At 70.4% G+C, this 57671-nt stretch carries 39 protein-coding genes and 4 pseudogenes (1 of these 43 running past the window's edge); 17 read left to right on the forward strand and 26 right to left on the reverse strand.

Features of this window, described 5'->3' with window-relative positions; all coding sequences use genetic code 11:
* The first annotated feature begins 240 nt into the window (after positions 1-240).
* Positions 241-1062, forward strand: coding sequence for an ABC transporter permease (locus tag MMF93_RS00005; RefSeq protein ID WP_242748346.1), 822 nt, complete (start codon positions 241-243; stop codon positions 1060-1062).
* An 11-nt stretch (positions 1063-1073) separates the two neighbouring features.
* Positions 1074-2222 (forward strand): nucleotide disphospho-sugar-binding domain-containing protein, encoded by a 1149-nt coding sequence (locus MMF93_RS00010; protein ID WP_242748348.1) that lies wholly within the window; start codon positions 1074-1076, stop codon positions 2220-2222.
* Here the strand turns inward: MMF93_RS00010 and MMF93_RS00015 are convergent.
* Positions 2188-5448: an AfsR/SARP family transcriptional regulator gene (locus MMF93_RS00015; protein WP_242748350.1), complete on the reverse strand. Its 3261-nt coding sequence runs from the start codon at positions 5446-5448 to the stop codon at positions 2188-2190. The genes MMF93_RS00010 and MMF93_RS00015 overlap by 35 nt on opposite strands.
* 396 nt (positions 5449-5844) lie before the next feature.
* Between MMF93_RS00015 and MMF93_RS00020 the strand changes: the two genes are divergently transcribed.
* Both MMF93_RS00020 and MMF93_RS00025 read left to right on the forward strand, forming a co-directional pair.
* Positions 5845-6378 carry a hypothetical protein gene (locus MMF93_RS00020; protein WP_242748352.1) on the forward strand — a complete coding sequence of 178 codons (534 nt, stop codon included), beginning with the start codon at positions 5845-5847 and terminating at the stop codon, positions 6376-6378.
* Positions 6379-6526: 148 nt separating this feature from the next.
* Positions 6527-8029 carry a class I adenylate-forming enzyme family protein gene (locus tag MMF93_RS00025; RefSeq protein ID WP_242748354.1) on the forward strand — a complete coding sequence of 501 codons (1503 nt, stop codon included), beginning with the start codon at positions 6527-6529 and terminating at the stop codon, positions 8027-8029.
* An 82-nt stretch (positions 8030-8111) separates the two neighbouring features.
* On the opposite strand, the gene MMF93_RS00030 is transcribed toward MMF93_RS00025, so the two are convergent.
* From MMF93_RS00030 to galE, 3 genes are all read right to left on the reverse strand, one after another.
* Positions 8112-9356, reverse strand: coding sequence for a type III PLP-dependent enzyme domain-containing protein (locus MMF93_RS00030; protein ID WP_242748356.1), 1245 nt, complete (start codon positions 9354-9356; stop codon positions 8112-8114).
* Positions 9353-10801: a cation:proton antiporter gene (locus tag MMF93_RS00035; protein WP_242748358.1), complete on the reverse strand. Its 1449-nt coding sequence runs from the start codon at positions 10799-10801 to the stop codon at positions 9353-9355. The genes MMF93_RS00030 and MMF93_RS00035 overlap by 4 nt, the downstream gene beginning before the upstream one ends.
* Positions 10802-10892: 91 nt before the next feature.
* Positions 10893-11915 carry a UDP-glucose 4-epimerase GalE gene (gene galE, locus MMF93_RS00040; RefSeq protein WP_242748360.1) on the reverse strand — a complete coding sequence of 341 codons (1023 nt, stop codon included), beginning with the start codon at positions 11913-11915 and terminating at the stop codon, positions 10893-10895.
* A gap of 324 nt (positions 11916-12239) precedes the next feature.
* Here galE and MMF93_RS00045 point away from each other — a divergent pair, with 324 nt between their 5' ends.
* The 10 genes from MMF93_RS00045 (at position 12240) to MMF93_RS00090 (ending at position 21327) form a co-directional block, all read left to right on the forward strand.
* Entirely contained in the window at positions 12240-12383 is a 144-nt protein-coding gene (locus MMF93_RS00045; protein WP_242748362.1) for a hypothetical protein, read from the forward strand.
* Positions 12384-12395: 12 nt separating this feature from the next.
* Positions 12396-13607, forward strand: coding sequence for a radical SAM/SPASM domain-containing protein (locus MMF93_RS00050; RefSeq protein ID WP_242748363.1), 1212 nt, complete (start codon positions 12396-12398; stop codon positions 13605-13607).
* The gene (locus MMF93_RS00055) at positions 13600-14508 is read left to right on the forward strand and encodes an aKG-HExxH-type peptide beta-hydroxylase (protein WP_242748365.1); all 909 of its coding nucleotides are present in this window, start codon (positions 13600-13602) and stop codon (positions 14506-14508) included. The genes MMF93_RS00050 and MMF93_RS00055 overlap by 8 nt, the downstream gene beginning before the upstream one ends.
* Positions 14505-15125 carry a class I SAM-dependent methyltransferase gene (locus MMF93_RS00060; RefSeq protein ID WP_242748367.1) on the forward strand — a complete coding sequence of 207 codons (621 nt, stop codon included), beginning with the start codon at positions 14505-14507 and terminating at the stop codon, positions 15123-15125. Before MMF93_RS00055 ends, MMF93_RS00060 begins: the two co-directional genes overlap by 4 nt.
* Positions 15122-15964, forward strand: coding sequence for a hypothetical protein (locus MMF93_RS00065; protein WP_242748369.1), 843 nt, complete (start codon positions 15122-15124; stop codon positions 15962-15964). The genes MMF93_RS00060 and MMF93_RS00065 overlap by 4 nt, the downstream gene beginning before the upstream one ends.
* Positions 15965-15967: 3 nt before the next feature.
* Positions 15968-16570 carry a dTMP kinase gene (locus MMF93_RS00070; protein WP_242748371.1) on the forward strand — a complete coding sequence of 201 codons (603 nt, stop codon included), beginning with the start codon at positions 15968-15970 and terminating at the stop codon, positions 16568-16570.
* Positions 16567-17469, forward strand: coding sequence for a protein kinase domain-containing protein (locus MMF93_RS00075; protein ID WP_242748373.1), 903 nt, complete (start codon positions 16567-16569; stop codon positions 17467-17469). The genes MMF93_RS00070 and MMF93_RS00075 overlap by 4 nt, the downstream gene beginning before the upstream one ends.
* Before the next feature lie 77 nt (positions 17470-17546).
* Complete coding sequence (locus MMF93_RS00080; protein WP_242748375.1) at positions 17547-19250, forward strand: aminotransferase class I/II-fold pyridoxal phosphate-dependent enzyme; 1704 nt, start codon at positions 17547-17549, stop codon at positions 19248-19250.
* Positions 19238-20212, forward strand: a complete 975-nt coding sequence (locus tag MMF93_RS00085; RefSeq protein WP_242748377.1) for a Rossmann-like domain-containing protein — start codon at positions 19238-19240, stop codon at positions 20210-20212. The genes MMF93_RS00080 and MMF93_RS00085 overlap by 13 nt, the downstream gene beginning before the upstream one ends.
* Positions 20209-21327 (forward strand): nucleotidyltransferase domain-containing protein, encoded by a 1119-nt coding sequence (locus tag MMF93_RS00090; protein WP_242748379.1) that lies wholly within the window; start codon positions 20209-20211, stop codon positions 21325-21327. The genes MMF93_RS00085 and MMF93_RS00090 overlap by 4 nt, the downstream gene beginning before the upstream one ends.
* 151 nt (positions 21328-21478) lie before the next feature.
* Here the strand turns inward: MMF93_RS00090 and MMF93_RS00095 are convergent, their stop codons facing one another.
* The 3 genes from MMF93_RS00095 to MMF93_RS00105 form a co-directional block, all read right to left on the reverse strand.
* Entirely contained in the window at positions 21479-23080 is a 1602-nt protein-coding gene (locus tag MMF93_RS00095) for a tryptophan halogenase family protein (RefSeq protein WP_274709408.1), read from the reverse strand.
* A gap of 285 nt (positions 23081-23365) precedes the next feature.
* A complete protein-coding gene (locus MMF93_RS00100) occupies positions 23366-24058 on the reverse strand; it encodes a tryptophan 2,3-dioxygenase family protein (protein WP_242748381.1) in 693 nt (230 codons plus the stop codon).
* Between the two features lie 148 nt (positions 24059-24206).
* Complete coding sequence (locus MMF93_RS00105) at positions 24207-25010, reverse strand: alpha/beta fold hydrolase (RefSeq protein ID WP_242748383.1); 804 nt, start codon at positions 25008-25010, stop codon at positions 24207-24209.
* Between the two features lie 204 nt (positions 25011-25214).
* Here MMF93_RS00105 and MMF93_RS00110 point away from each other — a divergent pair, with 204 nt between their 5' ends.
* On the forward strand, positions 25215-26195 hold the full coding sequence (locus tag MMF93_RS00110) for a TauD/TfdA family dioxygenase (RefSeq protein ID WP_242748385.1): 981 nt from the start codon (positions 25215-25217) through the stop codon (positions 26193-26195).
* A 49-nt stretch (positions 26196-26244) separates the two neighbouring features.
* Here MMF93_RS00110 and MMF93_RS00115 read toward each other — a convergent pair whose 3' ends face one another.
* From MMF93_RS00115 to MMF93_RS00125, 3 genes are read right to left on the reverse strand one after another with little or no spacing between them, the layout of a single operon-like run.
* Entirely contained in the window at positions 26245-28512 is a 2268-nt protein-coding gene (locus tag MMF93_RS00115; RefSeq protein WP_242748387.1) for a pyridoxal-phosphate dependent enzyme, read from the reverse strand.
* 48 nt (positions 28513-28560) lie between these two features.
* Entirely contained in the window at positions 28561-29565 is a 1005-nt protein-coding gene (locus tag MMF93_RS00120) for a GHMP family kinase ATP-binding protein (protein WP_341483207.1), read from the reverse strand.
* Positions 29559-31121 (reverse strand): argininosuccinate lyase, encoded by a 1563-nt coding sequence (locus tag MMF93_RS00125; RefSeq protein ID WP_242748389.1) that lies wholly within the window; start codon positions 31119-31121, stop codon positions 29559-29561. The genes MMF93_RS00120 and MMF93_RS00125 overlap by 7 nt, the downstream gene beginning before the upstream one ends.
* A 308-nt stretch (positions 31122-31429) precedes the next feature.
* Here MMF93_RS00125 and MMF93_RS00130 point away from each other — a divergent pair, with 308 nt between their 5' ends.
* Positions 31430-33001, forward strand: a complete 1572-nt coding sequence (locus tag MMF93_RS00130) for a sensor histidine kinase (RefSeq protein WP_242748391.1) — start codon at positions 31430-31432, stop codon at positions 32999-33001.
* Here MMF93_RS00130 and MMF93_RS00135 read toward each other — a convergent pair.
* From MMF93_RS00135 to MMF93_RS33585, 6 genes and pseudogenes are all read right to left on the reverse strand, one after another.
* Positions 32941-40242 (reverse strand): amino acid adenylation domain-containing protein, encoded by a 7302-nt coding sequence (locus tag MMF93_RS00135; RefSeq protein WP_242748393.1) that lies wholly within the window; start codon positions 40240-40242, stop codon positions 32941-32943. The two genes, MMF93_RS00130 and MMF93_RS00135, sit on opposite strands and share 61 nt — an antisense overlap.
* Positions 40239-47840, reverse strand: coding sequence for a non-ribosomal peptide synthetase (locus MMF93_RS00140; protein ID WP_274709409.1), 7602 nt, complete (start codon positions 47838-47840; stop codon positions 40239-40241). The genes MMF93_RS00135 and MMF93_RS00140 overlap by 4 nt, the downstream gene beginning before the upstream one ends.
* Positions 47744-48148, reverse strand: coding sequence for a condensation domain-containing protein (locus MMF93_RS33270; RefSeq protein ID WP_274709410.1), 405 nt, complete (start codon positions 48146-48148; stop codon positions 47744-47746). Before MMF93_RS33270 ends, MMF93_RS00140 begins: the two co-directional genes overlap by 97 nt.
* The gene (locus MMF93_RS00150; RefSeq protein ID WP_341483209.1) at positions 48082-48987 is read right to left on the reverse strand and encodes an AMP-binding enzyme; all 906 of its coding nucleotides are present in this window, start codon (positions 48985-48987) and stop codon (positions 48082-48084) included. Before MMF93_RS00150 ends, MMF93_RS33270 begins: the two co-directional genes overlap by 67 nt.
* A 72-nt stretch (positions 48988-49059) precedes the next feature.
* Positions 49060-49817: pseudogene (locus tag MMF93_RS00155) on the reverse strand (AMP-binding protein).
* A gap of 19 nt (positions 49818-49836) precedes the next feature.
* Positions 49837-49983, reverse strand: a pseudogene (locus tag MMF93_RS33585) (hypothetical protein); the annotation flags it as partial.
* Between the two features lie 10 nt (positions 49984-49993).
* On the opposite strand from MMF93_RS33585, the gene MMF93_RS00160 reads away from it, so the two are divergent.
* Positions 49994-50155, forward strand: a complete 162-nt coding sequence (locus MMF93_RS00160) for a hypothetical protein (protein ID WP_242748395.1) — start codon at positions 49994-49996, stop codon at positions 50153-50155.
* A gap of 65 nt (positions 50156-50220) precedes the next feature.
* On the opposite strand, the gene MMF93_RS33590 is transcribed toward MMF93_RS00160, so the two are convergent.
* From MMF93_RS33590 to MMF93_RS00195, 10 genes and pseudogenes are all read right to left on the reverse strand, one after another.
* Positions 50221-50574 (reverse strand): condensation domain-containing protein, encoded by a 354-nt coding sequence (locus MMF93_RS33590; protein ID WP_423835327.1) that lies wholly within the window; start codon positions 50572-50574, stop codon positions 50221-50223.
* A complete protein-coding gene (locus tag MMF93_RS33595; RefSeq protein ID WP_423835568.1) occupies positions 50471-51439 on the reverse strand; it encodes a condensation domain-containing protein in 969 nt (322 codons plus the stop codon). Before MMF93_RS33595 ends, MMF93_RS33590 begins: the two co-directional genes overlap by 104 nt.
* A gap of 55 nt (positions 51440-51494) precedes the next feature.
* Positions 51495-53137 (reverse strand): annotated as a pseudogene (locus tag MMF93_RS33600) (non-ribosomal peptide synthetase); the annotation flags it as partial.
* The gene (locus tag MMF93_RS33285) at positions 53038-54033 is read right to left on the reverse strand and encodes a condensation domain-containing protein (RefSeq protein WP_274709411.1); all 996 of its coding nucleotides are present in this window, start codon (positions 54031-54033) and stop codon (positions 53038-53040) included. The pseudogene MMF93_RS33600 and the gene MMF93_RS33285, both read right to left, overlap by 100 nt.
* Positions 53936-54979, reverse strand: a complete 1044-nt coding sequence (locus MMF93_RS33290; protein WP_274709412.1) for a condensation domain-containing protein — start codon at positions 54977-54979, stop codon at positions 53936-53938. The genes MMF93_RS33285 and MMF93_RS33290 overlap by 98 nt, the downstream gene beginning before the upstream one ends.
* Positions 54969-55607 (reverse strand): AMP-binding protein, encoded by a 639-nt coding sequence (locus tag MMF93_RS00180; RefSeq protein ID WP_242748399.1) that lies wholly within the window; start codon positions 55605-55607, stop codon positions 54969-54971. The genes MMF93_RS33290 and MMF93_RS00180 overlap by 11 nt, the downstream gene beginning before the upstream one ends.
* Positions 55608-55632: 25 nt before the next feature.
* Positions 55633-55779, reverse strand: coding sequence for a hypothetical protein (locus tag MMF93_RS00185; protein ID WP_242748401.1), 147 nt, complete (start codon positions 55777-55779; stop codon positions 55633-55635).
* A gap of 118 nt (positions 55780-55897) precedes the next feature.
* Positions 55898-56146 (reverse strand): annotated as a pseudogene (locus tag MMF93_RS33605) (hypothetical protein); the annotation flags it as partial.
* A gap of 35 nt (positions 56147-56181) precedes the next feature.
* Positions 56182-56352: a hypothetical protein gene (locus MMF93_RS00190; RefSeq protein WP_242748403.1), complete on the reverse strand. Its 171-nt coding sequence runs from the start codon at positions 56350-56352 to the stop codon at positions 56182-56184.
* 177 nt (positions 56353-56529) lie between these two features.
* Positions 56530-57671 carry the 3' portion of a condensation domain-containing protein gene (locus MMF93_RS00195; protein ID WP_242748405.1) on the reverse strand. The gene runs 7 nt beyond the window's last position, so the window shows 1142 of its 1149 coding nt (coding positions 8-1149); its start codon lies off the right edge, out of view; its stop codon occupies positions 56530-56532.

Here is a 57671-nt window from a genome sequence, read left to right on the forward strand (position 1 = left end):
GCAGGTGCGTCCCCTCCACGGCAGCGACCTGGCACGCACCGCCGAGGTGGTCACGCAGACCACCGGCGAGCACACCCTGCAAGGCCGCCTCGTCAAAACCCGCCGTGCACGACACCGGGGCGCTCTCCAGCCTCGCCCGCGCCCTGGAGGACGCGGGCATCGAGGTCGCCCGAACTCTCCATCAGGGAGCCCAGCCCTCGATGAGGTCTTCAAGCAGCTGACAGTGACAGGAGCGACGGTATGACGGCCCTCCCCACAGCCCGCAGCGCGCCACCCGCCCAGGGCACAGGCGGCAGACGGGGCCCGGGGCACGCCATGCGGCAGAGCGCCACGGTGGCCTGGCGGCAGCTGGTACAGATCAAGCACAATCCCGAGCAGCTGGTCGAAGTCGGTATCCAGCCCGTGATGTTCGTGGTGCTGTTCGCCTTCGTACTGGCCGGGCAGATGGCCGGCTCACGCCACGCCTACCTGCAGTTCGTGGTGCCGGGGCTGATCGTGCAAAGCGCCGTGCTGGTGACCGCGCGCACCGCCATCGCGACGAACACCGATGTGACCAAGGGGCTCTTCGACCGGTTCCGCAGCCTGCCGATCTCCCGGACGGCGCCGCTGATCGGCCGGATCGCCGCCGACTACGTGATGCTGGTGTGGTCGGTGGTCTTGCTGCTGGCCGCCGGCATGCTGCTCAGCTTCCGCATCGAGACGAGCTGGACGCGGCTGATCCCGATGTTCCTTTTGCTGCTCGTCTTCACCTTCGCACTGTCCTGGGCCTCGGTCCTCGCCGGCCTGCTGGCCTCCAACCCCGAGAACGTGCAGGCCCTGGCCTTCGGCCTGATGCTGCCGCTGACCTTCATCAGCAACGCGTTCGTGCGCGTGGAGACGATGCCGGGCTGGCTGCAGGCCATCGTGACCTACAACCCGGTCTCGATGCTCGCCGACTCCATCCGCGGCCTCCTGGTCGCCGGACCCGTGGCCGAGCCGGTGACCAAGACGCTGATCGCCTCCGCTCTCCTGCTGGTCGTCTTCGCTCCGCTGGCGCTGCGCGCCTACCACCGCGAGCGCTGAGGGAGCCGGGGATGCGTACGCTCATCGTCGGCCTGGTGCCGAGCCATTTTGTGTCCATGGTCCCGACCGCCTGGGCCCTGCGGGCCGCCGGCCACCAGGTGCTGGTCGCCGGGCCGCCCGCGGTGGTGGAAGAGGCCGCGTGCGCCGGGCTGTCCGGCGTCGCCGTCAACGAGCCGCCCGGCCGCCGCGTGCGCCGGTCGGCCGCGCCCTCCGGGCTGGCGAACGCGGCCCCCGACTGGGGCGTGCTGGAGGAGCGCTGGCGAGAACGGGTCGACGGCGTCCTGGACGCGCACCTGGCGACGGCCCGCGCCTGGAAGCCCGACCTCCTCCTGGTCGATCCGCTGGAGTTCAGCGGCCTGATCATCGCCGCGGCGCTGCGCGTCCCCGCGGTAGTGCACCGCTGGGGACCGGACCGGATCAGCTCCCAGTCGATCCCCCGGGCCCGCGACGCGCTCGCCGCGGTGGCCGCCGCCCGCGGCGTCGCCGACGGCCCGGCGGCACCGGCGATGGTGCTCGACCCCTGCCCGCCCAGCCTCCAGTGCCCGGAGGCTTCGGCGGCGCAGCCGGTAGGTTTCGTGCCGTTCAACGGAGCCGGCTCGCCGCCCGGGTGGGCGCAGCGCAGGGAAGGCCGGCACAGGCTGTGTGTCTCCTTCGGCGGGCAGACGCCGATGCTGTGCGAGCCGGCGGTGTGGAAGGCGCTGGTCGACCGGCTGGCGTCGGTGCCCGGCCTGGAGTCGCTGGTCACCGCGGTGCCGCAGGGCCACAGCGCGCTCCCGGACTCCGTACGCGCCTGCGGGCGGGTGCCGCTGGATTTGTTCCTGGGCGGCTGCGATGCCCTGCTGCACCACGGCGGCGCCGGCACGGCCCTGACCGGCCTCGCCCTGGGCGTGCCGCAGCTGGTGGTGGCCCAGCCGAACCCGTCGTGGGCGGCGGTCGGCGAACGGATCGCGGCGCGCGGCACCGGCCTGGTGCTGGAGCCTACGGCGGTGCTCTCGCACGAGTCGCCGGACGGGCTGCGCCGCGCCGTGGAAGAGGTCCTCACCGAGCCCGGCTACCGCCAGGCCGCCGCCCAGGTGGCGCAGGAGATGCGCGACCTGCCCTCCCCCGCGCGTATCGTGCCGCTCCTCACCGAGCTGGCGGAGGCGCCGGTGAGCGGCTGAGTCCCCCTCCTGACGCGGCCAGCGCCTCGGCGGCGGCCACCGTGAGGGGGCCGGTGGCCGCGTACCGTTCGGCGCCCAGGGCGCTGCGGGCGGCCGCGGTGATCCGCCGTACGTCGGGCTCGGTCTCCATAGCCTCGCCCCGCACCTCGCAGGCCGTGCGCAGCAGGGCCGCCGCCCGCTCGGGCTCGTCTTGGCCCAGGGCCATGTCCGCGGCAAGCACCAGCACCCGGGCCCGCAGCCCGGCCTCGCCGACCGTGCGCGCGAACTGTGCCGCCGCCGCGCACGCCTCCGCCGCGGCCTGCGTGCGGCCCTCGGCCACGGCCAGGTGTCCCCGGCTGACGAGCACCGCCGGCCGGTAGCCCACCCCCCTGCCGTGCCGCGTCACCTGCGCCAGGGCGCGGTCCAGCAGGCCGCGTGCCTCCTCCAGCCTGCCCTCGGCGCGCCGCAGGTCACCGCGCGCATGGTGCACCACGCCCAGCACCTCGCCCAGGCCCAGCCGCGTGGCCTCCCTCTCGGCGTCGGTCAGGCACCCCTCGCAGGACCGGAAGGCGCCGACCCTGGCGTGTTCGGTGGCCAGCCGCACCAGCAGCATCGGCGCGTCCTGCGCGTCGCCCAGCTCGGTGACCGCCTGCAACGCCTCCCGCAGCGCGCTCACCGCCCCGACGTGGTCCCCCAGCGCGCTGTCCGACTCGGCCAGCGCCGAGAGCGTGTAGGCCAGGCCGAGACGTTCGCCGACCTGGCGGAAACCCTCCAAAGCGGCGAGGAGTTCGCCCCGCGCCGCACTCGGCTGCCCCGCGTTGGCCAGCATCCGGGCACGGAGCATACGGGCCAGTGCCGCAAGCCACGGATCGGCGTGCCCTGCCAGCCGGCGCAGCACTTCACCCACCCGCTCGGGGGAGCCGGACGCGAGCGAGCCCAGGACGCCGGCCACCACCAGGACGGGATGCTCGGCCGTCTGGGAGGCGGGCAGCCGCTGCACCAGCTCCAGCGCCTCGAACAGGTAGGCCACGCCCTCCTCGCGGCCCAGCAGCGCCCCCTGTTGCAGCCCTCCCACCACGCAGACGATGGCCCGCTCCACCGGCCTGGTGCCGCCGGTGCGGGCGAGCACGCGCCGCGTCCACTCGGCCCCCTCCGTACGCCGGCCGCTCAGCAGCCAAAACCACTCCAGGGAGGCCACCAGGCGCAGCGGCAGCTCGGGCGGCGCCTTGGCCAGCGACCAGCGCAAGGCGGCATGGAAGTCGTCCCACAGCAGGGTGAGCGCCGCCAGTTCCCGTGTCTGCTCCCCGCGGCGCAGGCGGGGCTCGGCGGCCTGCGCGATCTCCAGCAGCGTCTCGGCGTGCCGCTGGCGCAGCGCGCTCTCCTCGCCGGCCGCCGTGAGCCGCTCGCCCGCATACAGCCGCACCGTCTCCGGCATGCGGTAGCCACTGCGCCCCTCGGCCTGGTCGGTGTACACGATGGACTTGGCCACCAGTGAGGACAGCAGCTGCTCCAGCTCGCCGGGGACGGGGGGGTCTGCCGCCCCCGGCGCGCCGGCGCAGACCCGCTCGATGAGCGGCAGTTCGACACGGCCGGCGAAGACCGCCAGACGGCGGGCGAGGGTCTGCTCGGCCTGCTCGAGCAGCTCCCAGCTCCAGTCCGTGACCGTACGCAGAGTGCGCTGCCTGCGCTCGCCTGAGCCGCCCTGCGGCTCAAGGAGCCGGAAGCGGTCATGCAGACGGCTGCGGATCTCCTGGGCGGACAGCGACAGCAACCGGGCGGCGGCCAGCTCCAGGGCCAGCGGCAGACCGTCCAGGGACCGGCAGATCTCCACGACCGGCCCGGCGGTCTCCCCATCCAGCACGAAGGACGGGCGCACGGCCGTGGCGCGGTCGGTGAAAAGCCGGACGGCCGGCGCGGCGGCCGCCTCGGCCAGTGAGCCATCGCGCGGGGGCAGCGGCAGCCCGCCCAGGTGGTGCAGCCGCTCGCCGTGCACACCCAGCGGCTGGCGGCTGGCGGCCAGTACCCGCAGCCGGGGGCAGGCGGCCAGCACTTCGGCCGTGATCTGGGCGACCGCGCCCACCAGATGCTCGCAGTTGTCCAGGACGAGAAGCCCGCGGCCCTCACCGAGCAGACCGGTCAGCCGCCGCATCACCAGCTCGTGCGGCGCCTGCGCGAACTCGGCCCCCAGCAGTCCGCCCTCACCGATCCCGGTGGCGCGCAAGACGGTACCCGGCACGTGCGAGGGGTCGCCTACGGCGGCCAGTTCGACCATCCACACCGGATCACCCGCCTCCTCCACGCGGCGCGCCGAGGCGACCGCCACCCGCGTCTTGCCCACACCGCCCGGCCCGACGACGGTGACAAGCCGGGCACGGTCCAGCAGTTCCCCCACCCGGCACACGTCCGCTTCCCGGCCCACCAGGGGAGTCAGCGGCGTGGGCAGCCGCCGCCGGCCCCCGCCCGCGACCACGGGTGCCGCCGCCGGCGGCGGTGCCGGCGTGGGTGGGGAGACGGCCTGGCCCCGCAGTACCTCCAGGTAGGTTTGCTGGAGCTCGGCCGAGGGGTCGATACCGAACGCCTGGGAGAGCCGCTTTCGGGCGTCGTCGTAGACGGCCAGCGCGTCGGTCTGGCGGCCCGCCGCCTGCAGGGCCCGCATCAGCAAAGCGCGGGTGTGTTCCCGGTAGGGGTCCTCAAAGACGAGTCCGCTCAGCTCGGCCACCAGCGAGGCGCCGCCGCCCGCCTCCAGTTCGGCCTCGATACGGTCCTCAAGGGCGCGCCAGCGCAACTCGCCCAGGCGGGCGGCGTGGGCGCGGACCGTGCGGCTTTGTATCAGACCCGACAGGGCCGGGCCCCGCCACAGGCCCAGACCCTCACGCAACAGATCCAGCCGCCGCCCACCCTCGCCACGCGCCGAGGCGGCGTCCTGCACGAACGCCTCGAAACACCAAGCATCGACCGCCGCGCGCTCGAGCACCAGACGGTAGCCGCCGGCCCCGGACTCGACGGCCACCCCGGGCAGCGACCTGCGCAGCCGGGAGACCAGCGCCTGCAGGGCGTTGTCCGGGGCCGCGGGCGGCTCCTCATCCCACAGGGCTTCCAGCAGCTGAGCCCGGGAGACCTCACGGCCGGCGCCCAGCGCGAGCACCGCGCACAGTGTCCGCAGCCGGGAACCGCGCACATCGACAGGGCCGGAGGGAGAACGCACCTGGAAAGGACCCAGGACGCTGACGGCGATACCGGCTGGCATGGCCCTCATTCTGCCGCCAGGACCACGGATTCCCCTTTTCGAAATGTGCCGGATTCCGATGTGACGGGCGGCGATGAGCCATGACGCTCGCTTCACTCCGCCGATGCGGTCGAGCGTGGCTCGTAGCAGCGGCCACACACAGTGGCAACGGAATCCAGGGTCATCCAGCCGTGACTGAAAGTCGTTGACAGCCCAATGCGGCCGATCCTAAGCTGATCGACCGGACAAGTCATCCCCCCTTATTGTTTCCTGAATAAAGATATCCTTAAACGGAGTGCGCAATCGTCAAGAAACTCGCCGCATTACGAAGACGAATGTCCCATCACCTGCGGTATCTACCGCTGTCCCACCGACGCTCGGGGACAGGACGGACTCTTCAAACGGAGGGGGTACCGGGTGGGTTCGGAAGACAAGGTCATTGGCCAGCACACCGGCACCGCCGCACAGCGCACCGGACCCGCCGCGGGGTCGGCCGTCGCCGCACGGCCTGTCGAGGTCGAGGTACCGGCCCATCTGTGGCCGGAGAGCGAAAAACTCCTGCCCGGAATCGTTGTCGGCGCCGGCCCGCCCTGTGGCACGGCCAGGTTCAGGCGGGTCGTGCTCACCGTCCAGGCAGACGGCGAGCCCGGCGCCGCGAAGGCGCACAACGGCCACTACTACAACACCCTCGTTCGTCGTAGGACCGACGGCGCGCGCCGCGTCGGCCGGCTCACCGTCTCGGCCGCGTCGGCCTACGCGCCGAGGCACGTGACCCGCATCATCCGCACCGGCCGGGGCAGCTTCCACATCCACCGGGACCCCGGCGTCGATCGGGTGCCGCGGGCCACGGTGGCGGGCCCGCTGAGGACGGACGAGCTGCGCGCATCACCTCCGTGCTCGAACCTGTCTGCGCCCCGACGAACCGCTGCCTGCGCAGATGGCGCGCACTAGTCCGGCGTCGCTCACGTGGCACCTGGGCTGGACGGCGGAGGGTGTCCGCACAGTGCGAGACACTCCGCGTCCCGTCGTGGCCAGGCTCATGGAGCACCTCGAACGCACGGGCCAGGTCCGGGAAGATTCCGTCCGAACTGGAGCGCTCATGACCGTCGACACACCGGCTCTCACCTCCGCCGGGTTCGTCCACGATCTACTCGCACACGCCGCCGGGGCACACCCAGGCCGCCCTTCCGTCCGGGACCGGGAAGGAGCGTGGTCGTACGCGGAACTCGAGGCGAACGCGCGCCGGGCGGCCCAGTGGCTCGACGCCCTCGGGGTACGGCGCGGCGCGCGTCTGTTGTGTGTGCTCTCCGGGGGCCGCGACTTCGCTGCGCTGCTCTTCGGAGCGATATCACGTGGCGTCATCTTCGTCCCGGTGGCCGAGGACGCCTCCGCCTACCAGCTGGAGCATCTGCTGGCTGACGCGAACCCGGCCGCGGTCGTGGCCACGGCGGGCCGGGTCCCCGAGATCGCCGCGCTCACGCCGGTGCCGGTCCTCGCCCCGGCGTACGCGGAGGTGCCGGCGGAGGCGACAGAGGCCGGGCCGGTGGGGACACCCGATGACCCGGCGCTACTGATCTACACATCGGGGACGACCGCCCGGCCCAAGGGCATCGTGTGCCCGCACCGGGCCGTCGTCTGGGCCACCCGTGCCATCGCTGAACGCGTCGAATACCAGCCGTCCGACGTCGTGTACTGCCGGGTGCCGGTGTCCTTCGACTATGGCCTCTACCAGCTCTTCCTCGCCGTCCTGGCCGGGGCCGAGGTGGTGTACCCGCGCGAGTCGGCGTCTGCGCATGAACTGGTCTCGATCCGGGCGGCCGGGGCCACGGTGGTACCGGTCGTGCCCACGCTCGCTCTCCTGCTGGCGCAGCTGGGCGAACGCGATCCGCGCCCCACCTCCGTGCGGCTGCTGACCAACACCGGCGCGGCGCTCGTCGGACGGGACGCCGACCGGGTCCGGGCCGCGTTCCCGGGCGCCGCCCTGATCTGCATGTACGGAATGAGCGAGTGCAAGCGGATCTCGATCGCCGCGCCGGATGAGGACCTGGCGTACCCGGGAACGGTCGGCAGGCCGCTGAGCGGAACCCGGCTCTTTGTGCTCGGCCGGGACGGCGAACCGGTCGCGCGCGGCGGCGTCGGCGAGATCGTGGTCGCGGGCCCGCACGTGATGGACGGTTACTGGGGCTCCGCCGCGGCCGAGCAGCAGCGCGAACGCTTCGTCACCGCGCCGGAAGGCGCCGGACCGGCCCTGCGGACCGGCGACTTCGGCTCCGTGGACGAGGACGGACGGCTCTACTTCCACGGGCGGCGCGACGATCTGTTCAAGCGGCGCGGCTGGCGGGTGAGCTGCCAGGAGGTGGAGAGCGCCGCCCTGGATGTCGCCGGGGTCGAACAAGCCGCCTGCCTCCCGCCCGACGCGGACGGAACGTTCACCGTCTGGACGACCGGGCCCGCCGCACCGGCCGAGGTACTGCGCGGCATCGACGCGCGGCTGGGCCCCGCCAAGACCCCCGATCGCTGCGTTCCGGTGCCGCGCATGCCGCTCACCCCGAACGGCAAGCTCGACAAGGCGGCGCTCCGGGCAGGCGCCCACGGGGACTGACGCTCAGCGTGCTGAGACGACGGCGGGCAGGCCCGCGGCAGTGCGGCCGTACGCACCGTTTCCGGGCCTGCCCGCCGAGGTGTCATCGGCCACTCGCCGCCCCTGCGGAATACACCGTCTCAAGAGCCCGTACGTCGAGCACGACGTCGTCCGCGCCGAGTACCACCTCCGTGGCCGGAGGGCGGCTGAGGAACCCCGACAAGCTCGCCGACAGACCGTACGCACCCGTATTGTCGATTCGCAGCACGTCTCCGGGGCGGGGGACGGGTATGCGGGCCGAGCGGGCGAGGACATCGAGCGGTGTGCACAGCGGGCCCACCAGGGTCACCTCGGCGCGGCCGGTGTCCCCGGCGGCGCCGTCCGCCTCGGCCGACGGCTGGACCGCCGGGGTGAGGAGCCGCCCGACACCGGACATGCCGCCGAGCACATTGACACCCGCGTCGAGGACCACATAGGTGGTGCCCCGGCTGTGCTTGACGTCCAGCACCGTGGTCAGCAGCGAGCCGCAGTCGGCGGCGAGGTAGCGGCCCGACTCGAAGGCGATGCCGGGCTCCCCCGCGCGCCACCGGGGCACCCTGGCGTCGAGCCGTTCCTCCAAGACGGCACGCAGCCCGGTGTACGCCGGACGCTCACCGGGTGCGGCGAACGGTGCGGCGAAACCGCCGCCGAGGTCGAGCAGCGAGGGGGCCACCCCGGCGGTGCCGAAGGTGCTGAGTGCCGTGTGCAGGACCGAGTCGAACTCCTCGACGAGGTCCTGCTCGTCGGCGACGTTCGTGGCGGAGAACAGGTGCGCGCCGGCGGCACGAGCTCCTGGTGCGGAGTCGAACATACCCGCTGCCAGCGCGGCGTCGGGATCGGTGCCGAACTGGGAGGAGCGGCCCGTCATGCGCAGTCCGGTGCCTGCCGCAGCTGCCCGTGCGTTGAGGCGGACCAGGTAGTCGACGGTGGCCCCGGATCCGACGCCGAGTTCCGCGATACGACGCAGGTCCGTGGGCGACTCCACGGAGAACAGGCGTACGCCCGCTGCCAGCGCGCCCGACACCTCCGCGGGGGTCTTCCCGGGGCCGGTGTAGAGGCAGTGTCGCGCCGGGTGGCCGGCGTGCTCCGATACGGCCAGCTCGCCCGGTGAGCTGATCTCCATGTGCAGTCCGAGCCCGCTCAGCTCGCGTACCACGGCCGGGTGGGGGTTGGCTTTGAGTGAGTAGTAGAGCCGGGCGCCGTGGGGCAGGGCGTCCAGCAGGTCCAGCGCAGCCCGGCGCACTTTGTCCAGCCGGTAGACGTACAGCGGTGTGCCGAAGGTTTCTGCGAGGTGGGTCAGCGACTTCACTGGTGTTCAGCTCCCGGTTCTCGGTGTGCTTCCGGCTGCGCCGCAGTGGGGAGGGTTGTGACGGCGTCCGCGCCTCCCTCACACGGGTTCCTGCGCGCACTGTTCCGCGTGAGTTCGTCGTGTTCCGGCCCGGTGGCGGGCGAGCCATGCCGGGGGCGCGGCGGTTCGTCCGAAGGCCGCGCGGGGGTGTGCTCCGTGGCGTCGGGCTTCAGCAGGCTCTGGAGCAGCGGGCCGGTGGAGATGGTGGTCAGGACCGTCATGGTCACCAGCAGGGCGTAGCCGGTGTCGTCGAGCAGTCCCAGGTCACGGCCCGCAGTGAGCACGATCAGCTCGGTGAGGCCCCGAGTGTTCAGGAGGGCACCGAGCACGGCCGAGTCCCGCAGCCCCCAGCCGCAGAGCCGGGCAGCGCCCGCCGCCGCGAGGAACTTGCTGCCGACCGCGGCGCCCAACAGCACAGCCAGGTCGAGCAGTTGGGCGGCGCTGGTTCCGGAGAGGTCCACCTGCCAGCCGGCGGCAACGAAGAACACCGGCAGGAGAAGTTTGCTGTCCAGAACACCGAGGCGACTGCGCAGTTCCCCGTTGCCGTGCCGCTCGGGTTCCTGCTGTCCGCCGTCCGTGCGGTGCTGTTCGTCACTCTCGGGCGCCTCCGTGCCGTGCGCGGCAGTGGCTCGACAGACGCCGAAGGCGAAGGCACCGATGATGAAGTGCAGCCCCATCCACTCCGTCGCGGCGGCGGACGCGAGGAGTCCCACGCAGGTGAGGGAGAGGTCGAGCCCGGCCCGGCCCCCGTGGATCAGCTTGCGCAGCAGCGGTCGCACTACGGTGGCCAGCAGGATCAGATACGGCACGGACCAGATCAGCCGCCAGGGAGCGCCGCTTCCGCAGAGCACCATGACGACGCCCAGTGCGGACCAGGCGAGGACGTCGCAGAGCGCGGCGCTGGCCAGGGCTGTTTGGCCGAGAGGGGCGCGGGACAGCCCTCGGTCCTCGACGATGCGGGCCAGCACGGGGAAGGCGGTCACCGACAGGGCGACGCCCATGAAGAGGACCGGCGCGATCCCCTCGACGTCCGAGCCGCCGGGCCTCCACCACAGGCCGAGGGCCGCGCCCACGGCGAACGGGATCACCATCGCGACCGTCGCGATGCACACGGAGGGCCGTCGTGTGCCCCGCCCTGTGGCCCAGTCGAACTCCATGCCGAGCTTGAACATGAAGAGAGCAAGGCCGAGTTGGGCGAGGGCGCTGAGCTCGCCGCGAGCGGCCGTCGGGAAGAGGAACTCCGAGAGCTGCCCGTTCAGCACGGTCGGCCCGAGGAGGATGCCGGCGGTGATCTCGCCGATGACGGGCGGCTGGCCGCAGCGCCGGGCGAGGGTCCCGGCGAGCTGGGCCAGCGCGACGATGAGCGCGAGGCCGAGGAAGAGGACGGGGAGTTCGCTGCTGGACACGTCAGGTGTGCTCCGGATGGAGGGTGGGGGCGGACCGAGGACCGGGCGGGACCGGGGGCGGGCCGTGTTGGAGGCGGCCGTCCGAGGGACGTCAGCAGGCGTGGCGGGCGGGGTCGCGCGTCTGGAAGTGCCAGGCGTCGCGGCACATGGCGGCGAGGTCGCGCTTGGTGGTCCAGTTCCACGCCCTGCTGACGGCCGTCGGATCGGCGACGAGGGTGGCGACGTCGCCGGGGCGGCGGCCGGTGATGCGGTACGGCACGCGCCGGCCGCTGGCAGCCTCGAAGGCCGCGACGAGGTCGAGCACGGACGAGCCGACGCCGGTCCCCAGGTTGAAGGTACGCATGCCCCGTTCGCCCTGGAGGTGTTCGAGGGCCAGGCGGTGGCCTTCGGCCACGTCCATGACGTGGACGTAGTCCCGTACACCGGTGCCGTCGGGAGTGGGGTAGTCGTCGCCGAAGATGCTGAGCCGTTCGAGCTGCCCGGCGGCCACCCGGGCCACGTAGGGCATGAGGTTGCCGGGGACGCCATGGGGGTTTTCGCCGAGCAGGCCCGAGGGGTGCGCGCCAACCGGGTTGAAGTAGCGCAGGCTCAGCACCTGGAGCGAGGGCAGCCGCCGGCAGGTGTCGGCGAGGATCTGCTCACACATCCACTTCGAGGAGGCGTACGGGTTGGTGGGGCTCACCGGATCGCTCTCGGTCAGCGGGACCTTCGTGGTGCTGCCGTAGACCGAGCAGGAGGAGGAGAACACCAGGCGGCCCACCTCGTGTTCGCGCATCACGGACAGCAGAGCCGTGGTGCCGCCGACGTTGGTGTCGTAGTACTCGATCGGCAGCCGTACGGATTCGCCCACCGCCTTCTTCGCGGCGAAGTGGATGACCGCGTCGATCCGGTGGTCGGCGAAGACCTGGGAGAGCGCGGCCCCATCCCGTATGTCGATGACGCACAGCTCCGGGGTTCCGACGCGGGCTATTCCGGCCGCACGCTCCAGCGCCCGCGGTGAACTGTTGGACAGGTCGTCGGCCACCACCACTTCGTATCCGTGCTGGAGGAGTTCGACGCAGGTATGGCTGCCGATAAAGCCGGCGCCGCCGGTCACCAGAACTTTGGTGGGCATCATATCCTCATTCTCCACCGCCCACTTTTTGCGTGGCTCTTGTTTAAGGGTGGATTGAATCTGCCACGAAACGGCGTGTCCCGGAGTGCCCGGACGCCCCGCCGCCGCGTTTTCGGGCCACATCCGGAGCGAGGCGTTCCATTCCGTGGGACTTTGGGAATATGTCTTTCGTCAGGGTTGCAATGCACCGTTCTCCGTGCTAGCCCGTGGCGATGATCCTTGTGATGTGGGTTATTAAGTGAGCACTTGACACCTGCATTTCTCTGACGCCTTCCTGCTACGCTCGCCGGGCAATGCGAAACCCCCAACGGATTAGGGAGCGGCATGGCCGAGAACAACGAGGGTGATTTCGTCAAGTTCCTCAACGAGTTCGAGACCTCAGAGCCTGAGCACATGGCCACCGCGCACCACAGCGCAGTGAACGTGCGCGAATGGGCTGAGCCCACAAAGTCGGAAACCAAGGCCTGAAACGGATAGCAGATGACAGTCACGGCCACCGGAGTAGGTGCTCGCATACCAATCGCGTCAGCATTGGACCCGGTCACTCTGATCCTGAAGCTTGTCGGTGACGTCTGTAACATCAATTGTTACTATTGCTTCGAGAAGCGTAAGGGAGGCCAGTCGGACGACTTCGACCGCATCAGCATCGAAGAGGTCCGTTCTGCCCTCGACCTCATGGGCGACCGTCCGGTGGCCGTGCACCTGCACGGCGGCGAACCGCTTCTCTACGGCCGGGAGAATATGCGTCTCCTGCTCGCGGAACTGAGCGCGCGCGACACGGTCACGGCAATCCAGATCCAGACGAACGGCGTGCTGCTCGACGAGGCATGGCTCGACCTTCTGGAGAGCTCCACGCCCGCGGTGGAGATCGGCCTCTCGCTCGACGGGGACGAGCAGCACAACTCCTACCGGGTCAACTTCGCCGACCGCCAGACCGTGGGCCAGGTACGGGAAGCGGTCGATCTACTCTGCCGCAGGTCCCTGCCCTTCGGCATGATCTCGGTCATCCACGACCGCAATGTCGACGACCCCGACGCACTGTTCGACCTGGTCAGCGACATCCCCAGCCTGGTGAGCCTCAACGTGGTGCCGTGCTACGACCAGGGGACGGCACCCCGCGAGGTGCCCTCAGGCAACAAGGGCCTCCTGGAACTGATCGACGCCTCCGACGGCTCCGTCGGCGACTCCTGGGCGGTGGACCCGCAGGCGTACGTGGCTTTTCTGCGTAGGTTCACCGAACGCTGGATATCCGAGGGCGCCTACCGCAGGTTCAACGTGGAACCGATCATGAGCGCGGTGCGCCGCCGCCGTGGTCGGGCGCCGCGCATGTGTCACTACTCGGAAAGCAAGTGCGGGCACATCTACACCCTGTACCCGGGTGGCCGGTTCGGCTCCTGCGACGAACTGCCGGCCGCCAATTCGCTGCTCGCACACGATGTGAAAAAGGCCGCGGCGACCACGCTCGACGAGACGTGGGCCACACCGCTGGGCCGCAAACAGTTGCAGGTCATCTCCGCTCCACTCGACGAGTGCGCCACGTGTTCGGCCCAGTCGCTGTGCGGCGGCGGGTGCATGGCGTCGCGGTTGCGGATGCGGGCCGTCGACCGCGCTGAGGACTACTGCGGATACCGTCGGGCCTTCGTGTTCTGGCTCGACGGCATCATGCACAAGTTGGAGGCACAGGATGCTTGACACACAGATCACCGCGCTCGTGGCGAAGGGGCGCGCCGAGCGCAGGAACCGGCTGCTGAACGCGCTGGGCGGCGTGGCACCGGGCCTTCGCCCCCAACTGGCCCCGTTCGCCGGGACGACCGACTCCTGGCACCACACGGCACTGGCCCACCTGGAGACCAGGGCACGGCGGTGGGCCCGCGACGACCAGGAAGGTTTCGAGCCCCGGGTGAGTGCCTTCCTCACCGCCCTGGCGGCGACGGAGCCGGGCCCGAAGACCGTGCGGGCCGCCGACTGCGACGTCTACGAGGACGCGCCGTACGAGTCGCCTTGCTGGCTGCTGCGCCCGGACACGGCCGTACGTCCGCTGGCCGAGCTGTACCCCGGAGCTCTCGAACTCCTCGCCGCCGACCCGCTCTTCGATGCTGTGGTAGGGATCGGCGCGGGTGTGGTCGTCGCCAACGGCCGCATCCAGGCGATGTCCGCGAACAACTCGTGGACGCTGGCCGGACTCGACTCCAGCATCTACATGGACGTGCCCGAGTCCCCCCTCCGGGTCGCCGAGGCCGTGCTGCACGAGGCGTCCCACAATCTGCTATTCGAGACGGTGCGTGCCGAGGGGCTTTCGCTGCCGCCGGAGCACGCCTGGTACTCGCCCTGGAAGAAGACCGAGCGGCCGGCCTACGGGTTCATCCACTCGGTGTACGCGTTTTCGCAGCTCGTGGCGTTCTGGGAGCGCACCGTCGCACCCAGCGAGACCGAGGAGCGCTACCGTGCGCTGCGGCTCGCCGAGGAGACCGCGCATCTGAGGTCCATCGAGGAGTCCGCCAAGGCCGCGCTCGCCCTGCTCGGCCCGTCCTCCTCGGCGCGGCTGGTCATGGACGCCTACGAGACGGCTCGTTCGGTGCCGGTCCCCGCGTGAGTACGGGGCTCCCCCTCCGCGTCGCCGTGCAGCTCGATCCGACGACGGACGACGGAGCCCGCACGGCTCCCCGCCGGGCAGCCGAGATGGACTGTCTCGGCCCCGCGCGGGGCAGCGTGGTCCTGGACCTGATGTGCGGCGTGGGGCAGTACGCACGGCTGCTCCCCCCTCGGACGCGCTATCTGGGGGTCGATCATGATCCGGAGATGATCCAGGTGGCCCGTGGGCGGCTCCGCGCCGGGCACGGGGCCGTGGTCGGCGACGCCGCCCGTGTGCCCCTGCGGTCCGGCTCCGCCGACCATGTGCTCCTCACCTACGAAGGCCTCAACTCTTTCCGCCGTGCGGAGCAGCGGCACCGCGTGCTCGGCGAGGTGTCCCGGTGTCTGCGGCCGGGCGGGACGGCTCTCGTCGATCTATGGCGGCCGTTCGAACACCCGGGGCCGGACGCGGACCGCACCCATGTCACCCCGCGGGAACTGGCCGTTGCCGCCGAAGCCGTAGGGCTCAAGGTGACCGGCTGTGAGCGCCTGCACGCCGGCGCGACCAGCGACAAGGCCGAGACCCGTGCATCCGGTCAGTTCCTGCTACGGAGAACACCGCGAAGGAGAGGACGATGAACTCGGCCGTACCCGACCCGGAGGCCCCGGTCGGTACCTACATGCTGGATGGGCGCCTGATCAGTCAGTGGGTCACGCTGGTCGAGCCGATGCTGCACGCCCAGCATCTGGCCACGCTGTCCTCACTCTGCTCCGAGGGTGTGCTCAGCCCTCTTGAGGCGGACTGGTGGAGCAGGCTGTCCTCGCGCCCGGGAGGTGTGTGCGCGGCGGCCAGGGACCGGGGCGTCGGCAGCGGCGACTGGCCTTCGTACGCCGCCTCCTTCACTCGGTTCGCTGAGCACCTCTGGGTCCATGAGAGCGTCCTGGACGCCGGCCCCGCCTACCGGGCCGCGGCCCGGCTGCTCCAGGGCACGAACCTCGGTTTTCTGCTCGAACTCGGCCCCTCGGCCGCTCTCGACCGCTCCGCGCGCCCCGCGAAGGTCACGAGCCCCTATCTGACGGTGGACGCGGACATCACACCGGTGGACCTGCTGGAGACACTGGTGCGCTGGGTGGGCACCACGTGGGCCGAGGTCATCGACGGCACACAGGAGCGGGCGGTCGCCGTGGACATGTTCGTGTGGGGCGGCCTGTGCGAACTGGCCGCCCGTGTTGAGCGGTTGAACATCGCCACCGACCTGGCGCCCGACGTGCTGCGCCGCCGCGACGAACTCGCCCCCGACCCGGAACTCAGGGGTGCCGTCCACGGCGAACTGGTGCGCCGCAGGCCGCACTCCATGGCGGCCGAGCTGGCCCTGTGCTGGTGGCCGGAGGGCAACCGCTACGAGCGCACGCTGGACTCCGGCTTCGACTACGTCGCACACCGCGACGACGCGCTGCGCGTGACGGAGGGGAAGTAACAGGTGTTCATCGCCATCGAAGGAATCGACGGAGCGGGCAAGACCACGCTGCGACGGGTACTGGCCGAGCGTCTTTCACGCCGCCATCCGGTGCACCTGGTGGGCCAGAACAGCTGGCTGAGCGTGCCGGTGGCCCGCGCCATCTCCGGCGTCAAGTTCGCCCGTGCCAGCCTGCACAGCGCCGCCGACGTGGACGAGTACCGCACCGACAAGCTGCTGCACTACCGGCTCAACATCGAACCCGCGCTCCCCTACGGGTCGGTGATCGCAGACCGCTACGTGCTCAGCGACCTGGTCTACCGCAGTGTGCTGGAGGGCCGGGACACCGACGTCCTCGTCGACGCGCTGCTGGGCGGCGCACTGCCGCTGCCCAGCCTGACCCTCTACCTGGACATCGCGCCCGAACTGGCCTGGCAGCGTATCCTGAGCCGGGCCAAGCCGCTGCGGCCTTACGAGACGGAGGAGAACCTGAAAACGCTGGTGGCCGCCTTCCACCGGCTCGGGCCACAGCTGTCCGGCTTCCGCCCGATCCCGGTGACTGAGAACACCACTCCGGAGGACCTGGCAACCCGTGCCGAGGAACTGGTCTCGGAGCTGGTGGCATGACACCGGACGCCTCCACCGTGCCCGACTTCGCGCGCAGGGTGCTCGTGCCGCCGACCGAGATCGTGGCCGACCTGCGCGCCTCCGGCGTCGATGCCACCGACGTCATCGCGTTCACCGGGAGCAACACCCTGGCCGGCGGCACCTTCGGCGGCGAGGACGCGGTCTTCAAGGTCGCCTGGGGCTACCGCGACGTGATCGACGGGCTGCCGCCCTCGCTGCGTCCCGCGGCGTACGGGTTCACCTTCTACCAGCGTGACAACGCCGCCGCCCGGGCCCGGAACGAGGCGGCTTTCCGCCGCGAGGCCGACCTCACGGCGGCGCTCTCCGGACACCCCGGCACACCCACGCTGCTGTGCCCGCCGGCCCGGACGGAGGCCGGGCGTCTGTACTTCGCGACCGCCCGCTGCCCGCAGGGATCGGTGGCCGCGGCGGTCGCGGACGGCTGGCTACTCCCGCCCGAGGCCATCGGGCCCTGGCTGCGGCAGGGCCTGTCGGCCGTCGGCCGGGCGCACGCGCACGGCTCGGTGCACGGCGAGCTGGGCCCGGACAACCTCCTCACCGACAACGACCTGCCGGTCGTCGCCGACTTCGGCTCGGCCCGTCCCCTGGTCCCGGTGGCCCAGCACCGGCCACCGCCCAGATCCGCCTGGATACGAGGCGAGTTGCACTGGCCCCCCGAGTACGCGGCCGACCATCGCGATCCCCGGCCGACAGTGGACCTGTACGGTCTTGGCTCGACCACGATCTTCGCGGTGACCGGCCGCTACCCGCGCTACGGCGCCGACCTCGCCGGCATGCTGCCCGCACGCTGGGCCCCTGTTCTGATCTCTCTGGTGGCGCACGACCCGGCCAACCGGCCGCCGACTGCCGACGCCGCGTTGCGCCTGACGGACGATTGACCAGGGGCTCACCGCCCGGACGCCCCGCTGAGCAACCACGAGAACGAGCACGAGTACAAGCACGAAAGAGGAGGACCATGGCTCGCGTACGGGTCGCGGTGTACGTCACAAGGCCGTCCCGAAACGGCACGGAACTGCTGTCCTTCGCCCACCGGGACTTCCCCGACGCGGGTATCCAGGTGCCCGCCGGAGGCGTGGACCCCGGGGAGGACCTGGAAACCGCGGCGCGGCGCGAGTGCATGGAGGAGACCGGCGTCACCGCCATCCGGGACCTGCGCGCACTCGGCGTCGAGCAGTCGCCGCACCCGGCGACCGGCCAGGACCGGGTCACCGTCTTCTTCCACGCCGTGCTCGACCAGCCGACGGCCGACGAGTGGCGGCACATCGTCGGCGGCGTCGGTACCGACGACGGCATGGTCTTCGACTGCCGCTTCGCTCCCGTCGCGGAGGTCGGGCCCACGCTGGTGGACGGCCAAGAGACCTTCGTCAGCATGATCGCGGCCGATGTCCGCCCGGCCGTCGCCGACGCCCGGCAGCTCATCGAGCGGCTGCGCGCGCAGGAAGACCAGGCCGGCCAGGACTTCCAGGGCGAGGACGGCCAGGACAGCAGGGGCCTGCCCGTATCGGCCGGGGCGGCTATCCTGGAGCGTTCGGGCCAGGCACTGCGCCATCTCGACCGCGTCGTCGTCACCGAGATAGGCGCGCACACCCGGGCCGCCTCCCACCCCGAAGTGCCTACCGGAACCGTGGACCTGTCCTCGGGCAACCCCGATCCGCTGCTGCTGCCGGACCTCGACCGCCTCGCCACGGAGGCCGAGCCCGTCGACGCCCGGTACGGGGAGCCCCGCGTCCTGCCGAGGTTCGCCGAGACCTTCACCGACTACGCCCAGCGGCAGGGCGTTCCCGCGCGCGCCGACACGCTGCTGCCGCTGCCCGGCGGCCTCTTCGCCGTCGAGTACGCCCTCTCGACGCTGCTCTCGCGCGGCGACCGGGTGGCGATCGAGTCGCCCGGCCACCAAGGCGACGTCCTGCTGCTGCGCTCCCTGGGCCTGACCGAAGTTCCCGTGCCCGTCGACCAGTGCGGTATGGACCCGCGAGCGCTGCGCGCAGTCGCCAGGGACGTCCAGGCGGTATTGATCCGCCCCCGCGCGCAGAACCCCCTCGGCGCCGCCGTGACCGCTGCGCGGGCCGAGGAGTTGCGTGCGGCGCTGTCCGGCAGCGAAGCGCTGATCGTGCTGGAGGACCACTGCGGCCCGGTCGCCGGGGCGCCGTTCCACTCCCCAGTGCCCGACGGCCACCCGGCGGCGCTCACCGTCCACTCGGTCAGTAAGTGGATAGCTCCGGACCTGCGCTGCGCGGTTGTCACGGGCGAGCCGTTCCTGGTCGATCTGCTGGACCGGCGGCGGATGCTCGGCGGGGGCTGGGTCAGCCGCCGCACCCAGTCACTCATCACGGCGGCGCTCGACAGCCCCTGGGCGGAGGAGCTGCGGCAGCGCGCGCGGTACGCCTACGCGGCACGCAGGTCCGCCCTGCTCGGCGCTCTCGCCGCGCAGGGCGTGGAGGCGCTGGGCAACTCCGGGCTGCACGCGTACGTCGCTGTGCGCGACGAAGACGCGGCCGTCGCCGGCCTGGCCGAGCGGGGCTGGCTTGTGTCTCCCGGCCGTTCCTACGGCGACCTACAGGGCGGCATCCGCCTCACCGTGGCCACGCTCGCCGAGTCGGACGCCAAGCGGCTCGCCGACGACATCGTGGCGGTGGGAGGCCGGTCGTGGTCGAACTGAGTCTGCGCGCGGCGGTCGAGGACACGCTGGACAGCCCCGTTGAGTCCGTGCACATCGGCCGCAGCACGTCGGTGGGGGTGCTCGCCGACGGGGCGGTCGGCTGCGCGATGGACTACGACCACTACCGCTACGCGGGCCAGGCCGTGCGGGAACAGCCGCGGGAGCTGGGCGCGGACACGCTGGCCACACTGCTGCGCCGGGCGCCAGGCGCCCAAGTGACTGTCGGGGACGTGCTGGGGACGGCGCCCTGGAAGGCGACGGCGTGCGCGGAGCAGACGGCCCTGTCCGAGCTGACCTGGGCCAGTGTCCGCGTCGCCGTGCTCAACGCGGCCTCACGCCACCTGTTCACACCCGTGGCGCTCTCCGCACACGGCCTCACCCGTCTCGACCTGGCCTTCGACGATGTCCAGGCCCCGCGCGACGACTCGGTGCCGGGGCAGCGGTTCCGTCAGGTCCTCGCCACGGTGCTGCCCGAGGGGTGCACCGTGGGCGTGGTCGGTCTTGGCGGGCTGCTGGAGACCCTGGTGCAACATCCCCACGTGCGCTGCGTCGCGTTGGCCGACGCCCATCTCGACGGCCGGGCCGAGCACGTCACCAGGTTGCTCGCCGGGCTCAGGGCGCTGGCCCCCGACACCGAGGTCAACGTCGTCGGCACCGGCCTGCACGCGCTGGCCGAGGCCAGCGACCTGGTCCAGGTGACCCCGTCATCCCTGACCAACGGGACCATGGACGAGGTGTTGGAGGCGACAGCGGGCCGCCCGAAGCTCGTCGTCGGGCCCACCGGGGCATCGGCTCCGGCAGCCTGGTTCGCAGCGGGCGCGGTACTGCTGGTCACCGAGGTCAAGGACCGCCGGCTGCCCCGCGCCTACCACCATGACGAGTACCTCTACCACTGGTTCAACGAGTACGACCACAGGATCGTGGTCCACCACGGTCCTTCCGAGCGGGAGGGCGCCCGGTGACCGGTGACCGTCGAGCGGACACGATCACGCTGCTGCTGACGCTGGCGGACACCCGCCCGGACACGGCACGCGCGGAGGTCTTGATCCGGAGCGGGATCGACTGGGACCTGCTGCTCGCCCAGGCGACCCGGCACCGGGTCCTGCCGCTGGTCGCACGGAACCTGCGGGCCGGGGACCTCTTCATGCCCAGCGCCTACGGGTACGCGACGATGGACGTGTACCTGGGGGCCTACGCGTACCACCGGCACCGTAACGAAGCGCTGCGCGAGGAGTTCACGGCGGTCTCGGAAACCCTGGACCGTGCCGGGCTTCCCTTCGCGATCCGCAAGGGACTGCTGCTCGCGACGCGTTACTACCGCGATCTGGGCGTGCGCCCGATGATGGACATCGACCTGCTGGTGGAGCGCGAGAGTGGCGCCGCGGTGGTCGACACGCTCGCGACGCTGGGGTACTCCGTCGGCAAGGTGTCCGGCAACGGCCGGGTGATCGAGCCGCTGCCCCGGAACGAGGAGCTGTTCTGGCGGCTCCACACCAATGTGCTGCCGCCGCTGTTCCGGCTGACCGGCGACCCCGCCGTGCGGATCTACAACGTCGACCTCAGCCGGGAACTGTCGCTGCCTGGCGCCGGCATGAGAATTCCGACAGGCGAGATCCTCTCACGCGCACGCCCGGTCTCCATCGGCGCGGTGGACGTCCTCGCGGGCTGTCCGGAAGACCTCGTCCTCGACCTGTGTGCGCACACGTTCAAGGAGTCGACGACCCTGCGGTACCTGCACCGGCTCAAGCACCAGCGCCTGATCCAGTACTGCGATCTGCGGGAGGTGTTGCGGGCCGAGCGGGACGCGCTGTGCTGGAACACACTGGTGCAGCGGGCACGCGACTATCAGGCCGCTCCGGCCGTGTATTTCGCCCTTTCCCACCTGGAGTCCATGTGGCCCGGCACGATCCCCGCGGCGGCCCTGGCCCAGCTCGGTGACGGGCTGGACGCCACGTTCCTGGACCGGTTCGGCGCCCTCGACCTGGCGGAGCCGATGACCTGGGACACGGACTTCCGCACCAGGATGTTCGACAGCCGCATGGATCTGCCGCTCCCCCAGGGCACCTCGGCCGTCTGACCCCCCCCCCCCCCGCACGGGGGAAGGGTCCCGGCGGGCGCGGGGAGAAGACACGGGAAGAGGCCCCGGCCGTGCACACCACGGCCGGGGCCTCTGCGCACGAGCTGGGCGGCTACTCCCGTTCAGGACCGGGCCGTCCGCTGCACGAGCTTCACGAGGCCGGGGTGCCGGCGCGCATGGCCGCGAAGTACTCGTTCTGCGTGGGGAGTTCCTCCACGAGTCGGCGGGCCTTGTCCCGGATCGTCTGGAACTCCAGGAGCGCGGCCTTCTCGTCGGCGAGTTCGAGGGCGGGCGAGGGCCGGGTCCGTATGCCGCCGGTTCCGAGCAGGACGCAGTTGTACGAGTACGGCGGCAGGCCGTGGTAGTACGGGTAGACCGTCTCCGCGTCCGGCAGTTTGGACTGCCACAGTTCGAGGCGCTCGGCGAGTGCGTCGGGCACCTCACGGGTCTTGGTGTCTCGCCAGTACTGGTTGTCCGCGCGCTTGGCGCCCCGATAGTGGAGCACGAGGAACTCCCGTACGCCGTCCATCACATGGGCGACGGAACTGTTGTAGAGCGAGCGCAGCGAGGGGTCCCAGTCGGCGGCGGGGAAGAACTTGACCAGTTGCTCGATCGCCTGGTGGATGAAGAAGATGCCGGTCGATTCGAGCGGTTCGACGAAGCCGGAGGACAGGCCGATGGCGACGCAGTTGTTCACCCAGGAGCGGCGGGTGCGGCCGATGCGCATCCGGATGTGGTTGGCCGGGACGTCGGCTGCCTCGGGGCCGACGAACTCGCGCAGGGTGCGCTCGGCCTCCTCGGGGTCGAGGTAGTCGCGGGCGTAGACGTAGCCGGTGCCGATACGGCTGATCATCGGGATGGTCCAGATCCAGCCGGCGTCCTGCGCGGTGGCGGTGGTGCACGGACGCATGGGCGTCCTGTCCATGTCCAGCGGGACCTGGAGGGCTACGGCGCTGTCGTTGGGCAGGGAGTCCTGGTAGGACTCGAAGGGCTCGCCGAGCGCCTTGTTGATCAGCAGCCCCTTGAAGCCGGTGCAGTCGACGAACAGTCCGCCCTCGATCAGGCCGTGCTCCTCGGTGCGCAGCCGCTCGATCCAGCCGCGGTGGTCCTGCTCGACGTCCACCACGTCGTCGAGCACGTGCCGGACGCCGCGCTGGGTGGCGTAGTCCCGCAGATATTCGGCGAGCAGGCTGGACTCGAAGTGGTAGGCGTACGGGAACTGGGCGCCCTGGAACTCGGCGATGGTGGAGCGGGCCAGTGGCTTGTGGCCGTGCTCCACGAAGTCCTGGTCGATGAGAGTGCCGTCGAGGTAGCGGGGGCTGCGGTTGGCGTCGCACAGCGAGGCCATCACGAAGCAGTCCGTGTCGAAGCGCTCGGTTGCGGGGTGGCGCAGCCACCAGTCCGTCAACGGAAAGCCGTCGACGGAACGGAGCTGCTCGAACGGGTGGTAGAAGTGGTGTCCCGGCTCGCGCCAGTTCTCGAAGCGGACGGCCAGCTTGTAGGTGGCGTTGCAGGCCGGCATCCAGTCCTTCTCCTCCAGGCGGAGGAACTCGAAGAAGTGCCGGATGTCACTGAACGTCGCTTCGCCGACACCAATCGTGCCGACTCGCCCGGATTCGACGAGTGTGATGTCGACGCGGTCGCCGAAGGCGGCGACGAGGTAGGACGCCGTCATCCAGCCCGCGGTACCGCCGCCGACGATGACGACCTTGTCGACGCGCCCGGTCGCTCCGGGCGGATTCTGCTGTGCCATCGAAATTTTCCTCCGCGAAATGAGGGCGGTGCCGCGGCGCACGCGGACCGCGAATCTGGTGCGGCGCAGGGAGCCGGGAATGGAGACCCCGTCGGGTTGCCACCATGGCGCGGCACGGAAACACTCAAGGCGCGCGTGGCAGCGTGATTCACGCTTACGCTAGCCGGGCCCCCCGGGCACGGAAAGCTTTTCAGCCACGGCTGACGGACAGGGAATACCGCCGCCTCTCGCACAGGTAATTTCGGTACCTGGGGCAGAGTCCCGGGTGTTTTATGAGAGGTGTGGTCACTGTCCGGGCCACACGTCGGGGAGGAGCCGACGGCGTGCGGCCCTCCACAGGTAGGAGGCACCGTCGGAACCTGCGGTTCCGCTGCCGCCGCCGAGGAACCGCTCGGCGAGCACCGCGTGCCGGGCCCGCCAGACGGCGAACGCCTCGTCGAAGTCGAGAAGGGCGGCCCGCACTTGCTCGACGGCCTCGCGGTCGGCGCAGGCCAGCGCGTAGTCGCGGTAGGCCTCTTGAACCGAGCGCTCTTCGAGGCGGGCCAGCAGCCGCTTGCGATCGGCGTCCCTGAATCCGGCGGTGTTCACGAACCGGGCGTCACGCAGTCCGCAGAGATACTCGATCTCCCGGTACTGTGCGGATTGGAGACCGCTGGCGTCCCCGAGATCGGTGCGGATGGATTCGAAGGCCCCCGGGGACAGCGTCGCCAGGGCATCGAACTGGCCTACCAGGGTGGTGACGAGCACAGGCAGCGGCGCAGCCCGGCGCACCGCGAGGCAGCCCTCGCCCTCGTCCAGCGCGGCCCGCACGGCTTCCAGGTGCCGCAGCACGACGGCGAAGCTGATCTCGCACGACTGGTGCGTGGCCAGGAACAGGACACGGTCCACGTCCTCGTCGTGGACGCGCGCGGCTTGCAGCAGTTCCTCGAGTCTGAGCACCTGTCCGTACGGCGGGTATGCGGCGGTCGGCCTGCTCATGCCATCTCCTTCGTCTCGTTCGTGGACCGGAGGGCCGGCCGTGTCCGACCCTGCTCCGGGGAGTCCGGGTGCGCCGACGCGCGGTGAGGACGGCGCGCGGTGAGGACGGCGCGCGGTGAGGACGGCGCGCGGTCACGAGCGCGCGAGCTCATGACGACGCGGCCTCCAGGAAGTCCAGCAGCGCGCGGTTCACCGCCGCCGGTCGCTCCAGGTAGCCGAGGTGCCCGCAGCCCTCGATGATCTCGCAGCTCGCGCCGGGCACGGCCGCGGCCAGTTCTCGGGCAGCGGCGGGCGGCGCGATCACGTCGTCGGCGAAGGCGACGACGTGGCAGGGGGTCTTGATGTCGCGGTAGGCCGCCAGCCGGTCCGGCATCGGGTAGAGGCGCCGCTGCGCGCGTACGCCAGGGCCGGGCGGCGGGGCCAGTTCGAAGACGTCCAGCCAGTCGATGAGGGCCTGGTGGTCCGCGAAGCCGCTCGGCGACAGCTCCGTCAGCGCCTTGATCACGGCGCGGTAGCGCGGGGGCAGTACGATGCCCCGCTCGTGCAGCTCGTGCTCGGCGAGGGTGAGTGCCGTGTGCAGCGCGTCGCTGCGGCCACGCGCCGCCATGAGCACGATCCGGTGGACCAGGTGCGGGTGTTCCAAGGCGAGTTCGGCGGTGATCCTGGCCCCCAGCGAGGTGCCCACCACGGCGCAGGGTGCGATGTCCAGGGCCTCGATGAGTCCGGCGGTGTCGGCGACGAGATCGCCCATTGTGAAGTCGCCGGTGTCGTCGGACTGAACGCCCCGGTTGTCGAAGGTGATCACGCGATGCCCGGCAGCGGTCAGGACGGGCACCTGATGCAGATGCCAGGCGCTGCCCGCGGCGCCTGAACCCATGATCAGCATCACCGGCGCACCGCTGCCGGTGTCCCGATAGGTGAGCTGTCTGCCGTTGAGGGGTATGGCGGGCATGGCACTCCTCGTCTCGGATACGCCGGCCGATTCCGGCGCGCTGCGCGTATCAGTTTCTGGAATTCGCCGGGCCAATAGCGACAATTGCGCAGGACTGAAAGGCTTCCACCGGTCTCGTTCACTGTTATCTTGCGCTGCCAGGGGGTGTCTGCGGGGGCGCGTCCTCGACATTTCGTGGTCCGTGAATGATGAAGGGGCGAATGAATGGCGCACAACTACGCGGACGGATTGGCCGACGGGTCCGCGCGCATATCCGCGGACGCGGTGCCGCACTTCGACGTGACGGCGGAGGACGGTCCCGGCTGGCTGCGCGCGCACGCGGCCGAGCTGCGCTCCGCCGCCGTCGAGCGGGGCGCGGTGCTGGTGCGGGGACTCGGGCTGCGCGACGCCGCCGGGGCCGCAGCGGCGAGCAGGGCACTCACTTCGGAACTGATGCCGGAGCTGGAGGGTTTCGCACCCCGCGTGCCGCTGCCGGACGGGATGTACTCGTCCACTCTGTGGCCGCCGGACCAGCCCATGTGCATGCATCACGAGCTGACGAGCGCGGCCCGGTATCCGCGCCGGCTCGTGCTCTCGTGCCTGGCGACGGGCGCCGGCGGCGGCACGGTGTCGATCGCCGACGCGCGTGCGGTGCTGGACTCGTTGCCCCGCGACATCGTCGAGCCGTTCCAGCGCGACGGCTGGCAGCTCGTCCGCAACTACAACTCGCTGGTGGGCGTCCCGCTGAGCGACGCGTTCGGCACCGACGACCCGAGCGCGGTGAGCGAGTACTGCGCGGCGAACGGCATCGCGTACGAGTGGACGGCGTCCGGCGGGCTGCGCACCCGGCAGACGCTTCCCGCGGTGACCGAGCACCCGGAGACCGGCGAGCGCTGCTGGTTCAATCAGATCGCGTTCCTCAACGAGTGGACCATGGACCCCGCGGTGCGTGAGGTGCTCGTGGGTGAGTTCGGCGATGAGGGGCTGCCGTTCACGACGTTCCGGGGCGACGGCGCCGTACTCGACCGCGAGACTGTCGAGGCCATCAACGAGGTGTACGAGCGGCACACGGTGCCCGTGCCGTGGCAGGCGGGTGATCTGCTGCTGCTCGACAACGTCGCGGCGGCGCACAGCCGTGCTCCCTACACGGGTGAGCGCGAGGTCGTGGTGGCGCTCGGCGATCCGCTGCCGCGCGTCCGGCCGTAGGGCGGTTCCACGGGGGCGGAAGGTGGCGCCGCCGGAGCGGGGGAAGGATTCAAGGCCGGGTCCCTCCACCCGGTACGGGCGCGACGTCGAGGTGCAGCAGCGCGCACGCCTCGGCGAGTGTGCGGGCCACTCGCGCCGCGCTGTCACCACGGGCCATGACGTATCCGATGCGGCCGTAGGCGTCCACGGGCGGTGCCACCGGCTGCCCCAGCTCGCGAGTCACCACGACGCGCTCCACCCCCGGCAGTGCTCGCGCGTCCGCGACCCCGCGCACCGCCACGAGGGTCCCCGCGCTCTCCGGCAGCAGGAACTGAATACCGGCGGCGCCGGTGCACTGCGCGGGCAGCCGTGGCACACCGCCCGCGTCGTGGGCGACCTGCGCTGCCACCAGGTCGACCCCCGTGACCAGCCGGAACAGTTCGGGGATCATGCCTCCGGCCAGGCGCGGGTTGACCTCCACGACGGCGGGCCCCGACGGCGTGAGCTTGATCTCGGTGTGCGCTGCGCCGCCGTGCAGGCCGATCGCCTTGAGCGCGGCGAGGCCGACGGACTCCAGCTCGGAGACACGCTCGGTATCCGGTCGGCCGGACAGCAGATGGCGGTGTTCCACGAAAGCGGGCGCGCCGGTGACCGCCTTCTCCACGATGCCGAGCACACGGTGTCCCGCGTCGGTACCGAAGGTCTCCACGCTGAATTCGGGCCCGGTGAGGAGAGATTCGACCAGTGCGCGACGTGCGGTGGGCTGGCCGCGCCCGTTGCGCTCGACCGCGATCACCTCGGCAGCGTGCCGGGCCGCCTCGTCCGCGGTGTCGCAGCGGCGCACCAGCGTCGACCCGGAGTCGTCTACGGGCTTGACCACGCAGGGCAGGCCGACCTCCAGGGCGGCGGCGCGCGCGGCCACGGCATCGGTGACGACCCGGAACCGCGGCTGGGGCAGGCCCGCTTCGGTGAGGGTCCGGCGCAGCGCTCCCTTGTCGCGGCAGAGCGCCACAGCGTCCGGGTCCTGCGCCGGCAGCCCCAGCGCGCCCGCGAGGCGGGCCGCGGCCTCCTGGTACAGCTCGCTGGTGCTGCCGATGGCGGCCAGGTCGGCCTCGCCGTGGAACACGGCGGTGAGCCTGGCCAGGTCGGAGGTGTCGCAGCTGTGCACCGCCGCGCCGGTATCCTCGAGGCCGCGGTAGCGGGCGGGGTCGTTGGTGAGCAATAGGGGCCGGTAGCCCATGGCCTTGGCCGAGCGCAGTGCCAGCATCCCGGTGCCCGTGGTGTTGGACTCCACGAAGGCGTACGTGGGCAAGGGGGCGTCTGCGGCGGTGCGGCGGGAGGACCACATGCGGACCTCCAGTCCGGTGCCGACGCGCCGTGGACGTGTGGCGAGGGGCTGCTCGGTGAGGCGCTTGGCGGTCCAGTAGGCGTCGCTGTAGACGGTGTCGGTGTAGCGATCGCCGCGGTCGGGGAAGATGCCGACGGCCCGGGCTCCGGCGGGGAGGGTGGCGGCCAGGTGCGTCAGGATCCGGTAGACCGACCCGGCGGTATTCCCGGCGAAGATCTTCTCCCTGCGGGCGAGTTCGCGGGTGGCGGCGAACGCCTCGTGGTCGTTGAGCCAGTGCACCTCGTCGATGACCGCGTGGTCGAGGTTCGAGGGGTGCAGGCTGTTGCCGAGACCGCTCTGCAACCGCTGCGGTATGTCGGGCTGTCCGAACAGCACGCTGCCGACGCAGTCCACACCTGTCACCCGCAGGCCGGGGATGCGCTCGCGCAGCACACGTGAGGTGCCGCAGAGCGATCCTCCGCTGCCGACGGCGCCAACGATGGTGTGCACCTCGCCGATGTCGGCCATCAGCTCGTTGGCCAGTGTGTGGTAGGCGGCCGGGTTCTCGGGATTTTCGTACTGCCTGGGCCAGAACGCGCCCGGCAGGGTGTCGAGGAGTTCACGCAGCCGGGTGAGGCGTGCGCCCTGCCACCCGTTCTCGTCCATCGCCTCCACCACGTGCACCTCGCACCCCAGCGCAGTGATCTTGGTCAGGGTGACCGGGTCGATACGCGGGTCGGTGACGATGTGCACGGGGTGGCCGAGCAGTGTGCCGGCCAGGGCCACGCCGAGAGCCATCGTTCCTGAGGAACTTTCCACCACGGGTGCGCCGGGGGGCAGCGCGCCGGTGCGGCGCGCCTCGATGAGGATGCGCTTCGCCACCCGGTCCTTCATCGCGAAGAGGTTCTGCAACTCCAGCTTGGCGAATATCTCGACCCCCCGGTCGGCGCCGATGGCCAGCCGCACCGTCGGGGTGCGGCCCACCGCGTCGATCAGATTCTGCACACCCATGAAGCCCCCTGTTCGTTATGGGTGGTTCCTGATGCCGGGTCCCGGTGGTCACACGCTCCGTACGTCCCGCGCGCCCTGGGTGTCCTGCCCGCCCTGTGCGTCGAGGGCGTTCCGTGTGCGCTGCGCGTTCCGCGCGTTCTGCGCCGGGTCCGTCCGGAAACTCAGCGTCGTGTAGGTGGTCACGTTCCGGGCGAGGGCGACGCACCCTCGGGAAGCCCGCACGACCTTGCGCGCCCAGTGCGGGTCGGCGCGGTCGAGGAGCACACCGAGCGACGTGCCGCTGTGTGCGATCACTACGCCGAGGCCGCCGACCTCCTCGCACAGCTCGATCATCCGGTGGAATGTCCGCTTGGGGCGCAGCGCCTGATTCAGCTGGGCACTGCGGGTGGCCACGGCGCCGACCTCGGCGAGGTCGTCTTCGGCCACCGCGGCGGTCAGGCGGGTGAGCAGCCGCTCGTACTCGCGCCGGTCGGCGGCGGAGAACGGCTTGGGCAGCCGGTTGAAAGCGACGGTGTCCACGACGCCGCCCTCGTCGACACCGACCACGGACATGGGGCGCAGCGTCCCGAGTCTCCGGCGCAGCTCCACCCGGCGGTGGTCGTAGGCGACGATGCCGTCGTAGAGCACGCCGTCGGTGGGTTCGATACGGCGCAGGTACGACTCGACGCGGCTCGGCGGCAGGCCGAGGCCCAGCGCGTTGTCCACGGCCCGCGCCGTGGCCACCAGGTCGGCCGACGAGCTGGCGAACCCCTTGCCCTCCGGGAGGGTGCTGTCCAAGACGAGCACTCCTCCGGTGGGCCCCGGACCGTCCGCGAGGATCATCGACACCAGGCGCCTTGCCTTGCTCTTGTGCGCGGGTACGACGCGCAGCGAGTGCGCGGTGGGATCGCTGCGGAAGGTCGCCACGCTCCAGCGGGCGATGGGCAGTGTCACCAGGAAGTCGTCGCCGCCCGGCAGCACGCCCTGGAGCAGTTCGCCGAAGGTACCGAAGGCGGTGCTGACGCCGGTCATGCCCCGGTAGGGCAGCCGGGCGTCGTCCAGTCCGCTCAGCAAGACGCCCTCGTCCCGGCCAGGTGGGCGAGGGTCTCGTCCAGCTCCCGCGCGCCCCGGCGCATCCGCGCCTCGCGGGCCAGGCGGCGCCCCTCGAAACGGCCCAGCTCGGCCGCGTGCGCCGCGCAGAGGCGGCGGACCTCCTCCGGGGCGGTGGAGCCGGTGCTCCGCTTGGCACCTGTGGCGCCGGGCACGTCGAAGGCGGTGCGCAACAGGTCGTCGGCGTCGGCGACGGTGTGGCCCGCCTCCTCGGCCAGGCGCCGCAGGAGTCCGGGGTCGGGCGCGGCGGGGCTCAACCCCGCCGCGGTGGCGGCGACGACGTAGCGGCCGGCGAGGACCTGGGCGGCCCGCCAGGGGATGCGGGCCCGCAGCGTCAGCAGGTTGGCCAGGGTGAAGCCGCCGAAGTGCTCGGACCGGCAGGCTTCCAGCGTGCGGTCGGCCTCGAAGGTGAGCCGGTCCACGACGGCGGTGAAGAGCCGCAGCACCGACAGGGCGGTGTCGAACGCCGCGGGCACCTGGGCCGAGGCCTCCTTGGAGATTTCCACGGAGTTGGTGTACGGAGTGGACCGCTGGGCGGCGGCGATACCGAGGTGTGCGGCGGTCAGGTGGGCTGTGCGGGCCCGGATGCGTTCGAGTACCGGGAAGTTCTTCTTCTGCGGCATGGCGGAGGAGATGCCCGACCATTCGTCGGGCAGGTCGATGAAGCCGTGCCCGGCACCGCCCCAGGTCATCAGGTCGGTGGCGAACCTGCTCAGAGACGTGCCCAGCAGGGAGAGTTCGGCCGTGGCCTCCAGCGCCCAGTCGCGCTGGGCGACGGCTCGCAGGGCGTGCTCGCTGACGTGGTCGAAGCCGAGCAGCCGCGCCATCCGGTCGCGGTCCCAGGCCAGTTCCTGGCCGGCCATGGCCCCGGCCCCCAGCGGGCAGGCGGCGCTGCGGTCCACGGCGTCGATCCGGCGCAGCGCGTGCAGTACCTGCTCGGTGAGCGCGGACAGATAGAACGCGGGGCTGATGATCTGCGCGGGCTGGGCGTGGGTATAGCCGGGGAGCAGCACCGTCTCGTGACGGTGTGCTGCCTCCAGCGCGGACCTGCCGAAGGCGATGAGCGCCGCTTCGACCTCCAGGAGCCGGGCTCTGCCGTAGCACGCCTGGGCGGTGGCCTGCAGGTCGTTGCGGCTGCGGTCGACGTGCCAGGCGGGCGGCAGCTCGGGGATCCGGGTGGTCACGGTCCGCTCGATGGCGAAGGCGATGTCGCTCATGGTCTCGGCGGCGACGGCACCCACCACGGCCGGGTCGGCCGCCGCGTCCAGCTCGGTGTCGAGGGCGGTCACTTCGCCGGTGGTGAGGACGCCCATGCGGTGGTATTCGGCGAGCAGCACCTTCTCGGCGCGGATGTAGTGCGGCAACAGGTTGTCCAGCTCGTGGCGGAGCTGGGGTTCGAGTACCTCGCTGCGCAACAGCGGGTGCGGGCCTGCGGAAATGCGTCCGGTGAGTGCACTCTCCCCCGGGCCGCCGGCCGGATCCTCGACCGGGCTGCCGAACGGGCTGTCGAACGGTGCCACCACTGGTCCCCACTCACATGAATCGGACTGCCTGGATCGGATCTCCGCCCCGGTCCGGCACCGGTCGCGGTGCCTGCGGCCGTGCAGTGGGCCGGGTCTGCGGATCGGGCGACGCGCTCGCCGATCAACGGTGCCAGTGCGGTACGACAGGTGTCAACGAGCTGTATCCGTGCCGGAAAGTCCCTCGTCACAGCGGTTTTCGGGCTGGCGTCCCGCCCAGGGCCTTTGGGTAGTCTCGGCGCGTGATATGGCGAACCGGCAAGGCCGGAACAGGCGGGAGTTCCCGGTTTCCGGTACCTTCCGTCACGGTGGGCCCGACGTTCTGGGACACGGCACTGTGGCTGCTGCTCTCCGGCATCGGGCTCCTGTGGTTCCTGCACAACGACACCGCTGCCTCCCCGCTCCGGGACCTGGTGCTGCCCACAGCGGTCCTCGCGGGCGCGGTGCCGGGCAGCCGCGCAAGCCCCGGGGCCGCAGTGCTGGCGGCCAACGGCCTGTGCGCGCTCGGCCTGGCGAACGAGACCACTCCGGCCACGCCCTCGCTGCTGACGCTCGCGGTGATGAGCTACCTCATGGGTTCGAGGGCAACGACGACGCGCACCTCGCTGCTGGTGTTCGGCGCCTCCATGGTGGTCGATCTGGCACTGTGCGCGGCGGTGGGGGTTCCGCTCGTCTGGTGGTTCTACGTGCTGACGATGGTTCCGCTGGCGCTGCTACCGCCCTGGCTCGCGGGCCGCTACCGCAGGGCGCGGGCCGCGCTGGTGCGCGGCGGCTGGGAGCGGGCGGTGAGCCTGGAGCAGCGGCAGCGCTTCGTGGCGGAACAGGCCAGGCTGCGGGAGCGCACGCGGATCGCGGCCGACATGCACGACTCGCTCGGACACGAGCTGAGCATGATCGCGCTGCGTGCGGGTGCCCTCGAGCTGGAACCCGCGCTGCCGGACCGGCACCGCGCCGACCTCACCGAGCTGCGCGCGGCGGTGTCGGGCGCGGTGGACAACCTGCGGGACACGATCGGGGTGCTGCGGGACGCCGAGCCAGTGCCCACGGCATCGGCCACCGAGTCGGTGGAGGAGCTGGTGCGCCGGGCCGTCACCTCCGGCGTCGAGGTGACGCTCCAGCAGGAGGGCACGGTGCCCGTTCTGGCCCCGCTGGCGGACCGGGCGGTGTACCGCGTGGTCCAGGAGTCGCTGACCAACGCCACCAAGCACGCTCCGGGCACCGCGGTGCAGGTCGCCGTCCGGCACGGCAGTGACACCAGCGAGGTACGGGTGACCAACTCGGCGCCGCCCGCCGGGGTGCGGCCGGCGGGGGAGCGGCCAATGCCGGGTAACCGGGGCCTGGCGGGGCTACGGGAGCGGGTCGCGGTGATCGGGGGGGCGCTGCGCGCCGGCCCGCACCGGGGCGGGTTCGAGGTGGTGGCGACGGTCCCGCACAGGGTGATCGCCGACCGGCCGCAGAGTGCGCAGATGCCTTCGCCCAAGGCGGGCTCGGAGTCGACTCAGCAGCTCGCGGTGGCGCGGCGCCGGGCCCGGCTGCGGTTCGCCGCCGCGTTCCTGGTGCCGGGTGCGCTCGTACTCACCGTGCTCCCTGCGGCGGCCCTGCTCGCCTACCAGCTCAGCACCTGTGTGCTGCGGCCCGCCGTCTACGAGTCGCTGCGCGTCGGCGAGAAGCGTGCCGCGGTGGAACAGCGTCTGCCGGAGCGTCAGTTCAGGTACCCGTCGGACGAGATGCGGGCGGCGCCCGCACCGGCAGGAGCCTCCTGCGCGTTCTACCGTTCCAACAGCAATCTCCTGGACGAGGTGGACGTGTACCGACTGTGCTACTCCGACTCCCGGCTCGTCGCCAAGGACGTGCTGTCGGGCCGCCCGGAGGGCTCCTGAACCGCATCCTGGGGCGCGGTGCCCCCGGACGACTGGTCCCCGGAGGGCGGTCGGCCGGTGCCCGCCGCGAGCCGTTCGGCCAGCGACCGGCCGATGGTGGCGACGTGAGCGGGGACAGTCAGCATCTGCTCGTGCTCGGCGGCCACCGGCAGGTCCTCGATCGTGCCGCTGACGAAGGGGCGCCATACCGTGGCGTCCAACTGGCCGCCATGGGCCTGGGGCGCGTGCGCGGCCGAGAACATCAGCATGTCCCCGCGGAAGCGGCCGGGCCGGTGGGTGGCGAGCAGCCTGCTGTGATGGATCCACACGTCCTTCATGGCCAGGAGGGTGTGGTCGCCGACCGCCGCGAGCGGGTGCTGCCGCTCCCGCAGGAACCCCAGGTACCGGGCCACGAGCCCGGCCCGGTCCTCGCGCAGCTCCGCTTCCTCGAAGGGGAACCGGGCGGCGGTGAGGTTGTCGACGAGGAGCTTGTCCTCCAGCTCGCGCAGGGTGCCTTCGAGTACCTCCTGCTCGGACACGTCGGTGGTGACGTTGGGGAAGGCGTCCACGAGAACAAGCAGTTCCACCTCCTCTCCGGTGCCTTGGAGCCGCACGGCCATCTCGTGGCCGAGGACGCCGCCGAAAGACCAGCCGAGCAGCCGGTAGGGGCCCGTCGGCTGGATGCCGCGGATCTGCTGGAGGTAGTCCTCCGCCATCTCCCCGACGTCGGCGGGCAGTGCCCCCGACCGGCTCAGCGCACGGGCCTGGAGTCCGTAGACGGGGATGTCGGGGTCAAGGTGATTGAGGAGGCCGGAGTAGCACCAGGAGACACCGCCGCCGGGGTGCAGGCAGAAGAGCGGACGGCCATCTCCCCGGGTGCGGAGCGGCAGCAGCGGGGCGAACGAGTCACGCGTGCCGCGGCTGTCCACGGTGCGGGCGAGGTCGGCCGGGGTGGGCGACTCGAACAGATCGCGGACGCTCAGCTCGGCGCCGAGCTGTTCGGCCGCCTGTGTGATGACCCTGGTGACGAGGAGCGAGTGGCCGCCCAGCCGGAAAAAGTCGTCGTCGGGTGCGACGTGGTCGCGGCCCAGGGTCTCCGCGAAAAGCGCGCAGAGCCGCTTCTCGGCCTCGGTGGCCGCCGACCGCGCCGGCGGTGCGGCGACGTCCGCACTGAGCAGGGCGCGTCGGTCGAGCTTGCCGTTGCGGGTCAGCGGGAGTTCGTCGACGACGGCGAACGTGGCGGGGACGAGGTGGTCGGGCAGGGACTGCAGCGCACGGGCCCGCAGTCCACGCGGGTCCGGCGCGGCGCCGGGCACGGGGGTCACGAAAGCGGCCAGCGAGGTGCTGTCGCGGGCGACCACCGCCGCGGCGGCCACTGCGGGGTCCTCCCGCAGGACCGCGGCCACCTCTCCCGGCTCGACCCGGAAGCCGCGGACCTTCACCTGATCGTCCAGCCTGCCGAGGTGATGAAGCCGGCCGTCGGCGGCACGGCGCACCAGGTCGCCCGTCCGGTACATGCGCTCGCCGGGGGCGCCCTCCGGACAGGCCACGAAGCGCTCCGCGGTGAGCGCGGCCCTGCCGCGGTAGCCGCGGGCGAGGGCCGCTCCGGACACGTACAGCTCCCCCGGTACGCCCGGTGGTACAGGCCGCAGGTGCCGGTCGAGCACGTGCGCGCGGACGTTGGGCAGGGGGGTCCCGATGGCGGGCGCGTTCGTCCAGCGCTCGGGGTCGGCGGGCAGCGTCGTGGCCGTCACCACGTGGGTCTCCGTCGGACCGTAGTGGTTGTGCAGTCGTGGCCGCCGGGCGGACGCCGACCAGTGGTCCTGGATCGCCCCGGCCGTCAGCAGGGCCTCACCGGCTTGCGCGACGTGCCGCAGGGCAGGCAGGTCCTCGCCCGAGCGCAGGGCGGCAGCGCTCACTGCCTCGAGGACGAGAGTGGGGGCGAACAGCTCGTTGACCTGCGTGTCCTTCAGCCAGGTGAGCAGGGCGGCAGGGTCCCGGCGGACGTCTTCGGGACAAATCGCGAGGGTTTTGCCGAAGAGCAGCGCTGACAGGATCTCCTGAGCGCTGACGTCGAAGCCAGTAGCGGTGAACTGCGCGGTGACGGTACTGGTGCCGGCTCCGTCGGTGGCCGGGAAGGCCCGGTGGTGCCAGTGCAGCAGGTTCCGCAACGCGCCGACGGTCATCTCGACGGCCTTGGGCTCCCCTGTGGAGCCCGAGGTGTACATCACGTAGGCGAGGTGCTGGGGAAGCTGCGGTCCCCCTCGGTCCTCGTCCGTGACCGAGTCCCGGGACAACTCGGCGAGACCCGCGCCGTCGCCGTCGAGCTGGTCGAGCAGAAGGGTGTGCTCGTGCCGGGGAAGCCGCTGGGCGGCCTTGGTGGTGGTGAGCAGCAGCGTCGGTCGGGCGTCCCGCAGGAGGAAGGCCAGACGGGCCGGGGGGAGTTCCGGGTCCAGGGGCAGGTAGGCGGCGCCTGTCTTGAGGACGGCAAGAAGCCCACGGATGAAGTCTGGACCCCGTGGCGCGGCGAGGGCGACGACCTTGTCCGGTCCGGCGCCGCGCGCGAGCAGGGCCCTGGCCAGGCTGGTGCTGCGCGCATCCAGCTCGGCGTAGCCGAGCGTGCCGCCCTCGTGCACGACGGCCGGGCGCTCTCCGCTTCGCCGCGCCTGCGCGTGGAACAACTCCGGTAGAGAAGTGGAGGGCACTTCGCGTGTGGTGTCGTTCCAGGTGCGTATCGCCGCCAGTTCGGCGGGGAGGGTGCTGCGGGTGGCGCCCGCGGTGAGGGTCGGGTCGCCGACGACCTGGCCGATGAGTGCCACCAGACGCTCGGTCATCAGCTGGGCGGTCCCGGCGTCGAACTGGGCCGTGTCGTACTCCAGGGTTCCGCTGAGCCCATTCGGTTCGCCTTCTTTGGTGCGGAGTTCGGCGAAGGAGAACAGCAGGGCGAACTTCGCCGTGGCCGTACCTGCGGCCTGCGGCCTGACCGTCAGGTCAGCGGCGTCCGTGGTCCCTATATCGCCTGGGCCACCGGTGTTGTTGAGGGTGAGCATGACCTGGAAGAGGGGGTGGCGGGACAGCGACCGCTCCGGATTAAGGATCTCCACCAGCCGCTCGAAGGGCACGTCCTGATGCGCGTACGCCTCCAGATCCGTCTCCCGCACCCGCCCCACCAACTCACGGAACGTCGGATCACCCGACACATCCGTCCGCAACACCAACGTGTTGATGAACAACCCCACCAGATCATCCACCGCATCATCCCCACGCCCGGCAACCGGCGTACCAATCGGCACATCCTCCCCCGCCCCCGACCGCGACAACAACAACACCAACGCCGCCTGCAACACCATGAACACACTCGACCGCGACTCCCGCGCCAGCCGAACCACGCCCGCATGCACCTCGGCAGGCACCGTGAACACGACACGCTCACCCCGGTGAGAAGCAGCCGCAGGACGGGGCCGATCCACGGGCAGCACGATCTCAGCCGGCAGGTCGGCCAGCTGCTCCCTCCAGTACGCGACCTGACGCGCGACCAGACTCTCCGGATCGTCCTCCGCACCCAGCAACTCCCGTTGCCACAACGCATAATCCGCATACTGCACCGGCAGCGCCGACCATTGCGGGACCTCACCCGCGCACCGGGCCCGATAGGCCGACACGAGATCGCTGACGAAGGGCCGCAGCGACCAGGCATCCGTGGCGATGTGGTGGACGAGCAGCAGTAGGACGTGCTCATCGGGGCCCAGCTCGAACAGGGTCGCACGGACCGGGACGTCGGTGGCGAGGTCGAACGCGTACCGCGCGGCTTGCTCAAGCCGCCCGGACAGCTCCTCATCTCCCTTCACCTGCTCCAACGCCCAGGAGACTTCCGCATCCGCGTCGAGTACGACCTGATACCCGCCCTCGGTATCTTCGGCGAAGACCGTACGCAGGCTCTCGTGCCGCGCCACCACATCACCGAGCGCCGCCCGCAACGCCTCCCGGTCCAGCGAACCGCTCAACCGCAACGCCATCGGCACGTTGTAGGTGGGGCTCGGGCCCTCCAACTGGTGCAGGAACCACAAACGCTCCTGGCCGAAGGAGAGCGGAAGGCGCGCGGGACGCACCCCGGCAACGACACGCTTGCGGCCACCGTCCGCCCCGTCCAGGACCCGGTCCAACGCGGCGACGGTGGGCGCTTCGAACAACTCCCGCACCGACAGCTCCGCGTCCAGCACCGACCGCACCCGGCCGACCAAACGCGTCGCCAGCAGCGAGTGACCACCCAAGTCGAAGAAACTGTCGTCGATGCCGACCCGGGAGACGCCCAGCACCTCGGCGAACAGACCGCACAGGATCTCCTCACGCGGCGACCGCGGACCACGCCCCGCAACCACTTCGGCTGCCGGCTCCGGCAACGCCCGACGATCCACCTTCCCGTTGAGAGTGAGCGGAATGTCCTCCACGACAAGCAGGGCAGGGATCATGTACTCAGGCAGGCGGCGCCCCACTTCGGCACGCACCGCAGCCAGATCCAACGCCACACCCTCCTCAGGCACCACTCCCGCGATCAGCCGTCCGTCACCACCCGCACCCGCACGCGCCGTTGCTGCCGCCTGCGCGACCCCCGCGCATTGCGTGAGCGCGGCCTCCACCTCACCCAGCTCAATACGGAAACCCCGCACCTTCACCTGATCATCCACACGCCCCACAAACTCCAACGCACCATCCCCACGCCACCGCACCACATCCCCCGTGCGATACATCCGCGAGCCCCCACCCACGCCAGAACCCCCGCCCACGAACGGGCAGGCCACGAACCGCTCCGCCGTCAACCCCGCACGACCCCAATACCCACGCGCCACACCCACACCCGCCACATACAACTCACCCTCCACACCCACCGGAACAGGCCGCAGGAAAGAGTCGAGAACGAACACCGACGTATTCGCCAACGGCCCCCCAATCGACACATCGGGCCCGGTGATCGGCGCGGTGGTGGCGTAGATGCTGGCTTCGGTGGGGCCGTAACCGTTCCATACGGAGGCGAGGGAGCCCACGAGGGTCTGTGCCATCGCGTCGGAGAACGCTTCACCACCCAGCATGCCGTGTACGTGCTGGAGCCGGCCGTCGGCGACCGCCAGCATCTCGCGCCACAACGACGGCGTCGCCTGCACCACCGACACCCCCGACGACACCACCAACTCCACCAACCGCCCCGCATCACCCACCACACCACCAGACGCCATCACCACACACCCACCACCAGTCAACGGACCAAACAACTCCACCACCGCAATATCAAACGCAAACGTCGTCAACGCCAACACACGCCCCACACCCACCACACCACGCAACGCACCCAACACATTCACCACACCACCCTGCGACACCACCACACCCTTCGGCCGACCCGTCGAACCCGACGTATACACCACATACGCAGCCCGCCCAGGATCCTCAGCAACCCCCAACACCAACCGCCCCGACGACAACCCCGCCAACTCCCCCAACACCACCGGATCATCCAACAACACCACCGGAACACCACCAGGAACCACCACCCCAGCCCCCGACACCGACACCACCACAGCCGGAGCACAGTCCCCCACCACAAACGCCACCCGCTCCACCGGATACGACGGATCCACCGGCACATACACACCCCCCACCTTCAACACCGCCAACAACGCCACCACCACATCCACCCCACGAGGCAAAGCCACCACCACACGCGACTCCACCCCCACACCACGCCCCCTCAACAACCACGCCAACCGATTCGCCCGCGCATCCAACTCCCCATACGAAAGCGACACCCCACCACACACCACAGCCTCAGCCCCAGGAACCCGCCCCACCTGCTCCTCAAACAACCCCACAACCGACACATCCGGAAGGGCGAGGTGTTCGCCATGGTGGGCGGCGGTGATCTGTCGCTCGGCTGGGTCCCGCACGTCGATGCGGCCCACCGGTGTCCCGCTCTCGTGGATGAGGGCGCGCAGTGCCCGCAGCAGTTGTTCGCCAAGGGCGCGAACCAAGTCGCTGTGGACGGTGTCCTCTCGGTATTCGAGGCGCAGCCCCAGGCGCTGACCGGGGTGGACGAGCAGGGTCAGCGGATAATGTGTCGCATCACGGCCGCGCGTGTTCGTGATGCGCAGTTCCTCCGCGGTGCCGGATTCACCGACGGTGCCGCGCGGCGCGGCCGGGTAGTTCTCGTACACCAACAGCGTGTCGAACAGCGGACTGGTAGCGGGCAGGCCGCTGAGCTGTCCGATGGAGGGCAGGTCCAGGTGGTGGTGGGGCATCAGGCGGATCTGCTCCCGCTGGATGCGGGTGACGAGGTCGCCGAGGCGCTCGGCGGGCCGCAGCCTGACGCGTACCGGAACCGTGTTGATGAACAGCCCCACCATGGCTTCCACGCCTTCGATGTCCGCCGGGCGCCCGGACACCGTCGTCCCGAAAACGATGTCGTCCTTGCCGGTGAACTGGGCCAGGACGAGAGCCCACGCCGTCTGGACGAGGGTGCTCGTGGTGACACCGAGGTCGCGGGCGGCCGGGGCGAGGGCCGCGGTGCTGTCGGCGTCCAGCTCCAGCTCCAGTTCTTCGGGTAGCTGGGGGGCGGGAGCCTTCGGTGCGGCCGGGGCGATCAGGGACGGTTCGTCGAAGCCCGCCATGGTCTCGGCCCATGCCGCCCGGTCGGCGGAGCGGTCCCGTCGGGAGAGCCATTCCAAGTGGTCGCGGGGTGAGCGCACTCTGGGCAGAGCGGAGGCGTCGCCGCCGGTGGCGTACAGCCGGATCAGATCGCGCATCACGATCGGCAGCGACCAGCCGTCGAGCAGCAGGTGGTGGTTGGACATCACGAAGACGTGCCGGTCGGCTGACGTGTGAATGCACAGGAACCGGATCAGGGGCGGGGACTCCAGGTCGAAGCTCTCGTAGCGGTCCGTGTGCAGGAGGTTCTCCAGACGGGCCGTGCGCTCCGGTTCGGGGAGCTCCGTCAGATCGTGCTCGGCCCAGGGCAGCCGCACCTCACGCGGGATCAGCTGAACCGGCCTGCTCAGCCCCTCGTGCCGGAAAGCGGCTCGCAGGCTGGGGTGGCGTTCGAGCAGGGCCCGTGCCGCCGCTTTGAGCGACGGTACGGACAGCTCGCCGGTCAGCTCGACGACGAGCTGCACGGCGTACACGTCCGGGGCGTCACCGCCGTAGAGCCGGTGGAAGAGCATGCCCTCCTGCATCGGGGAGAGCGGCAGGATGTCCTGCAAGCGGGACTTGTTCACAGGTTCCTCCACTCGGCCTCAAGGGCGTCGATCTCGGTCTGGCTCAGGCCCCCACCCAGCAGGTCCGAGGGGGTGCGACCGCCCGCGTCCGGCGCGGCGGCGTGGTCGGCGAGTGCTTCCAGCGCGGTGAACCAGGCCCGGGCCAGCTCCTCCATGCGGTGCCGTGCGAAGAGTCCGGACGCCCAGGTCCACACGGCCACGAGGTGGGGGCCGCTGTCGTCCTCGCGCACCATGATGTTCAGGTCGATGGCGTGCGGCAGCGGGATACGCGGATCGTCCGTGCCACCGAGGTTGCCGGCGCCGCTGAGGCCGCCAAGGCCGCCGGTCCGGTTCGGACCGCGGCCGCCTGGGTGGGCCGAGCCCCGGCTTCGGCCGAGGTTGTTGAAGCCGATCTGCGGTGTGGGCAGCGCCGCGAGCACTTCGCGGGTGTCGGGGTTGAGGTGGCGCAGGAGCCCGTAGCCGAACCCGTCGCCGGGCACCGACCTGAGCTGTTCCTTGACGGCCTTGAGCGCCTGCCCGGCCTCCTGGCCTGCGGCCAGGGCGCCGTCGATGTCGATGCCCTCGAGGTCCAGACGCACCGGGTGGATGTCGGTGAACCAGCCGACGGTGGTCGCCAGGTCGGCGCCCGGAAGCAGCTCCTCGTGGCGGCCATGTGTCTCGACGTCCACGAGCAGCTCCATGCCGGTGCCGTTTCCGGTACCGGTGCCGGTGTCCGTTCCGCGCCAGCGGGCCACGGCGAGTGCCAGTGCGGTGAGCAGCACGTCATCGACACCCGCGTGGAAGGCGGCGGGGACGGTGGAGAGGACTCGCTGCGCGATGTCGGGCGGCAGCGTCAGGCTGAGGTTCTGCGCGGTGCCGCCCACATCGCGGCCGCGGTCCAGGGGACGGCTGCCGAGCGGGTGGTCGGGGCCGGAGAGCAGCCGGGCCCAGCCGTCGGTCTCCGCCGTGCGCTCGGGGCTGCGCGCCATGGCGTACATGGCGCGGACCCAGCTTCGCAGCGAGGTGCCGACGGGGCGCGGCTCGGGGGCGCGGCCCTCACTGAGCGCGTTCCAGGTGTCGGTGAGTTCGGGCAGGAGGATGCGCCAGGACACCTCGTCGACCGCGAAATGGTGGATGACGAGCAGGACGAACCCGGGCTCCGTGGCGCCACGGTCAAACCACACCACGTCGACGAGGCGTCCGGCCCGGGGGTCGAGCCGGGACCTCGCGGCATCGGCCTCGACCGCGACACGCGTTGAGATGCCATCCAGGGTGCCGGTCAGGGCGACGCGACGCACCACCGACGTGATGTCCACGGTGTGCGGGTCCTGCACCTCCAGGGCCGGTTCGGCGCTGTCGCCGACGAGCCGCAGGCGCAGCGCTTCATGCCGCCGGACGACCGCGGTGACCGTGGCCACGAGCGTGCCGAGTTCGCTGCCTGGAGGGATTTCCACCAGCCGGGACTGTGCGAACCGCTCGACGGGTCCGCCGAGTTCCGTGAACCGTCGCAGCACCGCGGTCGGCGGCAGCGGGCCGCCGTCGCCGTCATCACCGGTGTGATCCTCGGCCTTCAGGACCCGGGAGCGGGCCGACCCAGCGATTGCGGCGGGTGTCTGGTGGGTGAACACGTCACGCGGGCTGATGTCGAGCCCGGCGGCGCGGGCGCGGCCGACGAACTGGATGGAGGTGATGCTGTCGCCCCCGAGGTCGAAGAAGCGATCGTCGGGGCCGGCTGATTCGAGGCCGAGCACCTGGGCGAAGATCTCGCACAGGAGCTGTTCGCGACGGTCACGCGGGACGGCCCTCGTGATGTGCCGCGGCCGGGGCAGCTTGGCGCGGTCCACCTTGCCGTTCGGGGAGAGCGGCAGCTCGTCCAGGGCGACGAAGGCCGAGGGCACGGCGTGACCCGGCAGGGTGGCGGCCGTGAACTCGCGCAGCGCCTCGGTGTCCAGGACTGTGCCGGGTTCCGGAACCGCGTAGCCGACCAGCCTGCGTCGACCGGGCTGGTCTTCGCGGACGGCGGCCGCGGCCTGCACGACACCGGGGCAGCGCAGGAGCACCGACTCGACCTCGCCCAGCTCGATCCGGAAGCCGCCGAATTTCACCTGGTCGTCGCGGCGTCCGGCGAACTCCAGGGTGCCGTCGGCGCGCCACCGCGCGAGGTCGCCCGTGTCGTACATGCGCGCACCGGGACCAGCGGAGAGGCCGTCGCAGGTGTCGGCGAACAGGTCGGCGAAGGGGTCGGCGACGAACCGCTGGGCGGTCAGGCCCGGCGCCCCGTGATAGCCGCGAGCGAGTCCGGTCCCGGCGATCCAGAGCTGCCCGACTGTGCCCGGGGGCACCGGGCGCAGCCGGTCGTCCAGCACGTAGACCCGCTTGTTGTGGAACGGTGCGCCGATGGGCACAGAACCGGCTGCCTGGTGCGGGTCGCAGCGTCCCGCCGTGGCCGCGACAGTCGTCTCGGTGGGCCCGTAGCCGTTGAACAAACGGTGCCGTACGGACCACCGCCGCGCGGTGGCCGGTGGGCAGGTGTCTCCGGTGACGGTGACGACCAGCCCGGCCGGCAGCTCCTCCTCGGTCAGGCTGGCGACGACTGCGGGCGGCAAGGTCATGTGCGTGACGCCGGAGACGGTGACGAATCGGGTGAGGTCCTCGCCCAGCGCCTGATCGGCGGGTGCCAGGACGAGGGTGGAGCCGGACAGGAGCGCCCCGAACACGTCCCACAGGGAGGCGTCGAAGCTCGTGGACGCCATCTGGAGGACGCGGCTGCCGGGCCCGAGGCCCCAACGGTCGATGGCGGTGGACACCATGCTCGGCAGGCCGCCATGCGGGATGACCACGCCCTTGGGACGCCCGGTGGACCCAGAGGTGTAAATGACGTACGCCGAGCTGTCCGGGCCGGTTTCCGTCGGCGGAGCCTGGCGGGCGGGCCCCGGCCCCGTCGTGAGCGCGTCGGCCGTCTCCGGTGCGTCCATGATCAGCAGGGGCGCGTCCGTCGACCCGAGTCGCTCGCACAGCCCCTCGGAGGTGATGACCAGTTCCGGCGCGCTGTCCTGGAGCATGAACCGGATACGTTCGTCCGGGTAACCGGGGTCCAGGGGCATGAACGCGCCGCCCGCCTTGAGGACCGCCAGCAAAGCCACCACCCATGACTCGGAGCGCTCCAAGGCGATGCCGACGAACGTCTCCGGGCCGACGCCACGGTCGGTGAGCAGCCGGGCCAGCCGCGCCGCTCGCCGGTCGAGGTCGGCGTAGGTCAGCGTGGTGGCGCCGAAGGCCACGGCCGGGTCGTCAGGAGCGGCGGCCACGCAAGCGTCGAACATGGCAGTCACCGTGGTGGCCGTGACCGGGCGTGCGGTGTCGTTCCAGCCCCGTATGACGTCGTGGCGCTCGGCGGGTGTCAGGACATCGTATGTGTGCAGTCGGCCGTCGGGTGCGGCGGTGAGTGTTTTGAGGAGGCGGACGAGACGCTCGGCGAGCGCGACACATGTGTGCTCGTCAAACAGGTCGGTGTGGTACTCCAGAACCCCGTGCAGCCCGCGTGGTCCGGCGGCCGGGAGTCCGTCGCCGTCATGGGGGCCGTCCGCTGCTCCGCGCAGTTCAGCGAAGGCGAAGGTGAGGTCGGTCTTGGCCACGCCCGTGGCCACCGAGTGCGGTTGGACGGTGAGTCCAGGCAACTCTTGGACCGGGTCGGCGTCTGCAGCGGCGTCGATGTTGTTGAGGGTGAGCATGACCTGGAAGAGGGGGTGGCGGGACAGCGATCGCTCCGGATTAAGGATCTCCACCAGCCGCTCGAAGGGCACGTCCTGATGCGCGTACGCCTCCAGATCCGTCTCCCGCACCCGCCCCACCAACTCACGGAACGTCGGATCACCCGACACATCCGTCCGCAACACCAACGTGTTGATGAACAACCCCACCAGATCATCCACCGCATCATCCCCACGCCCGGCAACCGGCGTACCAATCGGAACATCCTCCCCCGCCCCCGACCGCGACAACAACAACACCAACGCCGCCTGCAACACCATGAACACACTCGACCGCGACTCCCGCGCCAGCCGAACCACACCCGCATGCACCTCGGCAGGCACCGTGAACACGACACGCTCACCCCGGTGAGAAGCAGCCGCAGGACGGGGCCGATCCACGGGCAGCACGATCTCAGCCGGCAGGTCGGCCAGCTGCTCCCTCCAGTACGCGACCTGACGCGCGACCAGACTCTCCGGATCGTCCTCCGCACCCAGCAACTCCCGCTGCCACAACGCATAATCCGCATACTGCACCGGCAGCGCCGACCATCGCGGGCCACCATCGCCGGTCATCCGCGCCTCGTACGCGGCGACGAGGTCGCGCACGAGTGGGCGCACCGACCAGCCGTCACAGGCGATGTGGTGCAGGAGCAACAGCAGTACATGCTCGTCGGGCGTCTGCTCGAAGAGCACGGCACGCAGAGGGACGTCCCGGCCCAGATCGAACGAGTGCCGCGCGGCCTCGGCCAGCGCGTGCGCGGTCTCGGCTTCCGTGCAGGGGCGTACGACGAACTCGGGCACGGCAGTGCGCGGGTCGAGTAGGACTTGGTGTGCGCCCTCGGTATCTTCGGCGAAGACCGTACGCAGGCTCTCGTGCCGCGCCACCACATCACCGAGCGCCGCCCGCAACGCCTCCCGGTCCAACGAACCGCTCAACCGCAACGCCATCGGCACGTTGTAGGTGGGGCTCGGGCCCTCCAACTGGTGCAGGAACCACAAACGCTCCTGGCCGAAGGAGAGCGGAAGGCGCGCAGGACGGGCGCCTGCGACCACCGGTCTCCGACCGCTGCTCGCGGCATCGAGCACATGGCTCAGTGCGGCGACGGTGGGCGCCTCGAACAACTCCCGCACCGACAGCTCCGCGTCCAGCACCGACCGCACCCGGCCCACCAGACGCGTCGCCAGCAGCGAGTGACCACCCAAGCCGAAGAAACTGTCGTCGATACCGACCCGGGAGACGCCCAGCACCTCGGCGAACAGACCGCACAGGATCTCCTCACGCGGCGACCGCGGACCACGCCCCGCAACCACTTCGGCTGCCGGCTCCGGCAACGCCCGACGATCCACCTTCCCGTTCGGCGTCAACGGGATCCGATCCACAACGACCAAGGCCGGGACCATATAAGTGGGCAGACGGCGTCCCACCGCGGCACGCACCGCAGCCAGATCCAGCACCACACCCTCGCCCGGCAGCACAGCCGCCAACAGACGCTGCTCGCCTGCCTCGTCCACCCGGACTGTTGCTGCCGCCTGCGCGACCCCCGCGCATTGCGTGAGCGCGGCCTCCACCTCACCCAGCTCAATACGGAAACCCCGCACCTTCACCTGATCATCCACACGCCCCACAAACTCCAACGAACCATCCCCACGCCACCGCACCACATCCCCCGTGCGATACATCCGCGAGCCCCCACCCACGCCAGAACCCCCGCCCACGAACGGGCAGGCCACGAACCGCTCCGCCGTCAACCCCGCACGACCCCAATACCCACGCGCCACACCCACACCCGCCACATACAACTCACCCTCCACACCCACCGGAACAGGCCGCAGGAAAGAGTCGAGAACGAACACCGACGTATTCGCCAACGGCCCCCCGATCGACACCCCACCCTCAGCCGACACCACACCCCGTGTCGACCACACCGTCGTCTCCGTCGGCCCATACACATGCACCACACAACCCGACACCCCCACCGCACCCACCAAACCCCGCGCCACCTCACCCGGCAACACCTCACCCCCCACCAACACCCGCACACCCCGAAGCCGATCCCCCGCCACCGCCAGCATCTCGCGCCACAACGACGGCGTCGCCTGCACCACCGACACCCCCGACGACACCACCAACTCCACCAACCGCCCCGCATCACCCACCACACCACCAGACGCCATCACCACACACCCACCACCAGTCAACGGACCAAACAACTCCACCACCGCAATATCAAACGCAAACGTCGTCAACGCCAACACACGCCCCACACCCACCACACCACGCAACGCACCCAACACATTCACCACACCACCCTGCGACACCACCACACCCTTCGGCCGACCCGTCGAACCCGACGTATACACCACATACGCAGCCCGCCCAGGATCCTCAGCAACCCCCAACACCAACCGCCCCGACGACAACCCCGCCAACTCCCCCAACACCACCGGATCATCCAACAACACCACCGGAACACCACCAGGAACCACCACCCCAGCCCCCGACACCGACACCACCACAGCCGGAGCACAGTCCCCCACCACAAACGCCACCCGCTCCACCGGATACGACGGATCCACCGGCACATACACACCCCCCACCTTCAACACCGCCAACAACGCCACCACCACATCCACCCCACGAGGCAAAGCCACCACCACACGCGACTCCACCCCCACACCACGCCCCCTCAACAACCACGCCAACCGATTCGCCCGCGCATCCAACTCCCCATACGAAAGCGACACCCCACCACACACCACAGCCTCAGCCCCAGGAACCCGCCCCACCTGCTCCTCAAACAACCCCACAACCGACACACCAGCCACCCCCACCGACGTCTCATTCCACTCCTCCACCACCCGACGCCGCTCCCCCGGCACCAACACATCCACCCCACCCACCGGAACATCCGGCGACCCCACCACCACACCCAACAACCACACCAACCGCTCCACCAACAACTCCGCAGAACCCCGCTCAAACACATCCACCGCATACGTCAACACACCACGAAGCCCCAACACAGAATCCGGTGAGAAGGCGAAGGAGAGGTCCACCTTTGCGCTCTCGGTCACCAAGTTCACGGGCTCGACAGTCAGGTCGGGGAGCGCGGGCAGGGCAGTGTCCTGGTCCGTCGAGATGCTGTGCAACGTGAGCATGACCTGGAAGAGGGGGTGGCGGGACAGCGACCGCTCCGGATTAAGGATCTCCACCAGCCGCTCGAAGGGCACGTCCTGATGCGCGTACGCCTCCAGATCCGTCTCCCGCACCCGCCCCACCAACTCACGGAACGTCGGATCACCCGACACATCCGTCCGCAACACCAACGTGTTGATGAACAACCCCACCAGATCATCCACCGCATCATCCCCACGCCCGGCAACCGGCGTACCAATCGGCACATCCTCCCCCGCCCCCGACCGCGACAACAACAACACCAACGCCGCCTGCAACACCATGAACACACTCGACCGCGACTCCCGCGCCAGCCCCGAGACACGCTCCACCAGCTCAGCCGGCACCGTAAAGTCCACCCGACCACCGCGGTAGCTCGCTGTCTTCGGACGCATCCGGTCCCGTGGCAATGTCACCTCGGCAGGCAACCCCGCGAGCTGCTCCGTCCAGTAAGCGACCTGCGCCGAGGCCAGACTCTCCGGGTTCTCTTCCGAGCCCAGCAGCTCCCGCTGCCACACCGCATAATCCGCGTACTGCACAGGCAGCTCCGGCCACCCCGGCAGACCACCGGCCAGCCGTGCCTCGTACGCGGCACTCACGTCACGCACCAACGGCCGCAACGACCAGCCGTCCGTGGCGATGTGGTGCCACAGAAGAAGCAGGACGTGCTCGTCCGGACCCAGCTTGAACAAGGTGGCACGGACCGGGACCTCGCCGTGAGGTCGAACGCGTACCTAGCGGTCTCCGCGAGTCGCTCCGGCAGCTCTTCCTCCCCGACCCGGTCCACACCCCAGGGCACGCGGACGTCGTCGGCGTCGAGCACGACCTGACACGCGCCCGCCGCGTCCTCGGCGAACACGGTACGCAGGCTCTCGTGCCGCGCCACCACATCACCGAGCGCCGCCCGCAACGCCTCCCGGTCCAACGAACCGCTCAACCGCAACGCCATCGGCACGTTGTAGGTGGGGCTCGGGCCCTCCAACTGGTGCAGGAACCACAAACGCTCCTGGCCGAAGGAAAGCGGAAGGCGCGCGGGACGGGCACCCGCGACCACCGGCACGCGGCCACCGCTCGCAGCGTCCAGCACTCGGTCCAGGCCGGCGACGGTCGGCGCCTCGAACAGCTGCCGCCCGACAACTCCGCGTCCAGCAGGGACCGCACACGACCCACCAGACGAGTCGCCAACAGCGAATGACCACCCAGATCAAAAAAGCTGTCGTCGATGCCCACCTGAGGCACACCCAACACCTCGGCGAACAGACCGCACAGGATCTCCTCGCGCGACGACCGCGGACCGCGCCACGCCACCGTTTCGGACACCGGCTCGGGCAACGCCTTACGGTCCACCTTGCCGTTCACGGTCAGCGGGATACGGTCCAGGACCACGATCACCGACGGGACCATGGGGTCCGGCACTGCCTGAGCGCATTCGGCGCGCACGGCCGCGGGCTCCGGCCTCTGGCCCGCTTCGGCGGTGACATAGGCGACGAGACGACGGTTGCCGGGCACGTCCTCTCGCACCACCGCGACCGCCCGGGCCACCCCGGCGCACCCGGCCAGCGCAGCCTCCACCTCGCCCGGCTCGATGCGGAACCCCCGCACCTTCACCTGGTCATCTGCCCGTCCAACGAACTCAAGCGAGCCGTCCTCGCGCCATCGCACCACATCGCCAGTGCGATACATCCGCATACCCGCTGCGGCGAAGGGGCAGGCCACGAAGCGTTCCGCTGTCAGCCCCGCACGCCCGAGATACCCACGGGCCAGTTGCGTGCCCGCGACGTACAGCTCACCGGAGACGCCCACCGGAACAGGCCGCAGCCCGGCGTCGAGCACGAACACTGGACGTGTTCGCCACCGGCCTGCCGATGGGGGCCGGGCGACCCGAGCCATCGTTTTCGCAGTGCCAGTAGGTCACATCCACCGAGGTCTCGGTGGGTCCGTAGAGGTTGTGCAGTTCGGCGCCGATCGTGGCGTGGAACAGCTGCTCGTGGCCGGCGGCAGGGCCTCGCCGCTGCACACCACCCGCTTCAGCGCCGTACAGCCGACAGCGGTGGGTTCGCGCAGGAAGGCGTCCAGCATGGAGGGCACGAAGTGCGCGGTCGTGATGCGCGCGGACTGGATGAGCCAGGACAGGTAGACCGGATCCCGGTGGCCTTCCGGGCGGGCGAGTACCAGCGTCGCGCCGTACAGCAAGGGCCAGAAGAACTCCCAGACCGATACGTCGAAGCTCACCGGGGTCTTCTGGAGGACCCGGTCCTGCGAAGTGAGGTGGTAGGCGTCTTGCATCCACTGCAGCCGGTTGACGATAGCTTGATGCGGAACCAGTACGCCCTTCGGCCGGCCGGTGGAACCCGAGTGTAGATCACGTAGGCGGCATGGCGCGGGGACACCGGGACGAGGGGCGGCTGCTCGCCGGGAAGCGACTCCAACTGCCCTCGCACGGCGAGGTCGTCGACCACGACGACGGGCACCGAACCGGCGGCACCGGTCACAAGCGCCTTCGTATCCTGGGTGGTGAGCACGGCGGCGGGTACCGCGTCGTCGAGCATGAATGCGATGCGTTCGGCCGGGTACTCGGGGTCCAGCGGCACATACGCGCCGCCCGCCTTGAGTACGGCCAACAAGGCTACGACCCAGGTCCACTGACCGGGGAATCGCCACAGCGACACGGCTTTCGGTCCCGGTGCCCAGAGATGCGAGCAGATGTGCCAGGCGGTTGGCGCGCGTATCGATTTCCCCGTACGTCAGTGCGGCACCCGCGTATTCCACAGCGAAGGCATCGGGGGTCCTGGCCACCCGCTCCTCGAACAGCTCCGACAAAGATGCCTCTGGCATCGCCGCGCCGGTGGGAGTTCCACGCCTGAAGGACCTGTCGCCGCTCGCCAGGCAGCAGCACGTCGACCGGTCTGCCGGAACGTCCGGCGACTCCACCGCGACGTCCAACAACCGCACCAGGCGCTCCGCGAGACGCTCGGCGGACTTCCAGTCGAACAACTCGGTGCTGTAGTCCAGCACACCCTGCAAACCCTGCGGCAGCACCGTTGTCGTCCCGGTACTCGCCCAGGTGGAAGTTCAGGTCGTGGCCCACCGATCCCGTGTCGACGGGGTGCAGGGCCACGTCGATCCCGCCGCGCCCCACCCGCTTCGAGGCGGGCGCGGCCTCGGCGTGTTGACGGTGAGCATCACTTGGAAAAGGGGGTGGCGGGAGAGGGACCGCTCCGGGCTCAGGATCTCCACCAGCCGCTCGAAGGGCACGTCCTGATGCGCGTACGCCTCCAGATCCGTCTCCCGCACCCGCCCCACCAACTCACGGAACGTCGGATCACCCGACACATCCGTCCGCAACACCAAGTTGTTGATGAACAGACCCACCATGCCCTCCACGGCGTCCTCCCCGCGCCCGGACACCGGTGTGCCGATCGGCACGTCCTCCCCGGCGCCCACCGCGACAACAGCAGCGCCAGCGCAGCCTGGAGCACGGAGAAGATGGTGGCGTTGTTTCTGATCGCGAAAGCCTGGGCCTTGGCGTGGGTGTCTGCGGGCACGGTGAACGAGACGCGGCCACCCCTGTGGGAGGGGGCCGCAGGGCGGGGCCGTCAGTGGGCAGCGCGATCTCGGCCGGCAGTTCGGTGAGCTGCTCCGTCCAGTGGCCGATCTGGCGCGCGGCGAGGCTGTCCGGGTCGTCCTCGTTGCCGAGGAGCTGCCGTTGCCACACCGCGTAGTCGGCGTACTGCACGGGCAGCGCCGACCACTGCGGGGCGACGCCGTGCACCCGTGCCTCGTACGCTGTGACGAGATCCCGGCGGAGGGGCTCCACCGACTGGCCGTCACAGGCAATGTGGTGCAGGAGCAAGAGCAGTACATGCTCGTCATCGGACGTCTGTTCGAAGAATGTGGCGCGGATGGGAATCTCGGTGGCGAGGTCGAATCCGTACCGGGCGGCACGCTCCAGACGCCCGCGCAGCTCCTCCCCCGCCGTCACCTTCTCCACGTTCCAAGGCACGCGGGCGTCGTCGCCGTCGAGTAGGACTTGGTGTGCGCCATCGGTGTCCTCGGTGTAGACGGTGCGCAGGATCTCGTGGCGTTCCACGACATCGTGGAGGCCGCGCGCATGGCGTCGTGGTCGAGGCGACCGGCAAGGTGGAGCGCCAGGGGACGTTGTAGGTGGCGCTGGGGCCCTCCAACTGGTGCAGGAACCACAGACGTTGCTGGCCGAAGGAGAGCGGAAGGCGCGCGGGACGGGCGCCTGCGACCACCGGTCTCCGACCGCTGCTCGCGGCATCGAGCACATGGCTCAGTGCGGCGACGGTGGGCGCCTCGAACAACTCCCGCACCGACAGCTCCGCGTCCAGCACCGACCGCACCCGGCCGACCAGACGCGTCGCCAGCAGCGAGTGACCACCCAAGTCGAAGAAACTCTCGTCGATACCGACCCGGGAGACGCCCAGCACCTCGGCGAACAGACCGCACAGGATCTCCTCACGCGGCGACCGCGGACCACGCCCCGCAACCACTTCGGCTGCCGGCTCCGGCAACGCCCGACGATCCACCTTCCCGTTGAGAGTGAGCGGAATGTCCTCCACGACAAGCAGGGCAGGGATCATGTACTCAGGCAGGCGGCGCCCCACTTCGGCACGCACCGCAGCCAGATCCAACGCCACACCCTCCTCAGGCACCACTCCCGCGATCAGCCGTCCGTCACCACCCGCACCCGCACGCGCCGCTGCTGCCGCCTGCGCGACCCCCGCGCATTGCGTGAGCGCGGCCTCCACCTCACCCAGCTCAATACGGAAACCCCGCACCTTCACCTGATCATCCACACGCCCCACAAACTCCAACGAACCATCCCCACGCCACCGCACCACATCCCCCGTGCGATACATCCGCGAGCCCCCACCCACGCCAGAACCCCCGCCCACGAACGGGCAGGCCACGAACCGCTCCGCCGTCAACCCCGCACGACCCCAATACCCACGCGCCACACCCACACCCGCCACATACAACTCACCCTCCACACCCACCGGAACAGGCCGCAGGAAAGAGTCGAGAACGAACACCGACGTATTCGCCAACGGCCCCCCGATCGACACCCCACCCTCAGCCGACACCACACCCCGTGTCGACCACACCGTCGTCTCCGTCGCCCATACACATGCACCACACAACCCGACACCCCCACCGCACCCACCAAACCCCGCGCCACCTCACCCGGCAACACCTCACCCCCCACCAACACCCGCACACCCCGAAGCCGATCCCCCGCCACCGCCAGCATCTCGCGCCACAACGACGGCGTCGCCTGCACCACCGACACCCCCGACGACACCACCAACTCCACCAACCGCCCCGCATCACCCCACCACACCACCAACGCCATCACCACACACCCACCACCAGTCAACGGACCAAACAACTCCACCACCGCAATATCAAACGCAAACGTCGTCAACGCCAACACACGCCCCACACCCACCACACCACGCAACGCACCCAACACATTCACCACACCACCCTGCGACACCACCACACCCTTCGGCCGACCCGTCGAACCCGACGTATACACCACATACGCAGCCCGCCCAGGATCCTCAGCAACCCCCAACACCAACCGCCCCGACGACAACCCCGCCAACTCCCCCAACACCACCGGATCATCCAACAACACCACCGGAACACCACCAGGAACCACCACCCCAGCCCCCGACACCGACACCACCACAGCCGGAGCACAGTCCCCCACCACAAACGCCACCCGCTCCACCGGATACGACGGATCCACCGGCACATACACACCCCCCACCTTCAACACCGCCAACAACGCCACCACCACATCCACCCCACGAGGCAAAGCCACCACCACACGCGACTCCACCCCCACACCACGCCCCCTCAACAACCACGCCAACCGATTCGCCCGCGCATCCAACTCCCCATACGAAAGCGACACCCCACCACACACCACAGCCTCAGCCCCAGGAACCCGCCCCACCTGCTCCTCAAACAACCCACAACCGACACACCAGCCACCCCCACCGACGTCTCATTCCACTCCTCCACCACCCGACGCCGCTCCCCCGGCACCAACACATCCACCCCACCCACCGGAACATCCGGCGACCCCACCACCACACCCAACAACCACACCAACCGCTCCACCAACAACTCCGCAGAACCCCGCTCAAACACATCCACCGCATACGTCAACACACCACGAAGCCCCAACACAGAATCCGGCATGGCGAACTCGAAGGTGAGGTCGAAGCGGGCGACATCGTGGCCAGGGTGGATCTCAGTGCGTCGAGGTGCGGGATGTTGACATTGACTCCTGACGACATCTGATTGTGCAACGTGAGCATGACCTGGAAGAGGGGTGGCGGGACAGCGACCGCTCCGGATTAAGGATCTCCACCAGCCGCTCGAAGGCACGTCCTGATGCGCGTACGCCTCCAGATCCGTCTCCCGCACCCGCCCCACCAACTCACGGAACGTCGGATCACCCGACACATCCGTCCGCAACACCAACGTGTTGATGAACAACCCCACCAGATCATCCACCGCATCATCCCCACGCCCGGCAACCGGCGTACCAATCGGAACATCCTCCCCCGCCCCCGACCGCGACAACAACAACACCAACGCCGCCTGCAACACCATGAACACACTCGACCGCGACTCCCGCGCCAGCCGAACCACACCCGCATGCACCTCGGCAGGCACCGTGAACACGACACGCTCACCCCGGTGAGAAGCAGCCGCAGGACGGGGCCGATCCACGGGCAGCACGATCTCAGCCGGCAGGTCGGCCAGCTGCTCCCTCCAGTACGCGACCTGACGCGCGACCAACTCTCCGGATCGTCCTCCGCACCCAGCAACTCCCGCTGCCACAACGCATAATCCGCATACTGCACCGGCAGCGCCGACCATCGCGGGCCACCATCGCCGTCATCCACGCCTCGTACGCGGCGGTGAGATCGCGGATCAGGGGCTTCAGCGACCAGCCGTCGGTGGCGATGTGGTGGCAGGTGAGGAGCAGGACGTGCTCGTCCGGACCCAGCTCGAACAGAGTTGCCCGACCGGGATATCGGCCGTGAGGTCGAACGCGTGCCGCGCTTCTTTCCGCCAGCCGTTCCGACAAATCGGCCTCTTCGAGCGACGCTTCGGCCCAGGGGACCTCCACTTTCGGGCCGAGCACGACCTGATACCCGCCCTCTACGTCCTCGGCGAAGACCGTACGCAGGCTCTCGTGCCGCGCCACCACATCACCGAGCGCCGCCCGCAACGCCTCCCGGTCCAACGAACCGCTCAACCGCAACGCCATCGGCACGTTGTAGGTGGCGCTGGGGCCCTCCAACTGGTGCAGGAACCACAAACGCTCCTGGCCGAAGGAGAGCGGAAGGCGCGCGGGACGCACCCCGGCAACGACCGGCGCACGACCAGTCCCCGCTCCCTCCAGTAGACGTCCGAGCTCGGCCACTCTCGGCGCCTCGAAGAGCTGCCGCACCGACAGCTCGACCCCGAGCACCGACCGCGCCCGTCCCACCAGACGTGTGGCCAGCAGTGAGTGACCACCGAGCTCGAAGAAACTGTCGTCGATGCCGACCCGGGAGACGCCCAGCACCTCGGCGAACAGACCGCACAGGATCTCCTCACGCGGCGACCGCGGACCACGCCCCGCAACCACTTCGGCTGCCGGCTCCGGCAACGCCCGACGATCCACCTTCCCGTTCGGCGTCAACGGGATCCGGTCCAAGACCACGATCACCGACGGCACCATGTACTCCGGAAGCACCCGCGCACACGCAGCACGCACCACCGACACATCAAGCACCACCACCCCCCTCCGCCGACACATACCCCACCAAGCGCCGATCCCCCACCACACCCTCACGCACCACCGCAACCGCCCGGCTCACCCCCGCACACCCACCCAACGCGGCCTCCACCTCACCCAGCTCAATACGGAAACCCCGCACCTTCACCTGATCATCCACACGCCCCACAAACTCCAACGCACCATCCCCACGCCACCGCACCACATCCCCCGTGCGATACATCCGCGAGCCCCCACCCACGCCAGAACCCCCGCCCACGAACGGGCAGGCCACGAACCGCTCCGCCGTCAACCCCGCACGACCCCAATACCCACGCGCCACACCCACACCCGCCACATACAACTCACCCTCCACACCCACCGGAACAGGCCGCAGGAAAGAGTCGAGAACGAACACCGACGTACGCGCGAACGGCCGACCGATCGGCACGGGGCCCTTCGGGGCCGGAGTACCGGAGTCGAGGCGCCACTCCATGCAGTTGACGGTCGTCTCCGTCGGTCCGTAAGCGTTGAAGATCGTCACATCCGGGCGCCGCTCGCGCCACCGGTCGAGCACCTCGCCCGTCAGCGCCTCGCCACCCACCACCAAGGTCCCGGTGGGAGCCATGACGTCCTGGTGCTCCTCCATCAGCGCCAGGTGGCTGGGGTCACCTTCACAGCGTGGCCTGCGCGCCGTCGTCCAGCTCCGCGAGGTGTACACGTCCGCCGCTCACCAAGGGGGTGTACAGGGCCGTGACGGTGAGGTCGAAGGAAAGCGACGTGTGCAGCAGCGAGGTGCCCGTGGCGGCGTCCCCGTACACGCTCCGGTTTCGCAGGAGTAGGTGCCGAGAGAGTGGTGCTCGACCACCACGCCCTTCGCTGCCCCGTAGAACCGGAGGTGTAGATCATGTATGCCGCCTGGTCTGCCCTCGGCGCCGTCCAGGGGGTGTTCGGCGGAAGTCCCGCAAGCTCCCGCACCACCGCCGGTCGTCCAGAAACACGGGCGCTGCGCCGTCCGGCACGGGGAGGCCGGAGTCCGTGGTGGAGATCACCGCGGTGGGCGCACAGTCGGTCATCATGAAGGCGATGCGGTCGGCGGGTAGGCCGGTCCACAGGAACGTACGCGCCGCCCGCCTTCTGCACCGCCAGCAGTGCCACCACCGCGTCCACCGACCGAGGCAGAGCCATCACCACCCGCGACTCCACCCCCACACCGCGCGCCCTCAGCAACCACGCCAACGGTTGACCCGTGCGTCCAGTTCCTCGTACGAGAGCGTCAACTCGCCGCACACCAGCGCGTCGGCGCAGGGAGTGCGGGCCACCTGCTCCTCGAACAGCGCCGGCAACGAGACCTGCGGCACCGCCACCGACGTCTCGTTCCGCTCTTCTACCATCTGGCGCCGCTCCCCCGCCGTCAGCATGTCCACTCGGGGCGACGGGGAGGCCCGGGCTATGCGCCATGCCGCGGAGGACGTGGCTCAGGAGACCGATGATCTCCTGGACGCGTGCGGCGGTGAAGAGGTCGGGGCGGTAGACGATGCGTCCGCCGACGTGCTCGCTCACCCCGGAGATCAGGTGAGGGGGTAGTGCGTGGCGTTGCGCGACTGGACATCCCTGACCCGCAGGGTCGCGCTGTCGGTGCCGTCGGTGTGGCGGGGGAAGTTCTCGAAGACCATGCCGACGTCGAAGAGTTCCTCCATGCCCGCGGCGCTCTGGATTGCCGTGAGGCCCAGGTGGTGGTGGTCCAGCATGCGAGCCTGCTCCCGCTGGGCCCTGGCGAGCAGCGCGCCGAGGGACTCGGCGGGCCGCAGTCGGAGCCGCAGCGGTACGGTGTTGATGAACAGGCCGACCATGTTCTCGACGCCATCCAGCTCGGGGGGCCGCCCGGACACCGTCATGCCGAACACGATGTCGTCGCGTCCGGTGAGTCGGCCGAGTACGAGCGCCCAGGCGCACTGGAGCACGGTGTTCAGAGTGACGCCGTGAGCGCGGGCAGTGGCGCTCAGTGCCGTGCTGGCCTCCTCGTCGAGGCTGAAGTCGAGACGGTCGGGGAGGGCGGTGGCCCGCTCGGCGCCGGGTGCCAGCAGGCAGGGGCCGGGGAGGTCGGCCAGGTTCTCTCGCCATGCCTGCGCGGCGGCCTCCCGGTCCCGGGAGTTCAGCCAGTCGAGGTGGTCACGGTATGAGCGGACGGGCGGCAGGCCGCGGGGGTCGCCGCCACTGCGGTAGAGCGCGACCAGTTCGCGCAGCAGAACCGCCATCGACCAGCCGTCCACGACCGCGTGGTGTGCGGTGAGTACGAACCGGAAGCGCTCCCCGGCGAGACGGAACAGTGCGAAGCGGACCAGAGGAGCGTGGGCGAGGTCGAACCGTCGCAGCCGGTCGGCCGTCACCTCGGTGTCCACGGTCCGCTCCCGCTCGGAGGCGGGGACCTCGCTCAGGTCACGTTCGTGCCAGGGCAGGCGGACCTCGCGGCGCAGCAGGCGGACCCAGTCGCCCGAGCGGCGCTGGCGGAAGCAGGACCGGAGGTTGGGGTGGCGCCGCAGAAGTTCCCCGGCAGCCGCGCGCAAGGCCTCGCGGTCGAGCACACCGTCGAGGTCGAAGGCGACCTGGGCGACGTAGGAGTCTGGAGCGCTGTCGTCGTAGACGTGGTGGAAGAGCATTCCCTCCTGGAGAGGGGTGACCGGCAGGATATCCTCGATCGACTTCGAGCGCG

The sequence above is a fragment of the Streptomyces tubbatahanensis genome, assembly GCF_022699385.1.
Classification (GTDB): domain Bacteria; phylum Actinomycetota; class Actinomycetes; order Streptomycetales; family Streptomycetaceae; genus Streptomyces; species Streptomyces diacarni.

Excerpts from the sequence above, each read along its gene's own strand:
- MMF93_RS00005 (WP_242748346.1), top strand. The coding sequence starts at position 241 with ATGACGGCCCTCCCCACAGCCCGCAGCGCGCCACCCGCCCAGGGCACA.
- MMF93_RS00180 (WP_242748399.1), bottom strand. The coding sequence starts at position 55,607 with ATGGAGGAGCACCAGGACGTCATGGCTCCCACCGGGACCTTGGTGGTG.
- MMF93_RS00075 (WP_242748373.1), top strand. The coding sequence starts at position 16,567 with ATGACACCGGACGCCTCCACCGTGCCCGACTTCGCGCGCAGGGTGCTC.
- MMF93_RS00045 (WP_242748362.1), top strand. The coding sequence starts at position 12,240 with ATGGCCGAGAACAACGAGGGTGATTTCGTCAAGTTCCTCAACGAGTTC.
- MMF93_RS00015 (WP_242748350.1), bottom strand. The coding sequence starts at position 5,448 with ATGCCAGCCGGTATCGCCGTCAGCGTCCTGGGTCCTTTCCAGGTGCGT.
- MMF93_RS00110 (WP_242748385.1), top strand. The coding sequence starts at position 25,215 with ATGGCGCACAACTACGCGGACGGATTGGCCGACGGGTCCGCGCGCATA.
- MMF93_RS00095 (WP_274709408.1), bottom strand. The coding sequence starts at position 23,080 with ATGGCACAGCAGAATCCGCCCGGAGCGACCGGGCGCGTCGACAAGGTC.
- MMF93_RS00190 (WP_242748403.1), bottom strand. The coding sequence starts at position 56,352 with ATGGTAGAAGAGCGGAACGAGACGTCGGTGGCGGTGCCGCAGGTCTCG.
- MMF93_RS00065 (WP_242748369.1), top strand. The coding sequence starts at position 15,122 with ATGAACTCGGCCGTACCCGACCCGGAGGCCCCGGTCGGTACCTACATG.
- galE (WP_242748360.1), bottom strand. The coding sequence starts at position 11,915 with ATGCCCACCAAAGTTCTGGTGACCGGCGGCGCCGGCTTTATCGGCAGC.
- MMF93_RS00025 (WP_242748354.1), top strand. The coding sequence starts at position 6,527 with ATGACCGTCGACACACCGGCTCTCACCTCCGCCGGGTTCGTCCACGAT.
- MMF93_RS00010 (WP_242748348.1), top strand. The coding sequence starts at position 1,074 with ATGCGTACGCTCATCGTCGGCCTGGTGCCGAGCCATTTTGTGTCCATG.
- MMF93_RS00050 (WP_242748363.1), top strand. The coding sequence starts at position 12,396 with ATGACAGTCACGGCCACCGGAGTAGGTGCTCGCATACCAATCGCGTCA.
- MMF93_RS00055 (WP_242748365.1), top strand. The coding sequence starts at position 13,600 with ATGCTTGACACACAGATCACCGCGCTCGTGGCGAAGGGGCGCGCCGAG.
- MMF93_RS00115 (WP_242748387.1), bottom strand. The coding sequence starts at position 28,512 with ATGGGTGTGCAGAATCTGATCGACGCGGTGGGCCGCACCCCGACGGTG.
- MMF93_RS00105 (WP_242748383.1), bottom strand. The coding sequence starts at position 25,010 with ATGCCCGCCATACCCCTCAACGGCAGACAGCTCACCTATCGGGACACC.
- MMF93_RS33595 (WP_423835568.1), bottom strand. The coding sequence starts at position 51,439 with ATGTGCTCGATGCCGCGAGCAGCGGTCGGAGACCGGTGGTCGCAGGCG.
- MMF93_RS00080 (WP_242748375.1), top strand. The coding sequence starts at position 17,547 with ATGGCTCGCGTACGGGTCGCGGTGTACGTCACAAGGCCGTCCCGAAAC.
- MMF93_RS00100 (WP_242748381.1), bottom strand. The coding sequence starts at position 24,058 with ATGAGCAGGCCGACCGCCGCATACCCGCCGTACGGACAGGTGCTCAGA.